General features: G+C 59.2%; 55 protein-coding genes (1 of these 55 only partly in view). 30 read left to right on the top strand and 25 right to left on the bottom strand.

Features of this window, described 5'->3' with window-relative positions:
- The 4 genes in view from paaC to LDN85_RS16705 are tightly spaced (at most 9 nt apart) and all read left to right on the top strand, a layout consistent with a single transcriptional unit that may run on beyond the window.
- Positions 1-456: the 3' end of a 1,2-phenylacetyl-CoA epoxidase subunit PaaC gene (gene paaC, locus LDN85_RS16720; protein ID WP_223943588.1), read on the top strand. 474 nt of this gene lie to the left of the window's left edge; 456 of the gene's 930 nt are visible here — the last part of the coding sequence; its start codon lies off the left edge, out of view; the stop codon is at positions 454-456.
- A gap of 5 nt (positions 457-461) precedes the next feature.
- Entirely contained in the window at positions 462-1043 is a 582-nt protein-coding gene (paaD, locus tag LDN85_RS16715) for a 1,2-phenylacetyl-CoA epoxidase subunit PaaD (RefSeq protein WP_223943587.1), read from the top strand.
- An 8-nt stretch (positions 1044-1051) separates the two neighbouring features.
- Positions 1052-2257: a 1,2-phenylacetyl-CoA epoxidase subunit PaaE gene (gene paaE / locus LDN85_RS16710; RefSeq protein ID WP_026541244.1), complete on the top strand. Its 1206-nt coding sequence runs from the start codon at positions 1052-1054 to the stop codon at positions 2255-2257.
- Positions 2258-2266: 9 nt separating this feature from the next.
- Positions 2267-3046, top strand: a complete 780-nt coding sequence (locus LDN85_RS16705; protein ID WP_223943586.1) for an enoyl-CoA hydratase-related protein — start codon at positions 2267-2269, stop codon at positions 3044-3046.
- A 100-nt stretch (positions 3047-3146) separates the two neighbouring features.
- Here the strand turns inward: LDN85_RS16705 and LDN85_RS16700 are convergent, their stop codons facing one another.
- Entirely contained in the window at positions 3147-4688 is a 1542-nt protein-coding gene (locus LDN85_RS16700) for a PQQ-binding-like beta-propeller repeat protein (protein WP_223943585.1), read from the bottom strand.
- Positions 4689-5034: 346 nt separating this feature from the next.
- On the opposite strand from LDN85_RS16700, the gene LDN85_RS16695 reads away from it, so the two are divergent.
- Both LDN85_RS16695 and LDN85_RS16690 read left to right on the top strand, forming a co-directional pair.
- A complete protein-coding gene (locus LDN85_RS16695) occupies positions 5035-5772 on the top strand; it encodes a GAF and ANTAR domain-containing protein (RefSeq protein ID WP_223943584.1) in 738 nt (245 codons plus the stop codon).
- Positions 5753-6082, top strand: coding sequence for a hypothetical protein (locus LDN85_RS16690; RefSeq protein WP_223943583.1), 330 nt, complete (start codon positions 5753-5755; stop codon positions 6080-6082). Before LDN85_RS16695 ends, LDN85_RS16690 begins: the two co-directional genes overlap by 20 nt.
- A 29-nt stretch (positions 6083-6111) precedes the next feature.
- Here LDN85_RS16690 and nhaA read toward each other — a convergent pair whose 3' ends face one another.
- Positions 6112-7455: a Na+/H+ antiporter NhaA gene (gene nhaA / locus LDN85_RS16685; protein WP_026546455.1), complete on the bottom strand. Its 1344-nt coding sequence runs from the start codon at positions 7453-7455 to the stop codon at positions 6112-6114.
- A gap of 181 nt (positions 7456-7636) precedes the next feature.
- Between nhaA and LDN85_RS16680 the strand changes: the two genes are divergently transcribed.
- Positions 7637-9100, top strand: a complete 1464-nt coding sequence (locus LDN85_RS16680) for a protein adenylyltransferase SelO (protein WP_223943582.1) — start codon at positions 7637-7639, stop codon at positions 9098-9100.
- A gap of 77 nt (positions 9101-9177) precedes the next feature.
- On the opposite strand, the gene LDN85_RS16675 is transcribed toward LDN85_RS16680, so the two are convergent.
- From LDN85_RS16675 to LDN85_RS16650, 6 genes are all read right to left on the bottom strand, one after another.
- Positions 9178-9357 (bottom strand): hypothetical protein, encoded by a 180-nt coding sequence (locus tag LDN85_RS16675; protein ID WP_026546453.1) that lies wholly within the window; start codon positions 9355-9357, stop codon positions 9178-9180.
- A 154-nt stretch (positions 9358-9511) separates the two neighbouring features.
- Positions 9512-9919 (bottom strand): MarR family transcriptional regulator, encoded by a 408-nt coding sequence (locus tag LDN85_RS16670; RefSeq protein WP_223943581.1) that lies wholly within the window; start codon positions 9917-9919, stop codon positions 9512-9514.
- 180 nt (positions 9920-10099) lie between these two features.
- Positions 10100-10612, bottom strand: a complete 513-nt coding sequence (locus LDN85_RS16665) for a hypothetical protein (protein ID WP_223943580.1) — start codon at positions 10610-10612, stop codon at positions 10100-10102.
- Between the two features lie 127 nt (positions 10613-10739).
- On the bottom strand, positions 10740-11321 hold the full coding sequence (locus tag LDN85_RS16660) for a DUF1349 domain-containing protein (protein WP_026541235.1): 582 nt from the start codon (positions 11319-11321) through the stop codon (positions 10740-10742).
- A 99-nt stretch (positions 11322-11420) separates the two neighbouring features.
- A complete protein-coding gene (locus LDN85_RS16655; protein ID WP_223943579.1) occupies positions 11421-12791 on the bottom strand; it encodes an APC family permease in 1371 nt (456 codons plus the stop codon).
- A gap of 71 nt (positions 12792-12862) precedes the next feature.
- Positions 12863-13345 (bottom strand): TetR/AcrR family transcriptional regulator C-terminal domain-containing protein, encoded by a 483-nt coding sequence (locus tag LDN85_RS16650; protein WP_263422067.1) that lies wholly within the window; start codon positions 13343-13345, stop codon positions 12863-12865.
- Between the two features lie 201 nt (positions 13346-13546).
- On the opposite strand from LDN85_RS16650, the gene LDN85_RS16645 reads away from it, so the two are divergent.
- The 5 genes from LDN85_RS16645 (at position 13547) to LDN85_RS16625 (ending at position 16874) form a co-directional block, all read left to right on the top strand.
- Positions 13547-14782 (top strand): beta-ketoacyl-[acyl-carrier-protein] synthase family protein, encoded by a 1236-nt coding sequence (locus tag LDN85_RS16645; RefSeq protein WP_223943577.1) that lies wholly within the window; start codon positions 13547-13549, stop codon positions 14780-14782.
- 280 nt (positions 14783-15062) lie between these two features.
- Positions 15063-15494, top strand: coding sequence for a hypothetical protein (locus LDN85_RS16640; protein WP_223943576.1), 432 nt, complete (start codon positions 15063-15065; stop codon positions 15492-15494).
- A gap of 45 nt (positions 15495-15539) precedes the next feature.
- Complete coding sequence (locus LDN85_RS16635) at positions 15540-15965, top strand: hypothetical protein (protein ID WP_026541231.1); 426 nt, start codon at positions 15540-15542, stop codon at positions 15963-15965.
- A gap of 35 nt (positions 15966-16000) precedes the next feature.
- Positions 16001-16411 carry a hypothetical protein gene (locus LDN85_RS16630; RefSeq protein ID WP_223943575.1) on the top strand — a complete coding sequence of 137 codons (411 nt, stop codon included), beginning with the start codon at positions 16001-16003 and terminating at the stop codon, positions 16409-16411.
- Positions 16412-16445: 34 nt separating this feature from the next.
- A complete protein-coding gene (locus LDN85_RS16625; protein ID WP_223943574.1) occupies positions 16446-16874 on the top strand; it encodes a hypothetical protein in 429 nt (142 codons plus the stop codon).
- A gap of 349 nt (positions 16875-17223) precedes the next feature.
- Here the strand turns inward: LDN85_RS16625 and LDN85_RS16620 are convergent, their stop codons facing one another.
- Entirely contained in the window at positions 17224-18486 is a 1263-nt protein-coding gene (locus LDN85_RS16620; RefSeq protein ID WP_223943573.1) for a choice-of-anchor P family protein, read from the bottom strand.
- Between the two features lie 523 nt (positions 18487-19009).
- Here LDN85_RS16620 and LDN85_RS16615 point away from each other — a divergent pair.
- Positions 19010-19819 carry an alpha/beta hydrolase gene (locus tag LDN85_RS16615; protein ID WP_223943572.1) on the top strand — a complete coding sequence of 270 codons (810 nt, stop codon included), beginning with the start codon at positions 19010-19012 and terminating at the stop codon, positions 19817-19819.
- A 97-nt stretch (positions 19820-19916) separates the two neighbouring features.
- Here LDN85_RS16615 and LDN85_RS16610 read toward each other — a convergent pair whose 3' ends face one another.
- Positions 19917-20993: an LCP family protein gene (locus LDN85_RS16610; RefSeq protein WP_223943571.1), complete on the bottom strand. Its 1077-nt coding sequence runs from the start codon at positions 20991-20993 to the stop codon at positions 19917-19919.
- 87 nt (positions 20994-21080) lie between these two features.
- Positions 21081-22736, bottom strand: a complete 1656-nt coding sequence (locus tag LDN85_RS16605) for a hypothetical protein (RefSeq protein WP_223943570.1) — start codon at positions 22734-22736, stop codon at positions 21081-21083.
- Positions 22737-23071: 335 nt separating this feature from the next.
- Between LDN85_RS16605 and LDN85_RS16600 the strand changes: the two genes are divergently transcribed.
- The 7 genes from LDN85_RS16600 (at position 23072) to wecC (ending at position 31721) form a co-directional block, all read left to right on the top strand.
- Entirely contained in the window at positions 23072-23728 is a 657-nt protein-coding gene (locus tag LDN85_RS16600; RefSeq protein WP_223943569.1) for a hypothetical protein, read from the top strand.
- A 127-nt stretch (positions 23729-23855) separates the two neighbouring features.
- The gene (locus tag LDN85_RS16595) at positions 23856-25010 is read left to right on the top strand and encodes a glycosyltransferase family 4 protein (protein WP_263422066.1); all 1155 of its coding nucleotides are present in this window, start codon (positions 23856-23858) and stop codon (positions 25008-25010) included.
- On the top strand, positions 25007-26767 hold the full coding sequence (locus LDN85_RS16590; protein WP_223943567.1) for a glycosyltransferase family 4 protein: 1761 nt from the start codon (positions 25007-25009) through the stop codon (positions 26765-26767). The genes LDN85_RS16595 and LDN85_RS16590 overlap by 4 nt, the downstream gene beginning before the upstream one ends.
- Positions 26768-26777: 10 nt before the next feature.
- Positions 26778-27644 (top strand): ABC transporter permease, encoded by an 867-nt coding sequence (locus LDN85_RS16585; protein WP_223943566.1) that lies wholly within the window; start codon positions 26778-26780, stop codon positions 27642-27644.
- Positions 27637-28521, top strand: coding sequence for an ABC transporter ATP-binding protein (locus LDN85_RS16580; RefSeq protein WP_223943565.1), 885 nt, complete (start codon positions 27637-27639; stop codon positions 28519-28521). The genes LDN85_RS16585 and LDN85_RS16580 overlap by 8 nt, the downstream gene beginning before the upstream one ends.
- Positions 28518-30431 carry a glycosyltransferase gene (locus tag LDN85_RS16575; protein ID WP_223943564.1) on the top strand — a complete coding sequence of 638 codons (1914 nt, stop codon included), beginning with the start codon at positions 28518-28520 and terminating at the stop codon, positions 30429-30431. The genes LDN85_RS16580 and LDN85_RS16575 overlap by 4 nt, the downstream gene beginning before the upstream one ends.
- Before the next feature lie 27 nt (positions 30432-30458).
- Positions 30459-31721 carry a UDP-N-acetyl-D-mannosamine dehydrogenase gene (gene wecC, locus LDN85_RS16570; protein WP_223943563.1) on the top strand — a complete coding sequence of 421 codons (1263 nt, stop codon included), beginning with the start codon at positions 30459-30461 and terminating at the stop codon, positions 31719-31721.
- 859 nt (positions 31722-32580) lie between these two features.
- On the opposite strand, the gene LDN85_RS16565 is transcribed toward wecC, so the two are convergent.
- The 3 genes from LDN85_RS16565 to LDN85_RS16555 all read right to left on the bottom strand — a co-directional run bounded on the left by LDN85_RS16565 (position 32581) and on the right by LDN85_RS16555 (position 37134).
- Complete coding sequence (locus LDN85_RS16565; protein ID WP_223943562.1) at positions 32581-33366, bottom strand: acyltransferase; 786 nt, start codon at positions 33364-33366, stop codon at positions 32581-32583.
- A 64-nt stretch (positions 33367-33430) separates the two neighbouring features.
- Positions 33431-35359 (bottom strand): hypothetical protein, encoded by a 1929-nt coding sequence (locus LDN85_RS16560; protein WP_223943561.1) that lies wholly within the window; start codon positions 35357-35359, stop codon positions 33431-33433.
- Entirely contained in the window at positions 35359-37134 is a 1776-nt protein-coding gene (locus LDN85_RS16555; RefSeq protein ID WP_223943560.1) for a CDP-glycerol glycerophosphotransferase family protein, read from the bottom strand. The genes LDN85_RS16560 and LDN85_RS16555 overlap by 1 nt, the downstream gene beginning before the upstream one ends.
- Before the next feature lie 1285 nt (positions 37135-38419).
- Between LDN85_RS16555 and LDN85_RS16550 the strand changes: the two genes are divergently transcribed.
- A complete protein-coding gene (locus tag LDN85_RS16550; protein ID WP_223943559.1) occupies positions 38420-40297 on the top strand; it encodes a glycosyltransferase in 1878 nt (625 codons plus the stop codon).
- Positions 40298-40726: 429 nt separating this feature from the next.
- Here the strand turns inward: LDN85_RS16550 and LDN85_RS16545 are convergent, their stop codons facing one another.
- The 5 genes from LDN85_RS16545 to LDN85_RS16525 form a co-directional block, all read right to left on the bottom strand.
- Positions 40727-41461 (bottom strand): acyltransferase, encoded by a 735-nt coding sequence (locus tag LDN85_RS16545; protein ID WP_223943558.1) that lies wholly within the window; start codon positions 41459-41461, stop codon positions 40727-40729.
- Positions 41462-41568: 107 nt separating this feature from the next.
- Positions 41569-42708 (bottom strand): UDP-N-acetylglucosamine 2-epimerase (non-hydrolyzing), encoded by a 1140-nt coding sequence (wecB, locus tag LDN85_RS16540; protein WP_223943557.1) that lies wholly within the window; start codon positions 42706-42708, stop codon positions 41569-41571.
- Positions 42709-43264: 556 nt separating this feature from the next.
- Entirely contained in the window at positions 43265-44824 is a 1560-nt protein-coding gene (locus LDN85_RS16535) for a hypothetical protein (protein WP_223943556.1), read from the bottom strand.
- A 312-nt stretch (positions 44825-45136) separates the two neighbouring features.
- On the bottom strand, positions 45137-45709 hold the full coding sequence (locus LDN85_RS16530; RefSeq protein WP_223943555.1) for a YdcF family protein: 573 nt from the start codon (positions 45707-45709) through the stop codon (positions 45137-45139).
- A 60-nt stretch (positions 45710-45769) separates the two neighbouring features.
- Positions 45770-46234: an Lrp/AsnC family transcriptional regulator gene (locus LDN85_RS16525; protein ID WP_026541212.1), complete on the bottom strand. Its 465-nt coding sequence runs from the start codon at positions 46232-46234 to the stop codon at positions 45770-45772.
- Between the two features lie 171 nt (positions 46235-46405).
- Between LDN85_RS16525 and pdhA the strand changes: the two genes are divergently transcribed.
- The 6 genes from pdhA (at position 46406) to LDN85_RS16495 (ending at position 51853) form a co-directional block, all read left to right on the top strand.
- Positions 46406-47599 carry a pyruvate dehydrogenase (acetyl-transferring) E1 component subunit alpha gene (gene pdhA, locus LDN85_RS16520; RefSeq protein ID WP_026541211.1) on the top strand — a complete coding sequence of 398 codons (1194 nt, stop codon included), beginning with the start codon at positions 46406-46408 and terminating at the stop codon, positions 47597-47599.
- Positions 47596-48684 (top strand): alpha-ketoacid dehydrogenase subunit beta, encoded by a 1089-nt coding sequence (locus LDN85_RS16515; RefSeq protein WP_091549774.1) that lies wholly within the window; start codon positions 47596-47598, stop codon positions 48682-48684. The genes pdhA and LDN85_RS16515 overlap by 4 nt, the downstream gene beginning before the upstream one ends.
- Before the next feature lie 2 nt (positions 48685-48686).
- Entirely contained in the window at positions 48687-50195 is a 1509-nt protein-coding gene (locus LDN85_RS16510) for a dihydrolipoamide acetyltransferase family protein (RefSeq protein WP_223943554.1), read from the top strand.
- Between the two features lie 458 nt (positions 50196-50653).
- Positions 50654-51037 carry a DUF4259 domain-containing protein gene (locus LDN85_RS16505; protein WP_026541206.1) on the top strand — a complete coding sequence of 128 codons (384 nt, stop codon included), beginning with the start codon at positions 50654-50656 and terminating at the stop codon, positions 51035-51037.
- 112 nt (positions 51038-51149) lie between these two features.
- A complete protein-coding gene (locus tag LDN85_RS16500) occupies positions 51150-51554 on the top strand; it encodes a VOC family protein (RefSeq protein WP_223943553.1) in 405 nt (134 codons plus the stop codon).
- Positions 51551-51853, top strand: coding sequence for a helix-turn-helix domain-containing protein (locus LDN85_RS16495; RefSeq protein WP_223945478.1), 303 nt, complete (start codon positions 51551-51553; stop codon positions 51851-51853). The genes LDN85_RS16500 and LDN85_RS16495 overlap by 4 nt, the downstream gene beginning before the upstream one ends.
- Before the next feature lie 41 nt (positions 51854-51894).
- Here the strand turns inward: LDN85_RS16495 and LDN85_RS16490 are convergent, their stop codons facing one another.
- The 5 genes from LDN85_RS16490 to LDN85_RS16470 form a co-directional block, all read right to left on the bottom strand.
- Positions 51895-52698 carry a MerR family transcriptional regulator gene (locus LDN85_RS16490; RefSeq protein ID WP_026546424.1) on the bottom strand — a complete coding sequence of 268 codons (804 nt, stop codon included), beginning with the start codon at positions 52696-52698 and terminating at the stop codon, positions 51895-51897.
- 105 nt (positions 52699-52803) lie between these two features.
- Positions 52804-53304: a hypothetical protein gene (locus tag LDN85_RS16485; protein WP_223943552.1), complete on the bottom strand. Its 501-nt coding sequence runs from the start codon at positions 53302-53304 to the stop codon at positions 52804-52806.
- 17 nt (positions 53305-53321) lie between these two features.
- Positions 53322-54005, bottom strand: a complete 684-nt coding sequence (locus LDN85_RS16480; protein ID WP_223943551.1) for a hypothetical protein — start codon at positions 54003-54005, stop codon at positions 53322-53324.
- 97 nt (positions 54006-54102) lie between these two features.
- The gene (locus LDN85_RS16475; protein ID WP_223943550.1) at positions 54103-54636 is read right to left on the bottom strand and encodes a hypothetical protein; all 534 of its coding nucleotides are present in this window, start codon (positions 54634-54636) and stop codon (positions 54103-54105) included.
- Positions 54623-55090 (bottom strand): MarR family transcriptional regulator, encoded by a 468-nt coding sequence (locus tag LDN85_RS16470; RefSeq protein WP_223943549.1) that lies wholly within the window; start codon positions 55088-55090, stop codon positions 54623-54625. The genes LDN85_RS16475 and LDN85_RS16470 overlap by 14 nt, the downstream gene beginning before the upstream one ends.
- 63 nt (positions 55091-55153) lie before the next feature.
- Here LDN85_RS16470 and LDN85_RS16465 point away from each other — a divergent pair, with 63 nt between their 5' ends.
- Positions 55154-55522 (top strand): VOC family protein, encoded by a 369-nt coding sequence (locus tag LDN85_RS16465; protein WP_223943548.1) that lies wholly within the window; start codon positions 55154-55156, stop codon positions 55520-55522.
- 50 nt (positions 55523-55572) lie between these two features.
- Here LDN85_RS16465 and LDN85_RS16460 read toward each other — a convergent pair whose 3' ends face one another.
- Entirely contained in the window at positions 55573-56349 is a 777-nt protein-coding gene (locus tag LDN85_RS16460; protein ID WP_223943547.1) for an AraC family transcriptional regulator, read from the bottom strand.
- Positions 56350-56398: 49 nt separating this feature from the next.
- On the opposite strand from LDN85_RS16460, the gene LDN85_RS16455 reads away from it, so the two are divergent.
- Positions 56399-56857, top strand: coding sequence for a DUF2000 family protein (locus LDN85_RS16455; protein WP_223943546.1), 459 nt, complete (start codon positions 56399-56401; stop codon positions 56855-56857).
- Positions 56858-56904: 47 nt separating this feature from the next.
- Positions 56905-57270, top strand: a complete 366-nt coding sequence (locus tag LDN85_RS16450; RefSeq protein ID WP_223943545.1) for a cupin domain-containing protein — start codon at positions 56905-56907, stop codon at positions 57268-57270.
- The last annotated feature ends 57 nt before the right edge of the window (positions 57271-57327 follow it).

Below are 57327 nucleotides of genomic sequence, written 5' to 3'. Positions count from 1 at the left end.
TTCATCGTGAGCTACTACCAGTACCAGCTCTACACCGCACTGACCGGGTCCTCGGACGCCACCCTGGCAGCCATCTCCGCGAAGGCCGTCAAGGAAGTGGATTACCACCGCGATCACAGTGCTCAGTGGGTGCTTCGACTTGCCGGCGGCACCGACGAGTCCCGGGAACGCATCATCCAGGGCTTCAAGCTCGTATGGCCGTATGTGGACGAACTTTTCGAGGACGACGAGCTCACCACCCGCCTTGCCGAGGCCGGCGTTGCGGTTCAGCCCTCCAGCCTCCGTGCTGATTTTGATCGCCTTACAGGTGAGGTCATGGCCGAGGCAGAGCTGGAGATTCCGGGCGTCCCGCAGTCCCTCGGCGGCGGACGCCGCGGCAAGCACTCCGAGTTCCTGGGCTACATCCTCGCCGAAATGCAGGTCTTGGCCCGCGAGCACCCCGGCGCGAGCTGGTGAGCAGCATGGCTACGCAGTCGCACACGCAGTCACGAATGCAGCTGAACACCGCAGAGCAGCGGGCCTGGGACATCGCGTCCACGGTCTGCGACCCGGAAATCCCGGTCCTCACCATCGAGGACCTGGGGATCCTGCGCGGCGTGCGCGTTGTTGACTCGCCTGAGGCGGCCGCCGAGCATGGCCGGCACGACGGCGGCACGTCACGTTCCGCCGTCGAGGTCACCATCACGCCCACCTACTCGGGCTGCCCGGCGATGGACGCCATCGGGGACGACCTGCGGACGGCCTTCGAAAAGGAGGGCTACGCGAGCGTGCACATCAACCTGGTGCTCTCCCCGGCGTGGACCACTGACTGGATGACCGATTCAGGCAAGGCCAAGCTGGAAGAGTACGGCATTGCCCCGCCCAGTGGCATGGCTGCCGCGGGTGGCCATTCAGGTCCTGTCCGTTTGAGCTTGGCCGTGAAATGCCCGCAGTGTTCGTCGTTGAACACCAAGGAACTCACCCGCTTTGGTTCCACGTCCTGCAAGGCGTTGTTCGTCTGCCAGGACTGCAAGGAACCGTTCGACTACTTCAAAGTCCTCTAAGGAATTCCATGACCACCGAAACCCAGACGGCCAGCCGCCGTCGTGCGTCTTTCCACAACCTGACCGTCTCGGAAGTCCGGCGCCTGACGGACGATGCCATTGAGGTCACCTTTGGTGTTCCCGCCGAGCTGGCAGGTCAGTACGACTACCTTCCCGGTCAGTACGTGGCACTGCGCACCACACTGCCGGATGAGCAGGGCGAGCCGCACGAAGTCCGCCGCAGCTACTCGATTTGCGCAGAGCCGCGCAGCTTCGAGGACGGCAGCAGCGAGATCCGCGTGGCCATCAAAAAGGACCTCGGCGGCCTTTTCTCCACCTGGGCCAACGCCGAACTCAAAGCCGGCGATGTCCTGGACGTCATGAGTCCACAGGGTGCGTTCATCTCCCGGCATGGCAAGGACGGCGCCTCGGTCCAGCACAACGTCATGAACTCCATGAACCACCCGGAGGAATTGGCAGGGGAGCCTGGCAACTTCGTGGCGATCGCTGCTGGCTCGGGCATCACGCCGGTCATCGCCATTGCACGCACGTTGCTGGCAGCCAACCCGGAGACCACGTTTGACCTGGTGTACGCCAACAAAGCGGCCATGGACGTCATGTTCCTTGAAGAGCTGGCGGACTTGAAGGACAAGTATCCCTCACGCCTGGCGCTGCACCACGTACTGTCCCGTGAGCAGCGCATCGCTCCGCTGATGACCGGGCGCATTGACTCGGAGAAGCTGCAGGCCCTGCTCAGCAGTGCCATCCGTTCCGAGGATGTGGACGAATGGTTCCTGTGCGGGCCGTTCGAGCTGGTCCAGCTGTGCCGCGACACGCTCGCTGCCCGCGGCGTCGAGCCCGAGCACGTGCGTTTTGAGTTGTTCACTACCGGCCGTCCGGACCGTCCCGAAGGCAACTCCGGACGCCCGGTTGTGGAGGACGAGTCACAGGACACGTACAAGATCACCTTTACCTTGGACGGACTGACCGGCGACGTCGCCAGTCCCACCCACGCCCGCGAATCCATCCTCAACGCGGCCTTGCGCGTACGGCCCGACGTTCCCTTCGCGTGTGCCGGTGGCGTCTGCGGCACCTGCCGCGCCAAGTTGATCACCGGTACGGTGACCATGGATGAGAACTACGCCCTTGAGCAGGACGAGCTGGACAAGGGCTACGTCCTGACCTGCCAGTCCCACCCCACCAGCGAAGAAGTTACCGTCGACTTCGACGTCTAAGGAGTCCCCATGATCGAGCTCTCCATTGCCAACGGCATTGCCGAAATTGTCCTGAACTACCCGGACAAGCTGAACTCCCTCAACGAGGACGCGCTTGCCGAACTGGATAAAGCGTACGACGACGCCGCTGCCGCCGCCTCACGCGGCGAGGTGCGGGCGTTGCTTCTTCGCGGTGAAGGCCGCGCCTTCTGCGCCGGCCGCGACATTGCTGCCGTTACTCCCGAAACCGACGACGCCCAGGCCTACCTCGGCGGACTCGTCGAGCCGCTGCTGAAGAAGATGGCTGCCTTCCCCACGCCCACGTTCGCTGCCGCGCACGGTGCTTGCCTGGGGGTGGGGCTGGGGTTATTGCTGGCCACGGACGTTGTGTATGTGGCGGACAACGCCAAGTTCGGTTCACCCTTTGCCAAGCTGGGGGCCACCTTGGATTCCGGCGGGCACTGGTACTTCACCGAACGCCTTGGGATGCACCGTACGCTGGACCTCATCTATACAGCCGACCTCATTTCAGGGGCGGAAGCTGTGGAGCAGGGGATGTTCAGCCGGGCGATGCCGGCGGATTCCCTGCTGCCGGTAACGCGGGAGATCGTTTCCCGTGTGGCCCTCGGAGCGACCGAGGCGTTCAACGCCTCCAAGGAACTCGTAGCGCACATCCGCGACCAGCGCCTGGGCCTGTGGGCTTCCATGACCGAGGAAAACGCTGAACAGGCCCGGCTGTGCAAGACCGACGATTACGCCGAGGGTTTCCGGGCTTTCCAGGAGAAGCGGGCGCCCGTTTTCAAGGGGTAGCTCCCGCTTCCGCTTCCGCGCCGGATCCCGCCCTTGTTCGTCCCCCTCGCAGTAGTGCGCTGAGTGGGACGGACAAGGGCATGTTTCGTGGGGCCAGGGCCTAGACGAAGTCCTTGAGGAGCTTGTACCCGGCCACTTTTCCTTCCAAGGAGATGACGGCAGTGTCCTGCTCCGGGGTGCTGACGTCAGTGAGTGCGCCGTACGTCAGTGCCGGCACCGCCGTCCCGCCCTTAGTGCAGGGAAATGCCGTGTACGAGCCGGAGCCCGGGCTATCCGTGTAGGGGCCGTCAGGAGGCATGACGTATGTTGCCGCCTTCAAGCAAACAAAAACGTCTTCGAACGTGGTGCCCCGATATTTACCTGTACGGGTATCCAAGAGGTTTGCGCTCCAAAACGTGCCGGCGATGACCTGATCTCCGCGGCCCGCCGAGGGCAGGAGCCCGTACGAGTCCCAGGTCCGCGACTCCACGGGTTTGATTTCCCAGGCGACTTCGCCCGTAAGGGGGTGGTAGCCCACCAGTTTCGTTTGAGCGCTCCGGTACTTTCCTGCGGGAAATTCAATGAAGCCCTCTGTGTATTCGCAGCGGACGGGAAATGCATCGCCGTCCTCCAACTTGGTGCCCACGGTTCCGATCGTCTCGGCGCACTGCACCTGCGTGCCGTCTGCCGTCCATAGAACCCGTCCGCTGGAAGCCCGGAAGCCCACCGTTTTGGTGGTGTCGCGAAGGTTCATTGAAAAGGTTTGTTCAGCGAACTTATCCGGAGAGAAATCGGTGGGATTGATGCCGACCGATCCTATGTAAAGGTCCAGCTTTTCGGAGTAGATGAAGTGCCTGCCAAAATCGGTGGAGGCACCCTTGCCAAAGACCTTCTCTATCTCCACTTCCCACAGGACCTCGCCGTATGCCACGTGGGCCAGCTTTTCAACTCCGTCCGTCACCACCGAGTACAACTCTTTGCCCACAGGCTGGAAAACCCCGGTGAGCGGGTTGATGTCAGCACCCCCGGACTCCTCACCGGTTTCAATGTCCACCCAGTGCTCAACTGACTGGGTGTTCTCATCAAAGGCTATAAAGCACAGGTCGAGGAGTCCGTCGCAGGCAAAAGGACGGGTGCTGACCAGCTCCGGCCGTCCGCGGTACAGCTCCTTGCCGGTGCTGAGGTCAAAGGCAACAGGCGCAGTCCACCAGGCCACGTCACTGTCGAGCCCGGCTGGAACAGAAGCCGCCTGCAGGAAGATCGCGGCGCTCCGGCCCGAGGCTGTCTTGCTGACAACAGGCTCCAAAGGTACTGAAGGAGCTTCGTATCCCGGATGAACGGGCTGCGTCCACAGTTGTTTGCCGTCAGCAATTGAGAAAGCATGGGCATTTACACCAGTGGGCGTCGACGCGTAAACCAAGGCAACGCCGTCGGCAACCACAGGCTGGCCGATCGGAGTCAGCGCAACTTCCCACGCCGCCGTCGCGGTTTCTGTATTTCTCGCCGCCGGAGCCGCGCTGGCTGGAGGCGTGGTTGCTGTGGGTTCTACCGGTAGGGGAATCATGGTGCATGCCGACAGCATCATCGCGGCGCTCACGGCGGCTATCCGGAATCCAATTGACGTGATGCCGGCAAGGGCCCGCGAGGATCGGGACTGAATCATGGTTCCCCCAGGAACGTCAATGGTTCAGCACCTTTAGGGCGTGGTTCCAAACCAAAAAAGGCCATCAAGATGTGGCTCAAGTAGAGAATACAGCTCGTCCCATCCGATGCGCTTTTGCTTGCCTTCCGGCCACGCTAAATGCGGGGGAGCGTGCAGTACGGGTGGTTCTGAAAATTGCCTGCACCCAAGGCCGGACGGATGGGTCCGGCGGTCTGCCAGCGGCAGGGCCGTTGAGAAGGGAATGCTGCTGTGACTATTCTGAGAATGGATCGTTGAAACGATCAGGTCCAGCAAGCGGCCTAAGCCATTGGGCGGGAACGTTGATCCCGCGAAAGGTCTTTGTCTTATGTCCCAGCAACTTCCCCTCGACGAACTCACCCTGACTCTGGCCCGCATCAAGGGATTGCTCCTGACGGAGGAAAAGGTGGACCGGGCTGTTCAATTATTGGCCGAGGGAATCCGTGATGCCTTTCCCGGCAGCGCAGGCGCAGGAGTGTCCCTGATCGATGGGCAGGGCAACAGAACCAGCGCCGGGGCCACCGATCCCTTGGTGATCGAGGGCGACCAATCCCAGTACCGGTTGGGGCAGGGCCCTTGCCTGAGCGCGTGGGCAACCGAGCGGACAGTGATCGTTGATGATGCCGGCACGGATCAGCGGTGGCCGCAGTGGGCTGAAGCCGCGGTGAAACTTTCGATCTCCTCCGTGATCAGCGTCCCGTTGGTGAGGGGAGCCCGGTGTCTGGGGGCCATGAAGCTCTATTCCGCTGCCCCTGGCGCCTATGGCCAAGCGACGGCCCGATCCTTGGAAAAGCTTGCCGGCAGTGCCGCGATTCTCCTGGACAACATACAAACCTCGGAGACACCCAAACGGTTCAGCGATGGCCTCGTCCACGCCTTGAACAGCCGTGACGCGATCAGCCGCGCCCAGGGTTATCTCATGGGCCAGCGTGGCCTGACCGAGGAGGAGGCGATCAGGGAACTTCTTCTGCTGTCCCAGGAATCCATGCAGTCACTGGCATCCGTCAGCACCGGGATCCTCACGGGTGGGAGCAAGGAAGGAACATATGACGGAAGCCGGGAGTAACGATTGCCAGGGACTGTCCCTTCAAGAACAACTCCAGCTCAAGGGTCTCCGCAAAGCCTTGGCAAGCGCTGGTATCCCCGGTGAGGATTTATGGCTGCGCTACTTTTCCATCGGCGGCATGGTGGGCGAATACGAAGTGGATGCCTACCTCCAATCACTGCACTCGCTGCCACCGTTGCAGAGGGACCTGCTGGCACATGCTGCAAATGAGCTCATCGATGAGCTGCCCGCCCGGCCCCGCGCGCCCTATACCGAACAAGTGCCGATGAGCAGGCCGTTGCTGCCGGGCGACGGCCGGCAACGGAAGTAGCTGTGGCGGCTGGCCGCCCGGACTGCTTCTCAGGGACGGGAGTCCTGCTGGTAAACGTCCGGTATGCCGTCGTCGTCGGAATCGATGGCTTCCTGTGCCTCGGCAATGCGGTACTGGCGGTTGCGGGTGCTCAGCACAACGGAGGCCAGCAGTGCCGCCAACAATGAGGCGGCAAGGATCCCCACCTTGGCGTGATCATCGTGAATGCTGCCTTGGCCGAAGCTGAGCTCTGCCACCAGCAAGGAAACAGTGAAGCCGATTCCTGCCAGCACTGAAACACCCAGGACATCGATCCATTTGAAGGAGCTGTCCAGGGAAGCCTTGGTGATTTTCGTGAGGACCCAGGTTGTCCCGAGAATGCCGATTGGCTTGCCCAGGACCAGCGCCACGATGATGCCGATGGCGACGGGGTCCGTCAGCGCCGAACCAAGTCCTTCCCAGCCACCCACTGCGACGCCGGCGGAGAAGAAGGCGAAGACCGGGACTGCGATTCCGGCCGAGATGGGCCGGAAGCGGTGCTCGAAGATTTCGGAAAGCCCTGGACCCGCCTCAGGTCCCCCGCTTGCCTGTGAACGGATCACGGGGATGGCGAAGCCCAGGAGCACACCTGCAACCGTTGCGTGGATACCGGAGGCATGGATGAGCGCCCAGACGGCCAAACCGAGGGGGAGCAGGATAAGCCAGGCCGCCATGGGCTTGGTGCCGAAGAAGCGTCGGTACTTTTGGGCCAGGAACGTGTAGGCCGCCAAGGGGATCAAGGCAAAGAGCAGCGGCGTGACCTGGATGTCGGAAGAGTAGAAGATGGCGATGATGCTGATGGCGATCAAGTCATCCACCACCGCAAGCGTCAGAAGGAAAATGCGCAAGGCGCTGGGCAGATGTGACCCGATGATGGCCAACACTGCAACCGCGAAAGCAATGTCTGTGGCGGTCGGGATGGCCCAACCGCGCAGGGTTTCCGGACTGCTTGCATTGATGATTGCGTAAATGACGGCCGGGACCACCACTCCGCCGGCCGCCGCCGCGATGGGGACGATTGACTTGCTGAACTGACGAAGGTCTCCGGCCACGAACTCACGTTTGAGTTCCAGCCCTACGAGGAAGAAGAAGATGGCCAGCAGGCCGTCGGCTGCCCAGGCACCCAGGCTGAGTTCCAAATGCCACGGCTCATAGCCGATCTTGAAGTCCCGCAAGGCGAAGTAGCTGTCCGCGGCGGGGGAGTTGGCCCAGATGAGGGCAAGCACGGCACCGGCGACCAGCAGGGCGCCACCTACCGTTTCCTTACGGAGGATTGCCCCAATGCGCAGCGATTCGGCGTAGCTTCCACGTCCAAGGATGGAGGAGCGCGGTGGGTCGGTCCGGTTGTTGTTCATACAAGTGTCCTTTGCAAGGGGTCGACGAAACTATGCCGACCAGACTTCCCGGCGCACCTCTACCAGCCTATCGCGAGTGCGGGGAGATCCCTGCCTGCCCTCCATGGATGGGTAGTAAGTTCACATGCTATCCGGGCTGCTTGTCCTTTCGAGCGGGGAACTGCGTCTATATCCTTAAGAAATGAGTGACGTAGCACGTTCCACCATCACCTTCCAAGGGCAGTTCGCCGGAGCGTTGCCGGAGCTGGCTGTGCCGTGGCGGGCGGAGGAAGCTCCGGATCCGCAGCTTCTGATGCTCAACCAGCCACTCGCCGTCGAGCTTGGTTTTGATCCCGATTTCCTCCGGACCCCGGAGGGCGTGCGGTTGCTGATCGGCAATGCCCTGCCGGAGGAAGCTACGCCGGTGGCCCAAGGGTATGCCGGGCACCAGTTCGGCTTCTATTCGCCTCGCCTGGGGGACGGCCGCGCCCTCTTGCTGGGTGAGGTTGAAGATGCTGACGGAAAACTCCGCGATATACACCTCAAGGGTTCGGGGCGCACGCCCTTTGCCCGGAACGGTGATGGCCTGGCCGCGATCGGACCCATGGTGCGGGAGTACATCGTGAGTGAGTCGATGCATGCGCTGAACATTCCCACCACGAGGTCGCTCGCGGTGGTTGCCACAGGGCGGCAGGTTCAGAGGGAGGCACTCCTTCCGGGGGCCGTCCTGACCAGGGTGGCGGCAAGCCACTTGCGGGTTGGCAGTTTCCAGTACGCCAGGGCCTCCAATGACCTGGACCTGCTTCGCCGCCTTGCCGACCATGCAATCGAACGCCACCACCCGTCGTCGGCCGCTGAAAGCAACCGCTACCTCGCGCTGCTCAAGGCCGTCATTTCGGTACAGGCGAAACTTGTGGCGCAGTGGATGCTGGTGGGATTCGTGCACGGCGTCATGAACACAGACAACATGACGGTGTCCGGTGAAACCATCGATTATGGCCCGTGTGCTTTCATGGAAGGCTTCGATCCGGGGGCGGTCTACAGCTCCATTGATGAGATGGGACGCTACGCCTACAGGAACCAGCCGGTGGTTGCTGAGTGGAACCTTGCCCGCTTTGCTGAGTCAATCGCCGTCCTGATCCATGAGGATGAGGAGCAGGCTGTTGCCCTCGCCGTTGAAGCGCTCAAAGGTTTCCGGGAGGAGTACAGCGCAACATGGTTCAACGGCATGAAGGCCAAACTTGGGCTGCCGGAGGCAATTGACGACGACGTTGCCTCACCTGTGGTGGATGAGCTCCTGCAGTTGGTTCAAGAGGCGCGCGCGGACTACACCTCGTTCTTCCGGAGCCTCGGCAAGGCAGCCCGTGGGGAAACCGAACCCTCGCGCAGGCAAATCCTGGATCTGGCTGCGTTCGATGCTTGGTTGGATCGATGGCGGGCGTTGTCTCCGGATGCCGATGCCATGGACAGGGTGAACCCGGTCTACATCCCTCGGAACCATCTGGTGGAAGAAGCCCTTGCTGCGGCCACGGAAGGGGACACCGGCCCTGCAGAGCGTTTGGTGGCGGCCTTGTCCGAGCCGTACAGCGAACGCCCTGGACTGGAAAAGTATGCCGAGCCTGCACCGGAAAGCTTCGGCCCGTACCGGACTTTCTGCGGCACCTAGGAACGCTGAGGGCAAGCGAGCCGTACGGCGTCGCTTGCCCTCAACTTATTGTTCTTTTGGTCCAGGCTTCCCGCGGTCTAGGCCCAGACGGCCCGAACCACCATGTCTGCCCCTGCGGCCAAATGGTTTCCTGTGTGGCCTGCGTCCAGGACGCACACGTCCTCGGATTCAGGTGCTCCCGTTGAAACAAGGCACTCAGCTGCCCTGAAGCTCAGGAGGTCCACCGGCAAATTGTCACCTATTTGAAGTTCACTCATGATGCCCTTTTTTACTCGTCCGGGCATCACTGTCAGTGTCATTAGCCCGGTGTTGTGGTTGGAGAGGTTTTCTCCTTGGGACGCCGGACTTCATCAGCGGATAACTCCATACTGCTTGATAGAAGAACTTTCGTCTACGCGGGATGACCTGCGCTCAGTGGAAATTCGTGTGGCGCACGATTGCGAGGAGCTCTTCGCGGAGGCCCTCGGAGTCCAGATCAACCGCTGAGAGGACCGTGCTCTCCTGGTCATGGGATTGCTCCAGCAGGCTCAGGCCCAGGTCGGTGATCAATACCAATTGGCTGCGGCGGTCGAAGCGGTTGGGCTCACGGCGGATATAGCCACGCGATTCAAGCCTGGTCAGCAGCGGCCCCATGGTTTGCGCTTGAACCCGGACGCTGCGGGCAAGATCCCCGGGCGTGATGGGTCCCCCTGTTGCGACCGCGTCGAGCGTAAGGACCGCCGGATAGGTCAACCCCAGCGGACGTAGTTTGTCGTTCCATGCCAGTTCCACGAGCCGGGCCGCAGTAGACAGCAGCCGGCTGGTTGGCCATCGTTCCATATCAGGCATTCAGGCACCCCCAGGCTTTCACAATTAGTCAGCTTACTTACTAGGCTACATCAGGCGGGTGCCAAAGCCGGTTGTGGGTGGGAAGGCCCGTTGCGGAAGTTGCTTGAGCGGCAGGTCCCAGGCAGGGGATACCCACTGTCTGGAGTGCTGATTCTGTTGGGGCCTTGGGTCTTAGGAGAGGTCGAACGCTGAACGTTCCATGCCGCGCTCGGCGCTGTGTACCTGGAGGGCATGGCGCATGGCTTGGCGGTTGTCCTCGGCAAGGTCGGGATGCCCGGCCACTCGGTACAAATCCGCTGCCCATTGAAATTCATCGGCAGCAGAACGGAAGCGGGCTTCATCGAAGAGTCGCCGGCCGATGTGGTGACGAACGTAGGCCTCATCTCCGGGAGACCGCACTGTTCGCAGTGCCCTTTCGTGGAGGACTGCTGCATCGTGCCAGCGGTACTGCCGCTGATGGACCTGGGCAAGTATCAGCAATAACTCACGGCGGTCATCGGTATGGGGCAGCAGTTTGAAGCCTTCGTCGAGGGCCTCGGCGTCCCGGCCGAGGAGAGCCAGGTACCTGACGCGCTCCACCGGAGGGCACTCGCCCGCCAAAGCAGCTTCAATGGCTCGGCGGTTGACCACGACGTCGCGAAACGTCGTGGGGTCAGTACGCCAAAGACTTGCAGTATCTTCCACCGTGATGTGCCCCCCATAGGCTTGTTACGGAGCCAACTGAGTGGCGGCACTGATCAGTTGCAGGCCGCAGTAATCTCCATAATCTCATGAACGATTGGACCCGCAAGCCCGTTCCGCACCTGCCGCGTCAGTGGAGGTTGCTGTCCGCTGGGGTGGCCCGCCAGGAGTGAAAAGGAATGGTCAAGCCTGCGCGTGTTGGTGCGCATGTGAAAGGCCCGGCGGTTGCGACCAGATCGGGGGCAAATGGCACCACCCGCACCAGCTGGAGCTCGTTCCCGCCTGAAGCGGCCCGGATGGTGAGTGCGTCGCCCGAGCGGCTGACCCTCATGCGAACCCGCCCGCCGTTCCATTCCGGCACAGGCGCCAAGGACCAGTCCGAGAAGCCGTCCGTCACCACCGCGCCCACTTGAGCGGCGCCGTCGGCGAATTCGACTCCTGCTTTGATCCAGCGTTCGGCGCTGACGCGGACGAAGATGCCCGCTTGGTCGAACTGTTCGGAGAACCCGGCCGTAAACTCAACCTCCATGGCGCTGTCCTGCGGAAAAGGGGCAAGGAGTGCGTGCTCTGTGTCGTGGATGAAACCGTAGGACGTGACGCGCCAAGCGTCGCTGCTTTCGACGGCGGTCACCAGCAGGTCACCTGCCTGCTCGACGACGGCGGCCGGCTGGTTGGTCCACTCGCCACGGTTCCAGGGGATGTCGGTTGGCACGGAGCTCCTCGATGTTTATGTTTCGCTGGTTTCCGCCTCTTCAGGTTCGGCTTCTGGATCAGGGTAGTCGATGGACCCTCGAGGGTTCACCGGAGGCTTCTAGGACTCCAGGGATTCCTTCGCTGCCTCGGGGTGCCGGTTCGCCGCAAGCTTCCCGGTCCGCTTGCGCGCCTGGGTCCAGCGCGTCACGAAAAAGAGGACGAGCCCGATCGCCAGGAGGATGGCTGCACGCAACCAGATTTCCGGGCCTTGCTGGAACAGCAGGAGGACACACGAAGCCAAAGCCAGCCAAGGAATGACCACCGGCACGCGGAAATGCTTGTGTTCGACCCTGTCTTTGCGCAGGACCAGGACGGCGACGTTGGTGCTGATGAACACGAACAAGAGCAGCAGGACCACGGTTTCGGCGAGTGAGCCGAGGTCTCCGGTGGCGGTCAAAGCCATTGCTGCCAGTGTGGTGACAGCGATGGCAACCCAGGGCGTGCGCCGCTGGGGGAGGACCCGCCCCAATCCTGCCGGCAGCAGTGATTGTTCCGCCATGCCAAAAGCCAGACGACTGGCCATGATCATGGTCAGGAGCGCACCGTTGGCGACGGCGATGAGTGCAACCAGGCCGAAGAGCCAGTCGGGCACCCCAAAGCCTGTGGCTTGGACAACCTGCAGCAAGGGGCCCGAGGAACTGTTCAAGTCACTGGCAGGCAGGGCTATGGAGGAAGCCAGGCCAATCAGGATGTAGATGGCCCCGGCGGTCAGCAATGCCCCGAACAGTGCTTTGGGGTAGACGCGGTGGACGTCGCGGACCTCTTCGGCAACGTTGGCAGAGGTCTCAAAACCCACGAACGAGTAGTACGCCAGCAGTGATGCGGCGAGGATTCCTGCCCCGGGGGTCACCGCAGGGTTGAACTCGACAACGCGGGAAACATCACCGTCTCCCCGGCCGAACATCAGGCCCACCAGGACTATGACCAGAACCAGTCCCGATACTTCAATGACGGTCATGACCACGTTCGCCCTGACGGATTCTTTGACGCCGCGGGCATTCAGGAGTGCGATCAACAACAGAAACACCAGGGCCGTGGGCGTGGCGGGTATGTCCAGGAAGGGCTTCAGGTAGTCCCCGGCGAACGCGAGGCTCAGCCCTGCTGCACTGGTCACCCCGGCTGCCAGCATTGAAAAGCCCACCAGGAATGAAACCAGGGGCACTTTGAAAGCCCGTTCAGCAAAGACGGCAGCGCCGCCGGCCTTCGGGTACTTGGTCACGAGCTCCGCGTAGGAGGCGGCGGTCAGCATGGCCAGGAACAGCGCCAGCGCCAAGGGAATCCACACGGCACCTCCTACCTCGCCCGCGACTTTCCCCACCAGGGCGTAAATGCCCGCGCCCAAGACATCGCCGAGGATAAAGAGGAAGAGAAGCGGGCCAGTGATCGACTGCTTGAGTTTTGAGGTTTGGGACTGCGCCGGGCTGTTCATGGGAACAGATGGTACAGGACGCTAAGTAACCTTACTAAATCGGGAATATGCCGTGCCGGGTCCGCTCGGGCTCAGTCCCCAATGGTTCGTACCGTCAGCGTTCCTGCCAGGTCCAAATCATTGCCGCTTCCTGCGACGCCTGCTTGCGAAAGGAGCGTCGCACCAAATGCTGTACTCCAGAACGTCCTCGTCTCAACGGGCAGGGGGCGCTCGAGCTCCCAGTTCCGTTGCTTCAGCAGGCGGGTCAGGTACCGCTCTGACTGTCGAAAGAGCAGGTTCAAATGCTGATCGACGACGGCGGAAAGGTCCGGACGCGATGTTCCCACCGCAAGCGCACGCACAACGAGGGGCATGGAGGGCAGTATCAGTACGGTCCTGGCCATGGCGCTGCGGAACGAGGCCGGGCTTTCTACTGACAGACCCACCGCCTCAACGCGTTCGGCGTCGTGCAGTAGGGCCAGGAAGGCGGCGTGGATAAACAGCGAGTCCTTCGAGCCGAAGTAGTAGGTCACTTGGTTGGGGAAAGCGCCGGCGTCGGCTGCGATGGCAGCCACACTGACTTCCCTGTCGGCTCTGGAGAGGTACAGCTTCACGGCGCTGTCCAAAATGTGCTGCCGGGTTGAATGGCCCCGGGCCTGCGATGGCCCTTGCGGGCGGCGTCTTCTCTTGCCTGCGTCTTCCACTCAAAAATTGTACTTCATACAACTAAGTGCTTATCTTGTATGACATACAAGATAACGAGTGGAAGGTTTGTCATGCGTGCAACCGATATTGCAGTCACGGGCTTGGGGGCTTCTACCCCCTTGGGCGGGAACGTCAGGACAACGTGGGAGTCGCTTCTCGCGGGAAGCTCCGGTATCCGCGATGTGAGCCTGGACTTCCTGCAAGATTCCGGCCTCTCGGTTTCGATCGCGGCGCCCATGGCGGAAGATCCGGCCAATTCATTGATGCCCGTGGCGGCGAAGCGGCTGGATCGGGTTCAGCAGGCCGCCATGGTTGCAGCCGCCGAAGCTTGGGCGGACGCCGGCAGTCCCACGGTTGATGGCACCAAGCTCGCGGTGGTTGTGGGGACCGGGGTTGGAGGCATAGGCACCTTGCTCCAGCAGGACGACATTCTTGAAAGCCGTGGCCAGCGTCGCGTCTCACCACGGACGGTGCCAATGCTGATGCCCAATGGACCGGCTGCGGCGTTGAGTATTCACTATGGGGCCAGGGCGGGTTCCTACACTCCCGTCTCCGCATGTTCCTCCGGCGCCGAAGCGTTGGTCCAGGCCGCCCGGCTGATCCGCTCGGGTGAAGCCGACGTGGTCATAGCGGGCGGAACCGAGGCTGCCATCACGCCAATAACGGTCGCGGCCTTTCTTCAGACGCAGGCGATGTCAACGCGTACCGCGGACACGGGCTCCGCCTCGCGTCCGTTCGCAGCCGACCGCGACGGTTTCGTCCTCGGCGAAGGGGCCGGCATTCTCGTTCTTGAAAGCGCTGAACATGCCTGGGCCCGGGGCGCCAAAGTCCACGCTGTCCTCCGCGGAGTCGGCATTGCCTCCGACGCCTTCCATATGACTTCGCCTGCGGAAGATGGAGCGGGCCAAGTCACGGCCATCCGCAAGGCCCTGGACAATGCAGGCTTGGATGCAGCAGACATTGGGCACATCAACGCACATGCAACGGGAACACCTGTGGGTGATCTCGCAGAAGCAAAAGCCATCAAGACAGTCTTCGGTGATGCGGCCTGTGTGACGGCGCCAAAAGCGTCTTTGGGTCACCTCTTTGGCGCCGCAGGAGCAGTTGAAGCCATCCTGACCATCAAAAGCATTGCGGAAGATGTTATCCCGCCCACCCGTAACCTCCACCAAGGCAACGTTGACCCGCAGATCGGCCTGGATATTGCCGTTTCACCGCGATACGGCACACAAAGCGCGGCTCTCTCCAATTCCTTTGGCTTTGGCGGCCAAAACGTGTCCTTGGTATTCAGTAAGAGCCACGTTTAGTCATTCCCGGTGATGCTGTTGGGAGCTGCCGCCTTCGAGCGGAGTTCACTGTCCACCCCGACGGGTGATTTACTAAAGTGACCGCACAAACTCTTGGGGGACCTGCATGAAGGCCTTGACAGGCTTTTTCCTGCTCATGCTGCTTGTGTTGACTGGCTGCAGGGTAACTGTGCCAGGCCCTGCCTCAACAGGGTCACCGACACACTCAGCCACGGCGTTTTCGCATCTTGATCCGGCGGGAATTGACGACATCAAAATATCGAAGTCGGCACGCTTGGACATGTCCTCCGGGAAGCTGACCAAAGAGAGTGTCGGGCTCGAGGACGGAAGCAGCCAGGCTCCGGATGTCCTCATTAAAGAGGGCGCCATGGAGCTGACGATCCAAGCACCCTCAGGTCTGATCAGCGCTAAAACTGATCGTCTCCGGCTCAACGGGATGAATAACGGACCGGACTTCCGGGAGGTCACGTTCTTCCTCACCGCAAAATCATTCGAGGACTTCACAACCCTGATTCGTGACGGGGTGGCCCGCTACGGGATTCCCGGCGAGTCAGCAGAAGGCTGGATCGAATCAATGTCCCAGCGGACGGATGAAGAAGGCGACTTTTCATTGTCGGCGGGCACTGCAACCGGCCTCCGTGTCCAGTACGACCTCCGGTACGACGGCGCGAAGGGCCTGCAAGTGATCATTGTGCACGTTCACCCCGTCTAGCCCCTCACCGTCCCGCCGCCAGAAGCTCATCAGGAAGAGAGCCCCATGGAGCCTCAGAATCCTTACCCTCCAAACTATTTCCCGTTTCAGCCGGGGCAGGTCCAGGTTGCGCCGCTGCCGGCATGGGCCACGACGTTCCGCAAAGTCCTGCTGTTCTGCGCCGGGCTTCTGCTGTTGATGACTATGCTTCTCGTAACTACGGCGACCTCCGGATCTTTCGACATGTACAGCGAAGGCGGGCGAAGCGCCCTTCAGGCAATTGTTTGGCTGGGCCTGGGAACGCTCCTGCTGACGATCCCTTACGTGATCGCCAGTGCCATCTACGCTGCTCTCTGGGTTACCAAGCTGCGCGGGAGACAATATCGTCGGTATCCGGGGACGACGTGGATACTGGTTGCCGGCCCCATTGTTGCTGCAGTTCCTCTGTTGGCGCTGATCGGGCTCATCACGGCCAACACCAGCATGTGGTGAAGACAGGACAACTGACATTGAAGGACAGACGGATCATGACTTCGGACCGGGATCATCGCGATGCTGTGTATGCCGAGCACCAGGCGGCGGTGGCAGCAGGGGAGAAGCGGGTCCTCCGCAACACCCGCACGGGCGGGCTGCACAGCTATCCGGCCGACGAGATCGGCTTCACGCCCGGCAGCGGCCAAGCCCAGGTGGGCACGTGGTGGGGTATGGCCGTTCTCGCGGTGTTTGCCGGCATACTCACCGTCTTCTCAGTAGTGCTGTTGCTGGCTCCGCTGGGACAAGGGCTGGGCCCCATGTGGGGTGCGCTGTTCCTGACCGCTCTGGGCGGTGGACTTTCCATTTATGCGGTCAGGTTGTCCATCGCCGAATATCGGGCCAAGCAACTCCGTAAGCTGCGCGGTTCTCCCGAACCAACTCCATCGGGCCGGGCAGACATTTAGTTCGCGCACAGTGACTAGGGGGAGGGCCTTAAGAATGCGTAGGGGATTTAAAGCAGGGTTTGCGCTGCTTGCGTTGCTGACACTAACAGCAGCGGGTTGCGATGAGCGGCCTTTTACGCGGGACTACGCACGGTCCGTTCCGAACTCTGTCATTCAGGTCGGTGAGAAGTCGGACAAGACCTGGGAGTACGTGGACCGGGACGGCGTATCGCGGGAACTCTATGCCTGCGAAGATCTGAGCCCGTGGAACGCGGCCTACAGCTGCGCCTCACCCGACGGTGCAGTCGAACTGACTTTTAGCTCCTCAAAACGCTTGCGCAATCCGACGCTTCGTATCGGCGACAAACACGTGCCCCTGCACTGCATTAACGACGGATTTTGGGGCGACGGGCTGAGGTTCTGCATACCGACGTCGGACCCTGCCGTCCCGCCGCAGCCGGTTCCCCGCCGCGACAAGTCATGACGGCCGCCCGGCTCAGCAGCAAATTTCGACGGCGGCCTGGCTGGCATCAGCAGCCAAGCCTCTAGAGGAAGTGTTCGGCCGCTGCATAAGGGCAGCAGTGGCCCCAAGCTTGGCGTCTGAGGACGGCGCGATGGGCCAATTTGGGCTTTGGCGATGAAGCAACTGCGTATTGGTGCCATTTAGTAGCGTGGGCCGCCGCATTGCTTCCGCCTGGTTACCGGGAACGGTCTTCCCTAATGCCTCGTTGGATATCCGGCGGATTTAACCAAGTGGACGGTCCAGCACCCACGGGGTACCGGACCGTCCTCGGTTGTTAGTAAGCCTTAAACTGCAGGATATTTGTCTGTCCTTATTGCACGATTGCGGTGTAGGAATATCCGATTTGGATTTTGGATCCGGTAGGCAGTGCACCTATGGGTTGGCTTAGTACCACATCAATCATCGTCACGACGATGCCGGTGGACGATTTACTCACCTTGTGCAGAGTCACCTGACCGAGACCTGCCACCTGCACCACGGTGTTTGGAGGAACCGAGGCATTTATAGCCGGAAGCCCCACTATCCTGAGGTTGGTGAATGTGGATGTGTCGGTCAGAGTGGCCGTGGACGCGCCTGCAGCCCGAGTCGCCGACGTTTCCGCCTTAATGGCGTCGGCCTGGATTAGTCCATTGAGCACGTTCAGGCCTGCAAGGGAGTTGGTAACGGTAACTTTAGGCTGTGGTGTCAGGACGCCGATTGTCTTGGTTGACGCGGCTCCAGTGGTGACAAGACCCGGAATGTTCACACCAGCCACGTTTGCGGATGTGGACCCGCCACCGCACCTGACGTAGGCCACCGCTGTTGGTCCGGAATTTAGCAAGCCACTGGCCAGATTGGCTCTGGTGCTAAACCCCGAACCCGCCAGATAGCCAATCTGAGAGGGGGTGAGGTCGGCGATGCTAACTCCAAGGCGGATGTCTGTTCCGACCTTGAGTCCAGGCAAGCCGGCTTTCAGTACTTCGACGCGGAGAGCAGTGGTCGCAACCCGGTAAACCCCGTTGACGAGACGCTTCTCCTGCCCGTTCAAGGTAACCTTGCCAACTGAACCGACTAGAGGCACTGAGAGGTCTAGTACTGTGTTGGCGCCGGGGTTGGCTCCCACTGCGACACCTAGAATCTTCAAATCAGCAATCGTCGTCTTATTGGCACCGGAGAACACTCCGGCAGTGTTTTTATCGGCGGAGCTTTCGGATACTATGGCGCCCGCTGTAACGAGGCCACCGAGCAGGTTAGTGCCGTTTATCGTTGATTTGCTTTCGATCCGTTTACCCGTGGTCGTGAGTAGGGTTTTGACACTAGTTGTTGCCGCTCCAACGTTGCCGACGGCTGCCACCGTCAACGCTGCAGCCGTGTTCGATGAGGTTTTCCCTGTGGCGCCGGTGCAACTAAGGCTTGAGCTGGCTGTGGGACCAGAGGTTAAGGTCTTATCGGTGTTGAAAATGTAAGAACCGTACGCAGAACCGGAGAAACCGGTAGTAACCTGCGCGGGTGTGGTGGCCGCAAAAGCCGGTGTAACCGACCCGGCCAGGGCAACCGCTAGTGCGCCGATCAGTGGAACCCGCCAATGTTTCATGCATTACTCCCCAGAATGTCGTACACGATCTCGTAAGGGTGCCTACGATTGTGCTCACCGTACAGCGCAGAAACAGTCCCAAACAATAAGATCGACCAATTCGAGTAGAGATTTGTCTGATTCTCTCACTGGTCCCACTTCCGGCGTGCCCGTTGCAACATCCGGTCCGAGAATCTACATCGCTGGGAGTAGCTTCGGTTCGATACTAAAAAGAGGCAATCAGTTGAGTTGACTTTATTCGTACCGGCATGCGAAGAACCAACGAATTTGAGGGCTATGTCTGCGCTGCTCTGTGCCCGCAGCTTCCAGGAACTACGCTTTCGCGCAGGGTCTCACATGATACGAACCCCGACGATGGGCACACGGCGGGGCCTTACCTATGACGGGCCAGTTGGCTGGAACGCAAGTGTCCCGCCTGATGGGGGACCAGGCGGGACATTCCAACCATAGCTTCAGAAGCTGGTGATTTCCCGAGTGCTCTCCTGCCTTCGTCCAAGAGGAACGTTGAGCGTACGCTGGCCCCATGGAGTCTGAAGTCAGGACTGTCAAACTCAGCACGGGTATCAGCGTCCCCTGTTTCGTGCGAGGCCGCCTTGAACAAACAGTCGACGACGGCGGCATACCTTTGCTGCTGTTGCACGCGTGGGGTGAGTCCTGGCGGAGTTTTGAGCGGCTGATTGCCGCGCTTCCGGATGTGGTCGTTGTTGTGGCCCCGGATCTTCGTGGGCACGGTCTTGCCGAGAAGCCTCCGGGCGGATACTCGCTGATTGAAGTGTCCAAAGACATTCTGGCTCTGTCCGATGCCTTGGGTCTTATCCGTGCCCACGTGCTGGGTTCTTCCAGCGGGGGATATGTTGCCCAACAACTAGCGGTGATGCACCCGGCGTTGGTGGCTTCGCTGACTCTGGTGGGGTCACCGTTGAGCCTGCAAGGGAAGCCGCCGTTCGCCGCAGAAGTGGAATCCTTGGCTGATCCGATTTCAGAGGAATGGGTCCGGGAATCGTTGTCCTGGTATCGGCTCCTGCACACGGTTCCTGCGACCTATATTGAAGACCGGGTGCAGGACGGCCTCGCGATGCCGGCATCGGTGTGGAAACAGTCGCTGCGCGGTTACTACCAGGCCGTTCCGCCAACAGAAACGGGGACCATTTCAGCCCCCACTCTGATTCTGTGGGGTGCTCACGACCACCTGGTTCCGCGACACCATCAGGAGACCTTGGCTCGGCGCATACCGGGATCGAGCTTGAAAGTTTACGAGGAGACCGGGCATTTGGTGCTGTGGGAATGCCCGGAACGCGTGGCTGCGGATGTGGTGGGGTTTCTGAACGACTGAGTGTTGGGACACCGCGAGCCCTCGAAATAGAGACCCTACACGCGGTGGGCCGCATGCAGGGTCTCCGTCTAGGTACTGGGCGTCGGCGTTTCTGCCGTTAGTTGCCCTTCTCGAGTGCGTGGGCGGTGACGTAGGAACCTAGCTGGTCTTTTGAAAGAGCTGCCGCAATTTCCGAAATAGCGCTGGTATCAGGCACAACGATCGACTGCCCGTCTGCGGATGATCCTGTACCGAGCGTGGGCAGCGTGAACATCACCGTATCGTTGGCTCGAAGGTCTCTCATTCCCACTGCGAGGCTACCGATGGCTGCGGCATCAAAACTCTTGTCCACGCTAATGAAGGGTGACACCGCGCTAACCATGCTGTTGACCGTTACCGGGTTGGTCAGCGTTTCACGGGCGATCGTCTTGCTGATAATTGCTTTCATATAGGCCTGTTGGTTTCGCACGCGCTGGTAGTCGCCGTCGCTGAAGGAATAGCGTTCACGAACAAAGGCAAGTGCTTCGTCGCCGTTGAGGGTCTGCTTGCCAGCTTCGTAATAGTGGCCCTTCATAGGACCTTTTGCCGGTGCAAACGGTATCTTCACGTCGACTTCCACCCCGCCCAGGGCATCAGTGAGGCCCTTGAAGCCTTCGAAATCCACCATGGCTACATGGTCGATCCGCTGCTGGAAAAGTGACTCCACCGTCTGAACCATGAGCGGCACACCACCCTGGGCCAGGGCTGAGTTGATTTTCGATTGTCCTTTTCCGGGAATGTCCACCCAGAGATCCCGCATAAGGGAAACAGCATAGACATTCTTACGGTCAGCCGGGATATGGACGAGCATCAGGGTGTCAGCACGCTGATCAGTTGATGTCTGCGTATCGACATCAAGTTCGGCAGAGCCGCGGGTATCGCTGCCCATCACGAGGATGTTCATTGCAGCGGTGCCGTTGATGGGCTCGGTCTTCTGCGGCCTCGTCGACTCTTCCGGGAAAGCGCTCTCGATCTTGGTGGTACCCGAATTGAATGTCTGGGCAAGATTGAAGATGTAGGCACCGCCGATGAGACCCGCTACGAGCACCGCGGCAGTGAAGCCCAGGAGCACGTTTCGCGCTGTCTTCTTTCCACTCTTTTGACGTCGGGGACGGGAGTCCGTAGGAGGAGTTTCGGTGTCGATCGGCAGCGTCATGTGTTCCTTGGTGTTGGCGGCAGCAGAGACGATTCTACCAAGCAGCGCGGGCAGCGTGACTGAGCAGGCCATGCAGGGGAGATGGATCTAAGGGAGCCGGGTATAAAATTCCGCTGCTGTCCTACCCCACCTATTGACCAGTTTTATTTTGTAGTCCTTTAAAGTCTTGGCTGTGGGGATGCCAGCCTCGAAAGTTGCTTTTTCAAGGTTAGGATTCATACCTTTCCGTATCCCGTAGCTCGCGTCCAGGGCACTGCTATTCATTGATTTCTCAACCGCTTGTCCCTTTTGGTTTGTCCACATCAGAGTGATCTTGCTTCCCTCCAAGTTGAAGCCGAGCACCTCTATATGACCAGTTGAAGGTTGGACAGCCGCGTCAGTGACGATGGGCGTGGTGAGTCCCGATTCCACTTGTTCCTGCAAGGCAGTGCCGGTTCCCTTACACGTGAAGTATGGGTCCCACATGAAGGATACGGTCTTCCTTGCTAGAGACACCTGTTGGAGTTGTCGGTCCAGACGGGCCTTTGTCGTCTGTCCGCGGCGACTGTCACCGCAGGTATTCTTATCCGTTGCGGGGGCCATTCCTTCAACATTGGCCCAAAGCACTGCCCCGGTGCCGGCGATGCCCGCGGCAGCGGCGGAGAAGTAGTCTTTGTTTGGGGCAATGTATTTAGCTCCCCATGCCCCTTGCCCAACGATGGTTGCCGCGAAAGGGTCTACTGCCAAGTTGGCCTCGTTGTCGCTAAACGCCCCGCCTTTACCTGTGCCCATGCCGTCCTGGACGGCGATGTTCAACTCAAGGCCCGCCGAAGTCGCGGCTATTCTGCGAATCCCGGCTTTGGCCTTTTCGAGGCTGATTCCAGCGTTGGCGGTCCGCGCGTCGATATAGGGGCTGACAATCGCTTGGCGATTGGGAAGAACGCGGCGAATGGCACGGTTTTGGCTGGCATAAAGATCGAGGATTGGATCGAACACCGAACTATCCGTTAGGGGCATCTCCGTGTGGTGGTAGAAGCCGCCTAGACCAGGTACGTCGTTGACTTCGGCCTGATACGAGAGGAACCGGGACGTGAAAGTTGCGAGTGTTGTTTGGTACGAAAGATCCGGAAGATATGCTGGCTCATCTCCCTGCACTGGCGCTGGCAAGCCGGCGTAGAATTTCATGCCCAAATTGGTGGCCGCGGTCGCCACTGAATGGGAAGGGTCGACTGCAGATGAACTGCTGCCGCCAGCCACCACGACGTCGTATCGGCCATCGGAAGACGTGCAGCCTTGCCCGGACTTAGGCAGAACCAACACAGAGTATGACTGACCGTTGTAGTTCACGTTGCGGTCATTGGGGCACTTGAGAGCTGAACTACCCCAATTGCTTCCGTCCAAGAATGTAAAATAGCGGTCAACATTGAGAGAACCCGCTGCGACTCTTGCGCAGGGCTTCCCACCAATGATGCAGTCATCCGGCAGTGTCTCCAGCGTCGCTGGCCGTAATGACGTTCCGAAGGTGATGACTGTGTCGCCACCTAGTGCCTTGATATCTGCAAGCTTCTTCTGGTTAGCAGCGTCACGGGAGCTGGCCATTATGAAGTACCCGCTGATGGGGTACCCGTGTTCCGGCTTGCTTTCGTCAGGGACGGAATCTGCTGCGCGGCCAACTGATTCGGACTCTTGTACTTCTTTTGCAGTGCTGGAGAGGAAGTTGAGTCCACCCATCATCAGAATCGCTGCTGACAGTGCGGCGAGCATTATCATCCAGTTGCGGCGACCCCCAAGGAAGCGATGAAGCAGAGATGGCTTAGGAGGCGCTTCACTTGCGGGCAACTTCCGGAATGGCATGACTTCCTAGGGATCGGCGCGGGCAGCTACGACTCTAGCAAGGGCCTATAGGACACCCACCGAGCTGTGACGAAACTTACGAAGAGCGCAGCCAGTATCGCCGGCCGAACACCCGCTTCTAATCCATACGGTAAACTAATCCGGGTCGCCCTCTGATGGTGGACGTCCGTGCGCCGCCGAGCCTCAGGCGGCGCCTTCGATAGGACTCTGAGAGCGTTCTGAAATCTCATTCAACGGGGGGGAAGTTGGGCACCGGAATCAATCGTGGCCAAGCCGCACTTGTGGTCTTGATGCTGGCCATTCTTGGGTTCTTTGGAACCCAGCCAGCCTTCGCCACCGAAACAGAGCCCGGACCTGGTACAGGAACCGAGCAGCCTGTCGACCCGGAGACGCCCACAGCGCCCGTCACGCCTCCTGTGGTTATTCCTCCGACTCTTGAACCTGTCCCGACGCTGAAGCCGTTGGACCCGGAGACTCCTGCGCCGGTTCCGTCGCCGACCCAGCCGGCACCCGTAGTTCCACCTGCCTCGGAACCTGCCGCCCCGCCGATCGTTACGCCAGTTACTCCAGTCGTTCCTTCTCAGGAAGTCCCTGCATCTGTTCTGCCGACAGATGCAGGCACCCAAGGTTACGTCGTGGAACCCGGAATGCCGGCGGACCCGACTACGTCTGCTCCCGCGGCCCCCACGCCTACGCCGATACCTTCCGCTACCAAGACCGCTGCCCCGCCGGCGGTCAGTGCAGACATCGCAGGTCCTTTGAAAGCGGCCTTGGCGCCCGTCGCCGAAAACAATCCCACCGTGCAAGGCCTTACAGTTCTGGTGCTGATTCTTCTAGGCGTCGCGTATTTCAGGGCTCTACGTTCCAAGGGCGTCCCCGGATCCCGCGTCAACGGCAAGTAGGCTAATGCGTAACTCCCTACCCGGGGATAGGGCTGCTACAAAACCTGCATCACGACCGCTGCGCCTTATGCTCCTCACACATTCTTACTGGCCTGAGCACAGTCCTCCTCAGCGTCGATGGTTGTCCTTGACCCGTGAATTTCGTCAGGCGGGTTGGGAAGTGGAAGTTGTCGCTCCCGTGGCTCATTATCCCAACGGTCGCCGCAATTTACCTCGCAGGGAAGCTGGGCTGGCTTTCTCGCAGCAAACCGGACCAAACGGGGAAATTATTCGACGAGTCCCTTACCTGAGGCACTTGGGGACGTCGTCGCTTGCGCGCTTTGTTGATCAGCTGTTCTCGGCAGTCATGTCCGTTCCCATCGGCTTGCGGAGCAAGAAGCCCGATGCAATTCTTGCGACTGCGCCCAGCCTCCCTACCCTCGCCACTGGTTACGTTCTCTCCAAGCTTCGTAGAGTCCCGTTCATTGTCGAAATGCGGGACGCGTGGCCTGACCTTGCCCGCGATGCCCGAATGGTGCAAGGCAGCGTCAAAAGCCTCATAGAGCGAGCTGTGGAGTTCGTGCAACAGCGGGCCGACCTTGTCGTGACAGTCACGGAAGGCTTTGCAGATACGTTGCGGGAACGCGGGCTGCAGAACGTTATAACAGTAAGCAACGGGCTCGATCTACACTTAGTCCCATTTTTGGACCCACCACCGACGGAGCGCGACGTCTTCCGAGCTCTGTACCTGGGAAATCACGGAAAGAGCCAACGCCTGGACGTGCTGATTCGCGCCAGTGCCCTGCTCGGTGACGCCTTCCACTTGACGCTCGTTGGGCACGGCACGACCCGCCCACAATTAGTGAAGTTGGCCCGGGAACTGGGCGCTCCCGTAACTTTTTTCCCATCGCTTCAAGGACGGGAAGTGCTGGAAAAATATCGGGAAGCAGACACGTGTGTGGTTTCTCTTCGCGATGACTGGAAGTCTTTTGAGACTACGGTGCCCTCAAAGACCTACGAGGTCCTGGCCATTGGGAGACACGTTACCGCTATCGTGCGGGGTGAAGCTGAACGTATCATTCTGGAGGCCAGGGGGGGAGACGTCGTGCCTGCCAGCCCGGAAGCGGTGGCACAGTTATGGCGGGATCTGGCTGCGGATCGGCGACGCTTGGCTTCTGGCGCAAGTGGGCGTGAGTGGGTGCGTGATAACGCTGATTACGCTCAACTGGCGGTCAAATACATGGACAGCATATCTTCGCTTGTGCACCCGAAACTTTCCTCCGAGCGGGAGCACACCACATGATCCAATTTCTCCGCAACATCAGGCTGGCGGCAGGAACAGTGACGGAGCACCTAACCGAGGCACCATTTGTCTTGGTGCTCCAGATTCTGAGGAAACTGCCGGCGAAGTTCGTTAGGCCGCTTGCGCGTCTCGTTGCGTCACTGGCACCTTCATCGGGGCGTCCGCTGTTTTTGCTAGCCAGCCATGCAGCGGGTCAAGAGGCTCAACTTGCCCGGCGCTTTGAGGGCGTACTGGCTGCCAACGTCGAAGGTGTGCCAGCCCTGAAAGCTGCTGATGTTGCCATTGCCGCGGGTCAGCCTCAGTGGGCAGACGTCCTCTTGCAGCGTGCTGGGAACTCAAGGTTCGTGGCAGCCACCGTGGCCAGGCGCAGGTGGTACGGAGGCGATATGAGCGGTGCTCTTGACGTTCTTCAGGGCAAACCAGGCAGCATGGCCAAGCAACGGCTTCGTCTCCAATCGGAACTTAAGGTGTTCGAAGGTTGGGAGCCAGCCCTCAAACCTGTGACTGTAGTACCTCAACCCCGACGAGTACTTCACCTCTTGACCAACTCAGTGCCGCATACGGGTAGCGGATACGCGCGCCGTTCGCACTCCATCCTGACCGCGCAGCAGGAAGCCGGATGGGAAACGTTTGCCGTTACTCGCTTGGGCTATCCCGTCCAGATTGGTGAGCTCACTGCTCGGAGGCAGGACATAGTCGACGGCGTTCGATACGAGCGGATCTTGCCGGGCAGCATGGCGACGACAATGGATGGACGCCTGGCGCAACAGGCATCGGAGTTGCTGACCTTGGCTCGGAATTTCCGACCTTCGGTTCTGCACACCACCACTCACTTTGTAAACGGCCTCGTCGCGCGGGAGGTTGCCCATGCACTCGATATTCCATGGGTTTACGAGGTTCGCGGACAGTTGGCCGACACATGGGCGTCAAGCAGAGGACCGGAGGCGCGCAGCAGCGAACGTTATCGCTTGTTCACTGAGCGTGAGGCCGAGATCATGCGAAGTGCTGACTTGGTGGTAACCCTGGGCGAGTCGATGAAGCGCAACATACTGGCGGCTGGTGTTCCTGATGAGCGGATCATGATCTCCCCAAACGCCGTGGGCGGGGAGTATCTGAACGAACCGGTATCTCATGGGGAGGCGCGTGCGGCCTTAGGGCTTGCCCCTGATGCTCTGTACATCGGTACAGTCAGCAGCCTCGTGGATTACGAGGGCCTTGAGGATCTGGTCACATCATTTGCTTTGCTGGTGCCGAGGCTGCCAAAGTTGAAGCTGGTTCTAGTGGGTGATGGGACGGCTGCGCCAGCCCTCCGCGATCAGGTAAAACGGTTGGGCCTTGAAGACATCGTTCTCTTTACGGGTCGAGTCCCCCCAGAACGGGCGCGACTCTTCCATCAGGCACTGGATGTTTTTGTAGTTCCCCGGAAAGACCTTTCAGTTACACGTTCCGTCACGCCATTAAAGCCTGTTGAAGCTCTCGCATCGGCGCGGCCCGTGGTAGCCAGCAGGCTGGAGGCCTTGCAGGAGATAGTGCACGACGGCGTCAACGGCCGGCTTGCCGAGCCATCAGATCCGGAAGGGCTGGCGGAGGTATTGTTCGAACTGCTTGAGGACGAGGGGCTGCGCTGGCGTCTCGGTGCTGCAGGCAGGCAGCATGTTTTGGCTACGCGAACCTGGGAAGCGAACGCTGAAGCCTACCTACAGGCTTATGAGACTTTGGCTTCAAAATACACGAGGAGGCAAGCTGATGTCGGCTAAGAAGGCACTCATGCCAGAGCCAGCAATGGTGCAGCCGTTGGCTGTCGACATGCGGCGACTAACGCGCGTGGGAGCGCGCCCGAAGTTTCTGGACTACTTGGTCCAGCTTTGGGATTTCCGCGAGTTTATTTTCTATGACGCCAGGGCCAGGGTCCAAAGCGGTACCCGTCGCGACCGGTTGGGCAGTGCATGGCTGCTGCTTAACCCGATTTTCAGTGGGCTCACTTACTACGTGATGTTTGGCTTGCTCCTGCAAACAGGCAAAGGCATCGAGAACTACATTGGATACCTGGTCATCGGCGTCTTCATCTTCCAGGCCTCCTCTGGGGCTATAACCAGCGGTGCGAGGTCGATCCATAGCAACAAGTCGGTTGTGCAGGCATTCAACTTCCCGAGGGCTACTTTGCCCATCGGAGTAAACATCCGCGAAATGATGGCCAACGTCCCTCTGATCCTCGCAATGCTCTTGATCATTACGTTGGTGCCGCCGGTCGAGAACATCACCTGGCTCTGGCTAATGATCCTGCCGGCGCTGGCGCTCCAGTCTGTTTTCAACCTGGGTGTTGGCTTAATCCTGGCTCGGATCATCTCCCGGGTTCACGATGCAACCCATCTTCTGCCCTTTTTCATGAGGGCTTGGATGTATGGATCCGCCATCTTCTACTCTTATGAGCGCTTTGTCACCCATCCGGAGATTCTGGCGGTGATGAAGATCAATCCACTCTTCAACGTCATTGACATTATTCGAAATTGCGTCCTTTACGCGCAGCCACCATCGTGGCAATCCTGGGCCATCCTCGCTATTTGGGCCCTTGCTGCGCTCATGATTGGCATGGTCTTCTTCTGGCAGGGGGAGGAATCCTATGGTCGTGGCTGAGCAGGTTTTGGACGTTGAGGGTCATCCCTGTGTCGTGGTGGACCGCGCAACCATGGAGTACCGGGTAGTCACCACAGATGCTGACGCTGTGGCACAAGAGCGCCGTGAAACCAATTTCCTTCGACGACTGACTCGTCGGCCCAATACAGTAACCGTTAGTGCTCTTCACGAACTCTCGCTCGTTGTGGAGCGTGGAGAGTCTGTCGGGATCATCGGCCGAAACGGATCCGGCAAGAGTACGCTCATGAAGCTGATCTGTGGACAGGTGCGGCCCTCGTCAGGGGCCGTTTTCGCTTCGAGCACCCCAATTATGTTGGGCGTCAACGCCGCGCTTGTCGGCGACCTTTCGGGACATCAAAACGTAATCTTGGGATGCCTTGCCATGGGAATGAGTCGTCGTGAGGTGAAAGAAAAGTTCACTAGTATCGTTGAGCTTTCCGGCCTGAGAGACTCCATCTATCTGCCCATGAAGTCCTACTCCTCCGGTATGGCATCTAGACTCCGTTTCGCGATCGCTGCAAGTATTGATCCGGAGATTCTGCTTGTTGATGAGGCACTGAATACCGGTGATGCTCAGTTCGGAGACAGAAGTAAGCGTCGGATGGACCAGTTGCGGGAACAGGCCGGCTGTGTCTTCATAGTCAGCCATTCCCTGGACACCATCACCAGCATGTGCAGCCGCGTGGTGTGGTTGGACATGGGGCATATGATCATGGACGGTGGTCCTGCCGAAACTGTCAAGGCCTACCAGGATTTCACGGGCAACTTGGCCAGGGGTAACGGCATAACGGCCGCAAGAATCCGCGACGAAGCGCGAGCCGCCTTACAAATGACAGAAGTACTGGCTAGAAGCAAGATGCGTAGGAGTCGAGCATGATCTATACGATGGAGAACTTGCGGAAGGCGGCCTGGCATCTGCGCACCGGCGGAATGCGTCAGTTCTGGACGTGGTTTGGACGTCAACGTGCCTTGTCCGCGAACAAAACATCTCGAAGGAACGTCGGTGCCCGTACTGCGAGGCCGAAGGCCGGGGCACAAAAAAGTCAACTAACCTTCCCCGCCTTCGACTATCCCAGCGTTGCTGCTCGTAGAAGTGATTTAACGGTTGCTGTCATTTTAGATAACTTTTCTGCCAAAGCTTTTGCCTATGAGTGGAATCTTGTGTTCTTGGACAAGCACCGCTGGCGTGAGCAATTGGAGGAGATCCCGGCGGACTTCTTGTTCGTCGAGTCTGCTTGGGAAGGCAACGATGGTTCCTGGCGTTATCAGCTGACCGGTACCAGCGGTCCGAAACTCGAATTTCTGAGTCTCATGCAGTGGTGCCGGGACAACGATCTGCCTACAGTCTTTTGGAATAAAGAAGATCCTCCTCACTTCGATGACTTCCTACCGGCAGCACGTCAGTTTGACATAGTTCTTACTTCGGACGAGAACAAGCTTCCGGCCTACAGGGAGGCACTGGGGCATAATCGCGTCGACGTGCTGCCATTCGCCGCTCAGCCGGCCATCCACAACCCTGTTCGCCCCAAGAGCGGTCGCCACTCCCGGGATGTAGCGTTCGCTGGCATGTACTTTGCCCATAAGTACCCGGAGCGACGCGAGCAGATGCAGGTTCTCCTGGATGGTGCAATGGAGGGGTCGGACCGGGTCAAGCATGGGCTGGAGATCTTTTCCAGGCAGCTTGGCGGCAATCCGGACTACCAATTTCCGGCGCCATACGATTCACGGGTGGTAGGTTCGCTGAGCTACGACCAAATGTTGTCGGCTTATAAGGCATACAAGGTCTTTCTGAACGTCAACTCTGTGATCGATTCGCCCAGCATGTGCGCGCGTCGAATCTTCGAGATCACAGCGTCAGGTACTCCGGTTGTCACGATGCCGAGTCCCGCACTGCCCAGGTTCTTCCCCGAAGGGGAAATTCACAACGTTGGGACCAAAGAAGAGGCGGCCAACATCATCAGGGCGCTAATGAGGAGCCCTGAACTGAATGACCGCTCTGTACACAGGGCCCAACGTCGTATCTGGGCCGAGCATACCTACGCTCACAGGGCAGAGAAGGTAGTTGGGCTGGCACTGCCACTCCGGGTTCGTCCCGTCCAGCCGGATCTTGTCAGCGCTTTGGTGTCCACTATTCGACCCCATCAGTTGGAACATATCTTCCGCACGGTGGGTTCACAGCAAGGCGTCAACGTCGAGTTGGTTCTCCTAACACACGGGTTCAAACCCAGTGGCTGGAAAATCTGGAGTCTCCGCCAGAAGTACGGCGTCGGCCAAGTGAAGCTCCTTCATGCCCCTCGGGCTCTTAGTCTTGGTGCTTGCCTCAACCTTTGTGTCGCAGAGTCGAGCGGCTCCATTCTCACAAAAATGGATGACGACGATTATTACGGTCCGCACTATCTGCGGGATCAGGTCAACGCGTTGATGTACTCCGGGGCGGACGTGGTTGGCAAACTGGCCCACTACATGTACATCCAAAGCCGGAATGCGTCATTGCTAAGGTTCAAAGGCTTGGAGCACCGCTTTCACCACATGGTGATCGGAGCAACCATCATGGCAAAAAGATCGGTCTTCGAACGGCATCAATTCGAAGAGATAGGCCGAGGCGAAGATACGGCGTTTTTGCGTTCCGTCAGCGATGGGGGCGGGAGTATTTACGCATCCGATCGGTACAACTATTACGTACAAAGATCCGGATCCGGCCATACGTGGACTGCTTCGGACGATCACCTCCTTTCAATTGGAGACGTGGAGTTTTGGGGCAATCCAGCGGAACACGTGACTGTCTAATTCGTACAACCCAATGTGGGGAGCATTTTGAACACCATCAATCGTGTGGCTGTTATCGGACTTGGTTACATCGGCCTTCCTACGGCCGCTATCTTGGCAACGAATGGCATTGAAGTCATAGGCGTTGATGTCAGCGAACGCACCGTTGAGGCTGTCAACGCCGGCGAAGTGCCTTTCGTCGAGCCGGACCTTGGCATCCACGTGTCCGGCGCGGTTAGCCAAGGACGACTTAAGGCTACAACTTCGACTCCGCAGGCCGAGGCCTACATTGTGGCCGTGCCTACGCCTTTTAGGGACGACCGTTCGGCCGACCTAACCTACATTGAGGCAGCGGCCCGCGGTATTGCACCACAGCTGCAAGGTGGCGAGCTCCTGATCCTTGAGTCAACCTCCCCTCCGGGCGCTACCGAGCACATGGCGAACTACATCCTGAACCTTCGCCCGGATCTGAGCATCGACGGTGAAGATGGGCGCCCGGCAATCCTTGTCGCACATTGCCCCGAGCGGGTACTGCCGGGCAGGGTGATGATCGAGCTGGTAACGAATGATCGGATCGTGGGAGGAATGTCTCCCGAAGCCGCTGAGGCCGCCAAGGCCCTTTATGCTGTTTTCTGTCAAGGTGAAATACTTACGACAGATGCTGTTACTGCCGAAATGGCAAAGTTGGTCGAGAACTCCTATCGTGACGTCAATATCGCGTTCGCAAATGAGTTGTCTGTCATCAGCCACAAGCTGGGCATTGACGTCTGGGAACTTATTCGCCTGGCGAACCATCACCCGAGGGTTAATATCCTCCAGCCAGGACCGGGCGTCGGCGGACATTGTATTGCGGTTGATCCTTGGTTTATAGTCGCTGCGTCACCCGACGAGGCTACACTCATCCGGACGGCTCGCGAGGTCAACGATGCGAAACCGGAATGGGTCGTTCAGCAAACTATTTCAGCACTTGCTGGGCTGGACAGCACAGCGGAGGTGGCGGTTCTGGGACTAGCGTTCAAAGCCAACATCGATGACCTTCGAGAGTCTCCTGCCGTTCAAATTACAGGCATTCTTTCCGGTCGACTGAAGGACCGGCGCATCAACGTGGCCGAACCACACATAGAAGCCCTTCCCCGAACTTTGGCCCAGAAGGACAATGTGGAACTTACTTCGGTGGAGGATGCCATTAAGCGTTCGGAGGTAGTTCTGCTCCTCGTAGACCATGATCAGTTCCGCGGATTGAATACGAGCATGTTCGCAAGTAAAAAAGTGGTGGACACCCGTGGAGTTTGGCAAGACACTCTGAGCTGACCGTGAAGTTGGCCAGGTTTGGTCATGTTTTCGGCAAGTTGACCCCGCTGCGGGCTTCTAACGCGGCTGCCACATTTCGACTCTTCGTGGTTCGAGGTGAAATATCTTTCGCCTCTGGGATCCGTACTATCGGCGCAATGAGTCAGTTTCAGTCTTATGCCACGTCCGTCCGTGCCATCACGCAGGCCTAAGCGGGACGGTAGAGCTAGCGGTGTCTTCAACGATTCCCCGGAGGGTATGACTCCAGCGTGGCGCCGCGTTAAAGGCAAGACCTGTTGCCGCCCCGTTGTTGTCAAGAGCTCAGTGGAGACTGCTTCACCGGCGTATCCGGATGTCGTTTAGCTAGAGGCCATGGCGACAGCGCTCGGCATGAGGGAACCCACTACCCATCCGTGCTGCACATAAACGATCGGCGCCGCTGTTCGAACACTTCAGGCCTGAATTTGCAGACTGTGGAGAGGTCCATGGGGCGGAGCTCAGCGGCTAACACGCGGGGTGGCGCTGGCGAAGATGAGCCTCAGAAGTCCACCCACGTCCATCAAGCGTCCAGATTGCGGACGCCCGCGTTGGTAGCCCAAGGTCGTGCTTGGCAGGTTCACGGACGTTGATTCAGGCAGTTTCGGACGGTCCGACGGCTCGAGCTCAACGGAGCCGGGGCCTCAGCAAGAGAGCAAATCCGCCCTACTCGACCCGTTCCGTGGTTATGCGAACGCGATTCCGCACGGGCCTTTGCCTGGTCGCCCTACCCCTGCAGAAGCTGAGGAGGGCGACCGGCCCATTAGGGCCACAAGGGTCTGCCGGGTTGAAGGTGGCATGTATCAGCGAACGATCGCTTGCCTGAGCGATAAGCCGTTGTCATTCACGCAACAAAGAATCGGTTCTTCGCTTCGATGTTGTCGAGACGCTTACACCATGCGGCTCGGGCCAGGCCATCTTCGGCGAGATCGAGTTCGGCCTCAAGTTTGCCAACGTCAATAACGAACTCGTCCCGTGCATAGATGAAGTCATCCTTGGGTTCATACGAACTGCGATCAGTCTGCGCCTGGGTGTAGGCGTGAACGGAAGGGCGTGTCCAGAATATTCCCGTACCGGCGATACGGCCCGGGGCACCAACGGCTGTTGAATTCGAGGGGACGGTCTTTGTGATCAGCGCTCTGGCGGCCAGGATACTGCCAGAACCGACGCGGGCACCCTTCAATAACAAAGTGTCCTCGCCGAGCCAAACATGGTCACCCACCCAAATTGATGCACTTGGGTTAATTCGACGATGACTCCCGACTGCATAAACAAGATGGGGATCGGCGGTTCTAAACGTTACCCTTGACGAAAACATTGCATCGCTGCCAATAATCACATGCTTGCGTTCAGTGGGAAGAAACCGCGCTTCAGCGGTGAATGAAGCGCCAGGACCTATGTATAAAACTGAGTCTTCGAAAACCGATGCGACGACGCGGGCAAATCGAGGTGACTTGCGTATATGAATGACCGCGTTGCTTCCCATGAAACGAAGTCTTGAGTTTCTAAGCTTCGCACCATCCTCGATGAAAAGGACGTTGCCGGTGCCAACGAACTCAACAGTTGAGTTGATGAATTCAGACTCAGCAGTTTGGTTCAGGTGTACGTGATTGTTGCTGATGCTGGACACGTCAGCATACGAGCCAATGATCTGTATCGTCTTCGGTGTTTCGGCCAAGATCGCGGAACTCGGATTATCTAGCATCAGACAGGAGCGCTTCCTTCTCGAGAAGCGCAGCACTAATCTTAGCGCTGGCCTCAGGTGGTGTTGGCGACGCAACCACTACGTGGGAATCCTTCCAGTCGATGCCCGACAGCAACGCCATGGCCATTTTGCGCGTTGAGTCGTCGTGCAGGACAATCCTTAGGCGTTGTGCGCCTGCCGTTATAACAAAGCGTAGTGCAACAAGATCAGCGAGGTTCCAATTAGTCATGGGCTCTACAACGGCAACATGCGACGTACGATTCGTGCCGTTGGCTTCCAGCATGTTGTCCACGGGCTGTGTCGCATCCTTAACGAAGTGCACCTCCATCGTGTCGCCGGCCGGATCAACCATGTAGCTGCGATAGCGGTATCTACCGTGAACGTCGCCATCGAGGACAACGTATTCCCTCGGGTCCACACTGGTGAGCATCAGCTCGTCGAAAGAAAAGACGCCAACGGGGCTCTGCTTGCGACCCCTGGTCAAAGGAGTAGGCAGGTTGCTGGCCCAGCGGCTCCCGTTTGCTTCGAGTGCCGTAAGCCCCGTGATCGTTTCGATCGGATCATAGGCGGCTGCAAGAATCTGGGTGTCGGAGGTGAACTTAATGAATTGATACGAATGTTCGGTCAAGAGCTGCATAAACTTGGTACGACCAAGATTACCCTCCAAGTACCAATTCGCACCCTTGATTTTGGAAGCTTGGTTGTCAACACGCGCTTGGGCGAGGACGCCATCTCCGCGAACATAGGAACGCAGGTTTTCGCATCGAAACTGCTTGTTCCTTTCGCCGTGCAGGAAGTTCCGCATGAGACCGAGCATTGACGGTAGAGCAGCCCTTGCAACGGCTGAATGCCCGCCGTCAACCCTATATTTGGTCAACCCTGGAACGTCATTGGCAAGTTCTATTAGCGAATGATTGCTGAGTTCGTCGCTATTAGTATAGAAATAGTCTATCTTCCGACCCTCAGAAAAGTACTGCCGCAACAATTGCTCCGGTTGCTCGGCATGTCGTATCGAGCTATTCCTGAAAAGATTGTCGCGGAAGAATGGCTTGTTGAAATAATACGGCAAGTTCATTTGGGGTACAGCGAGAAGAAGGTGGGCCTGCGGAAAATCCTTGGCATAATTAATGGCTATGCTGCCGCCCTTTGACGCACCGAAAAACAACATCTGCGATTCATCGATGTTGTGTTCGCTGCGGAGGCCCTCCAGAACGCTCCAAACACGCTCATAGAGTGACCTGCCGGCACTGTCAACCATCATGTAGGAGCCAGCTGCCAAGTAGCGATCTTGGAAACACACCATCAGTGTGTCCCTCAAGTCTGCTTCCTTAATGTCCTTGAGATAGCTGACGGCGTAAGAGATGCGTGAAGTCGAAGGTCCGAACCCAGGAAAAGTTATTAGCAACTTCTTGGGGTTGACAGTGTTCCCCCGCAGTGAATAGAAGACGTCACCGTATTGCTTTACGCCGTACTGCGCATCATATTTGACTTGTTGGGGAGTAGTAAAGACACCTCGTCCGATCTTGAGCTCATAAGCGGCACTGATATCCAGTTTGAATCGGGAGGCCTCGTTCGAGGTGACAACGATGTTCCTGTACTCCAGAGGGAACCCACGAGCCGGTGGCTCGATTTCGTTGCCGTAAACAACTTCTGAGTCTTGAAGCAAACGGAACGGCTTTCCGCGATACTTTTCCCAGTCATGAATGGTGAGTTTCGCAAAGTACATGCCTGGCGGAAGACTTTCGGAAGCTAGTCGTCGTACACTTCCTTCTAATCCTTTGCTCTTTACGTACTTTTGTATCGCGCTGTCTGCGGGCGAAGACAAGATTCTTCGTGCGACATCCGTGCCCAGCTTTGAGTATGCTGCAGATTTCCCCAGCTCGGATATGCGGCGCCTTGCTCCGTTGACCATCTTCATCAGAGACTCAACATCCTCTCAATGATTGTCGAATTAATCCGCGCGGGGTCTACTCCCTTGAAGAAACGGGCGCGGCGATGGGCATACTGGTCATCCAGCTGAGTGTAATGTTCGTTAACTATGTGGTTGACCATTTCCGAATGTTCTTGGAAGACCGGCCCCAATCCATCTTTCCGGAAATCCAGCCGCCCTTCATACGGTTGATCATTGAAAAAATCAACCGAATCCCACTGATAATAGGCGATAGGTGTCCCGATGAATGCTGCGTCAATCACGGCTGAACTGTAATCAGTAAAGACCATTTCAGCCGAAGAGATCGCCTCGCGGTAGCTAAGTTCAGACTTGACTACACGGTCCGAGAATCGGAAATGGCTGGCACGCTTCTCAACGTTTGGATGTAGTTTGACGTGCAAAGTTCGTCCGGTGCGTTCCAAGAAATTGAGCAGCGAAGCATCTGACAAGATGGCATCGATCGAACGGAAATAGCTCGATTGCGTAAAGTGCTCCGTGGAGGACTGGTGCAAATTGAACCGCCATGTGGGCAGGAAGAGCAAATGCTGATCTGTGTGATCGGCTCGAGCCAGGGATTCCATGCGAGGCAACCCCGAGTTGAGCGTTTCCACGGGCGCAAACTTACTCAAATAGTCGGCTTCGATCTGGCCGGTCGCGACGAAAATATCAAAATACTTTGATAGGACCCAATCGGTCATATCATTTAGTTGGACCCCATGTTGGAGATAAACAAACCTCGAGTTTGCGAACGATTTTCCCTTGTACCGAATATTGTAGATTTGCGAAGAGACTACAAGGTCTGAAATGAGAAATTTCTCATAGAATTCAGGGGTGAAGATCGGGACAAGCTTGAAATTCTTGGCTAGGAGTCTATCCCAGTCTTCCGACTTTGGATTTAGGGCAAAGTAGACTTTCTTGTACTCCGGGTGATTATTGATGAAGTACTCGTACAAGTGTTCGGCATTGTCATCGGCTTGGAGAGGCCGATCAAAGAAGAGAATCGTCGAGTAGGTATCTATGGGCCGGCTATAAAAGTCATAACTTGCCGGACGGAAGTAGCCCGGTCTACGGACGCGAGGTACGTAGGCCTTTTCGATGGTCAGAACGTCGTCTCCTAAGCGAAGACGATAGAGCTGAAGTGCCGATTCTTGAGCTTCGCCCTCGTGGAAAACGAGATATGAATCCCCGTCGCTTAGTTGCTTATAGAGGTACCTATCTTCTGGTTCGTTTAGCCAGCGGAGCCATGATCCCTCGAAGGGTTGGAGGGGATCAAGCAACGAAGCGAATTCGGCCAAGTCGAATGCGTGAATGACATCCCGAAGATGGGCCAAACTAACACCGGATACTTTTTGAGCCCGGAGTCCTCGAAGGAAGGCAGCCAGGAAGCGAACCAGGTGAAGCCGCACCTCTGTCGATGATGTCGCGATGAGCGGCACCAGCCTCGTAACGTCATCGCCGAGTTGAAGGCCGATTGCCGCCTTCGTCTCCGATGCAACTGAGAAGCCGGTGGGTAACGGCTTGAGGGATCCCAGCGACCAATACAGGCGGTAGCTGATGTAAAGTCCGGCGCGGTCTATGTCCCCGATTGCTTCCAAAGCGTCTGCAAGTCTTCGCGTGTTGAACGCTGTGCCGAACACGTCGGTGTCGCGGCCGTAGTGGTAGTTCTGGTCAATCTTGGTGGAAGCGACGTTGTTGGGGATTGGACCCGTATAGATGACCGGTTCAGCAAGGTAGACCGTGCGTGTCCGCAGGTAATCAAGCATTGTGGTCACATAGTTCGTTGACAACTGGTGGGAGGTCCTCATGAAGACCACGTACTTACTGTCAATCTCGTTGCAAAGCCGCGCTATGCTCGCCGTCGTCAGGGGCTCAGCGATGTGAAGAATAGTAAATTCAGATTCCAAACGCAGTCGTGCAGACACAAGTCGTCGATACATGACAGATTCTCTGTCAAGAGTGCCCGACTCTTCGAGGACGATCGTAAGCAAGGGGGATGAGTCGGCCATCTGTGTCCTAGGTGAATCGTGGGTGCGGGACGGACGCCGAAGTGCCTCTGCATCTGTGGCGCCGTGACTGAAAGCACGAAGGAAGTCGCCAGTCCCCCAAATTTGCGCAGTCTGCCTTCAGTATACGTTATGTTCATCTTCGACCCCGAAGTTACGGGTTCTTTGGCGGAGAATGTGACTTGGAAGGCCCTGTGTTTCACCGCGTGTTCCGGCGACCGGAAGCCCAGAGTGCTGGCATGTTCACCGTACCTTCATCCCCCGTTACCCCCTGCAACAGAATGCTCTGGGACGCTTCAATCAACACTGAGATGTAGGAGGGCAAGAAGATGCGAATTTTCCAGATAGGCGACCCTTTCCCGTCGGAAATGTTGAGTGTCAGGGATGACTGCTCTGACTCATCATTTGGCAGGGGAGCGAGAATCTTGTGTTCCCTGGGGAGAGAACACGATGGGCAGCATGTTGCAGCTGACGCATTAGCGCGCCCAGAGCTGTCGGCCACGGGAGCGGTGGGAGAACTCGTTGATTTTGGCGAGGAAGCCACCCCGATGACTTTGACTGTCGTAGGAACCTGGCCCGCCGTATGATTCCCCAACCCACGGGACGGGAATTTAGATCACACCTTCCAATTGCCGCATGGGCGAGCCTGAATCACGGGGCTCCTGAGACCTGGCTGAACCAGGAGTGAGCACGTGGGCTGTCCTGCGTTTGACCCGTCATACGCATCCATCCCGATGCCGTCGTCCAACTGGATCGCGAACATGACGCCCTGGAGGGGCATGTTCGGGAACCAGCCAGTGAAACCTGGGTTTGGGTGACGCCCTCTTTGACCTCGATCTTCGGTTGGCGTGAATAGCAGAGGCGACATAGGCATGGTTTGTCGTTGGTAGTCTATGGGGTGGTGATCGGCCACAATTCACATGGGGCGCACCGGCAATATTCGGGAGCCAAGGCTCTGGAAACAGCGCATGTCACGAACGCGGAGAGGGAGACCTTAGCTGTCTACCACTTGCAGGGTGACTCCGTTGGTTCAGGGAGTTCAGGTATGTGGAAGGAACAGGTCATCAATACATTGCTGAAGAGGATTCGTAGCCTCGGGGCCCATCCGTCGAAAGAAGGTTCAGGCTCTGAACCGGCAAACGGTTCGTTGGCACTTGCCTCTCCCGATCCCGAAGGGGAGTTCAGCAACGGCAAAATAGTTGCGACCATTGACTTCCCCGAGGCGGTGGCCTTGCCCGCCCCAATCAACACTCAGAAGCTGCGTGTGGCCACCATTCTCAGCCCTTTGTCGGAACAACTGTGGACCTATGAGTGGGATTGCATTGCAATTCAACCGCAGACATGGCGAAAGACCTTGGATAGTTCCACGGTTTCGCTATTTTTTGTCGAGTCGTCATGGCTACAGAGCAATGAAGCCTGGGCCAACTTTCCTGGGAGCCCAACAGCACGCCGCCAGCTTCTCAGCGACATTGTTGAGTGGTGCAAGGCTCGTAACATCGAAACGGTGTACTGGTCTCGGGACAGCCTACCGAACCGCGTCGAGCTGTCCCACGCTGTGGATACCTTCGATAAGATTCTTATGACCGACGGGGCGCTGCTCGAGGAGTATCGGGCTCGCTTCGGCCAAGAGCGCTTCCAGGCCATGGGATACGCAGCCCAGCCAAAACTTCACAACCCAGTGCGGCGACGGAACGAACACCAGAATCGCGGTATTGGAGTCGTTGAGCGAACCGTGTCCTTGGCCCCGGGCGGACAACATGGTTACATCGTCGCCGGCGCCAGCGATGCTGCCGCAAGGGAAGCGACCGGTCTTGAAACACTTTCTGAGCTAGATCCTCTGAGCAGGCCACAGGGTGGGGAAGCAACGCAGGCGCAGGCACGTCTGCCCTACGAAAAGTTGCTTACCGCGTATAAGGCGTACAAATGCTTGCTTTCGTCCGATCCTCGCGAGATCGTCGAAGCCACCGCATCCGGAGCCCCCGTGGTTACGCCAGCGGGTTCCGCTCATCTAGTCGCTGTCGAGGAATTGCAGATCACAGAAGCGCATGATCGGTCCGACGCGGCCAACGTAACGCGTGCTCTTATACGCAGCCAAGAGCTGCGCGATCGAACGGTTCATTTGAGCCAGAGGAAGATCTGGCAGCACCACACGTATGCTCATCGAGCAGCCCAGATCCTTGAATACGCAGGCATCCATTCCCAACCGATTGACGTCAGGAGCATGTCTGATGTTCCTAAGATTTCTGCCGTTGTCTCCACCATAAGGCCGGAGCGTATTAGCGATATTTTGAAGACGATAGGCCGCCAGACAAGAGTTGAAGTTGAGCTTATTGTGCTGGCCCACGGGTTCGAACCAGACGAGCGTCGACTTCGAAGCGAGGCGGCTGACTTTGGCTTGGACAACTTGGTTGTCCTTCAGCAATCCCGGTCGACCCCGCTGGGAGCTTGCCTCAATCTGGCGGTGTCAGCATCGTCTGGAACTTACATTGCGAAAATCGACGATGATGACCTTTACGGACTCAACTATCTGCAGGACCAAGCGGCCGCTCACCGCTACTCCGGAGCCGCCGTTACGGGCAAGCGAGCCCATTACATGCACTTAGAGGAAAGCAACGCTACCCTTTTACGTTTCGCTGAATTTGAACACCGATTCACGGATTTCATCATGGGGCCAACGATTTTTACCACACGTGAGACCCTCACTGAAATCCCATTCAAGGAACTGAACCGGGGGGAAGATTCCGAGTTCCTGAAGACGGTTGTCAGTTCGGGCGGAAGCATCTACTCCTCTGACCGGTTCAATTTTGTACAAATGAGGTCCGGCGCCGGCGCCAACCACACGTGGTCTGCCAGTGAAAGGGATCTGATGGCGACCGGCCTTGTCACGGCGTTCGGCCTCAACGAGCAGCACGTCATGTTTTAGGGGTGAAGTCGGCAACCCTGAGGTCGGTATCTCCGGGCTTTCGTGATTCTCTGAGGTCTCGCTCGTTGGGCCTGGCCTGGCGTTCTCAAGCCCTCCACGTTTCGGCTACTCGCTCGTGGGTATGTTGGTGATATGGAGAACCGAAATGAGGGCGATGTCGTCTCCCCGGATCTGTTGAGTGTCACCACTATTTGCCGGTCGAAATTTGAGAACGGTAGTCAGAGTTACACCTGCTCCTTGCAGGACAGGCATGACGGGGATCACCTGGCAATTGACACTCGCCCGCTGCCCGCGGTGTCTGGAGTTGACCCGAGCTTGCCCCTGGAAGATCCGATAGAACCTGCGAGCGACCCTGATGAGCTTGTCGTCGTGAAGCGGTGGGCCTAAAGGAGCCACCGCTAGCTTCTCCGATCAGGGGGATGTGGTCGCCTAATGCTGGTCGTGCCAGCCCGTGAGTTGTTCGAAAATCGGGACGTCTTCTACGGTGAGGTTCCAGAAGTTATCGGTGGTTTCTATGCTGCTTGAGTCTGGTTTGTAGGACGGTTTTGTCAGTGAGAGGTGGGGGCGTTCCCACGCGATGTCCCGACGGACGACCTGGGCAGGTGCACCCACTGCGATTACGTTGTTGGGTATACGTCCCGTCACGACGCTCCTAAAACCGATAACGGAGCCGTCGCCTACCTCTGCACCAGCTAAGGCGACCGATTGGGCGCCAAACCAAACATGGTCGCCGATGATGATGTCCTTGGCAGGGTTGATACGTCTGCCGGTCTTCACATCAAAGATGGGGTGGCCATCGTCCGCGCGAAATTGGTTACTGCTGGCGATCATGACATCGTCGCCGAAACTAACAGTCGCTCCTTCGACGGCGCTAACCACAGGCATGCTGGTGGTAGTGAAATCGCGGCCTATTCTCACAGTGGAATCTTCACCCAAGCGGGCGTTCAAGCTGAATGGACTCCGGCTACTAGGACCAATAATCAGGGTCGCGTTGTCGCAGTCGAATGCAACGCGGAGCGCTGCAATACGGGCACCTTTGGCCACCACGATACGGTTGTTGCGCCCCCGGAACGTGACCTGGATATCGGTCTCTATCTTGTCGGGGCACTGGACGTTGTTTCCCGACTCATCCGTGTAGTCAGCCAGCGAGGTAATTTTCTTCACAGAATGAAAGCGTACCGGGCATCATCGTCGAGTCATTAATCCGGATGAAGAAGCCGCCCCTTGAAGCCTCCCGGCGCTACGGCCGGGCAGCTCCTAATTTTGCGACCTCAAGCGAAACTTGTGATTCTCTTGCCCACGCCCATCAGCTCAGCCACGGCGGCCACTGTCCGTTCGGCCGCCTTGCCGTCTCCGTACGGGTTGACGGCATTGGCCATAGCATCGAACGCGTCCCGCTGGTTCAGGAGACGATCTACCTCTTTGACGATGGTTTCTTCATCAGTTCCGATGAGGGCAACGGTGCCTGCGTCGACAGCTTCGGGCCGTTCGGTGTTATCGCGCATCACCAGCACGGGTTTGCCCAGGCTCGGGGCCTCTTCCTGCACTCCACCGGAGTCAGTGAGGACGAGATGCGCCATGGAGAGCATGCGTGTGAACTCACCATAGGCAAGGGGCTCTGTCACAATGACGTTTTCCTTGCCTTCAAGGGCAGGAAGAACAGCTTCGCGGACAACCGGGTTCTTGTGTACTGGCAGAACTACTACAAGATCCGGTTCGGCCTCGGCGATACGTGCCAACGCCCGACCTACGCCACGCATCGCGTCGCCTTGGTTTTCGCGACGGTGAGTTGTCACAAGGAGGATCCGTTTGCCGCTTGCAGCGAGTTCTTCAAGTTGCGGGTCAGTGAATGGAATCTGCTTACCCACGGTAGTAAGCAGTGCGTCAATCACAGAGTTACCAGTGACCACAATGTCTTTCTCGGCAATACCTTCAGCTAAAAGGTTCGCCCTACTGGTGCTGGTGGGAGCCAAGTGAAGGCTGGCGATTTGACTGGTGATCTTTCGGTTCGCCTCTTCGGGAAACGGCGAATAAAGGTCCCCACTGCGGAGGCCAGCCTCGACGTGGACCACTGGGATGCCGTGATAGAACGCTGCTATCGCCCCCGCCGTGGATGTAGTTGTGTCACCCTGGACGATGACGGCGTCCGGTTTCTTTTCGGCAAAGAGTTTGTCCAAACCGTCTATAGTGCGAGTCAGGATGGCTGACAGTGACTGCCCCTGCTGGAGGATGTTCAGGTCATGGTCCGGTTCTATCCCAAAGAGCTCGTTGACTTGATCCAGCATTTCGCGGTGCTGGCCGGTCACTGTCACGATGCAATCGAACTCAGCGGACGCTTGGAATGCGCCGACTATCGGAGCCATCTTGATAGCTTCTGGGCGGGTGCCGAAGATCGGCATGACGACAGGCATGGATTTCCCCCGGGAGTTACGTTGAGTGACTCTTGATGCTACCTTGCCGCCAGTGGACGCCCGAATGATGTACGTCGATGGGGGTCGTTTACTGAGCGAACACCAAGGTCAGTGCCAGAAGAGGAATTGCGACTGAGACGAGGATCACAACTATAAGAGCTATTCGGCGCTTTCGTTGCAGCAAAGCCTCTTCGGATTGCCTTCTTGGGTCATGGTGCTGGGCAGAGGTCGTGAAATCTACTCGTGGTTGCGCCGCGCTGGAACTCGGTTGGCCTCCCGCTGGAGTCTTAGGCCGGGCTGCGGGAGGGACGCGCCTCTGAGCAGCCGATCCAATCATCTTCGATGCTGAAATTTCAGGCCGGAGACGACGCCTGCGGAGGTGTCGCGGGGCTGGCAGCACTGCCGCCGTTTGGCGGATTTCGTCCGTCACGTCGCACTCCTCAGCTTTGGCGAAATCAATCGGTGTCAGCATCAATTCTTGCATCTGAGGAAGCGGTCCGGGGAATTCAGTGCGCTGCTGGCGGCTCCGGAAGCGGTGCCACCAGCAGCAAAATCGCTATCCTCGATCAGAGTACAAGGCGTCGTTCTTGACGCCTGATCCATTGACTACGTCGATGAAGTAGTGCTTTCCTGCAGCCAAGGATGTTGATCCGAGCTTTGCCGTAACGGACTCCAGGAGCGGGTTGATGCCTAGCTGTTTTCCGTACGAAGCGTTGTAATTGGACGCTGCCACAGTCTTATCAAGAACCCGACCGTTGGCGTCCGACCATTGCACTCGAATAGTGCCCCCGCTCAGGTTATGTCCTGTGACCAGGACATCGCCGTTCCCGTAGAAGATGGAGTCGGTGATGATCGGGGTTGTGCTGCCGGCCTTGAGGCGCTCAAGCATCGGCGCCCATGTTCCGGTGCAGGTGAAGTAGGGATCCCACATGAACGAGATCACCTTCACTGGCGTGTTGCCCAGTTGCTGCAGTTGCTTGTCGATTCTGGTTTTTGTGCTTTGCCCCCGCAGGCTGTTGTCGCATGGGTTTTGCGAGGTCGCCGGAGCCATGCCTTCGAGGTTGGCCCACAACTCGGCGCCTGTACCCTCTACGCCTTCAGACAGGGCCCAAAAGTAATCTCTGGTTGGGGCGAGATACTTGCTTCCCCACGTCCCGCTTCCCACGATGGATGCAGCAAACTGGTCAACGTTGTTGTTACTTTCGCTTGAAAAGAAGGACGCGCCCTTACCAGTGCCCATACCGTCTTGAACCGCGATTGCAAGTTTCACACCGTTGGCGGTCTTTGCAATTTTATTGGCCGCATTCCGTGCTTGGTCTGTCGTGACTCGTCCACCGAACGCTGTACGGGAGTCGATGTAAGGGCTGACGACAGCTGAACGGGTTGGCTGGTACTGGGCGATTCTCGCATTTTGGATTCGGTACAAGGTGAGGACGGAATCCCATACGGCACCGTCGCTGAGCGGCATCTCGGTGTGGTGGTAGAAGCCTGCCAAACCTGGAACGTTGTTCACATTCGCTTGGTAGATGAGAAAACGGGCGGTAAAGAGTGAATATGTGGCCTGATATGAGAGATCCGGGAGATATGTGACGTCAGTACGCATTACCGGGGCTGGCATACCTGCGTAGTACTTCATTCCCAAGTTCGTGGCCGCCTTTCCCAAGGACACGGACATGGAGCTTGGTCCACCGTTGATCACCACAACGTCATATGTTCCGCTGGGTGAATTGCAACCACTTCCCTCAATTGGCAAGACCATAATTGTGTAAACAGTAGTTCCGCTGGTGACCGTCTTGTCGCGGGCACAGAGAATGGCCGGCGATCCCCAGGAGCTGCCGTCTGAGTAGGTGAAGTAGCGTTTTACCCTGACTCCCGAGGCGGCGGCACTTGCACAATTGACTCCGGAAATGGTGCAACTGGCAGGGATAGTGGAAAGGCTGGCTGGTTTGAGGCGGGAACCGAAGGTGATAACTGTGTCACCCCCCACCGATTTTATGTCTGTGAGCTTCTTGAGGTTATTTGCGTCGCTCGTACTGCCGTAGATGAAGTAACCGCTGATGGGATAAACGGGAGTTGGTGCAGCTTGGGCCGGGGACGCGTGAAGGACGCCGAACACCAGAATTACGGCTGCCATAAGGCTCGCCATAAGGTGACGGGACCTGCGTGGAGGAAAGGTTGTCGTCGGCTCTGCTCTAAAAGTGGCCACGGTGGATCCTTGGGCTCGTAGGGTGAGACCTTGGACCTATGGCAAAAGGATGTTTGTTGTATCCCGGAAACTCAATAGCTTGACCAAAACCTTCAAGCCCTCAAAAACTTTGCAAGACACTTGATGCCGTTTGACAAACAAAACGGCCGCTTTGCATGCGGTCTTACGACCCTTGTCATATCTGCCCGGCGGGTAGTCCACGGCCAGTAGGCGGACCAGGAATTACGCTTGAGAGCACTCCGGTCGCACCCACGTGTCGACCAGCCCGCCCGATTCAACCACAAAACGGTCCAGCCAGGCGCCCGCCGATAGCTCGGGCTGGGACCCAACCATCTGCACCTCGGCGGACGTGCATTGTTCAATCAGTGTGCCGGCGCGCATCACGTGGTACTCAGACGTCACCACGGTCACGGACTTCCATCCGTGGTCTGCAATCAATGTCCGCAGCGCTTCAGCCTCACCCCTGGTGTTGAGCGGCGAAGGACGGAAGCACACCAGGTCGGAATCGCCCGACTCCTCATCGCACAGCGCGTCGCCCTCAGCATTGCCTGCCAGACCCGTCGTCGAGATGACCAGAACAGGAATATCCAGTTTCTGCTGCAGCTTCTGGGCCACGGGCAGCCGTTCCTTGCTCATGCCGCCCAGCACAACGATCGCGTCCGTTCGGTGAGGCGTTGCCTGCGGTGGGTTGTAGAAGAACTGGAAGGCAGCGATCAGCCAGAGCAGCGCTGCCAGAAAGCACGCCCCCACAACAATGCCAATGACACGGGTGGCGGAGGCAGTTTTGAGGGGCACGGGGACAGTCTAAGGTTCGTAAATGGGTGCTCCCTCCCAGTCAGGAACGGCCAAGGGCGCCTAGCGGGTATCAACGTCCTCAAAGACAAGGAAAGTCTGGGTGTCCTGCACTCCGTCCATGGACTGTAATTGGTCGAAGATCACACGCCGGAGGTGGATGTTGTCAGTCGCCCGGACCAAAAGGATGACGTCGAAGTCTCCGCCTACCAGGGCGATGTGGTGGACCTCGGGTATGGCGCGCAGCTGTTCCTTCAGCTCGCGCCACGAGTGCTGCTGAACCTTCAACGTCACATACGCGGAGGACCGCAGACCGGCCTTGATGGGATCCACCAGAGCCGTGAACTTCGTGAGCACCCCTTCGCCAGTGAGCCGCGCAATCCTGGTGTAGGCGTGCGCGCGGCTGATGTGGACGTTTTCTGCAACCTGCGTGACGGACATGCGCCCATCGGTGGTCAGCTCGCGGATGATGTCCCGGTCCACGCTGTCCAGCGGTACGGCGGTCTGCTCCGCCTCGGCCTCGCTCACTGGCTCTCCAATTCGTCTACAGCACGGGCACGTTACCCAGCTCACACTTACAATTCGTCTTTCAGAATACCCACTTCAGGCAAGGGCTTCCATGATTCAGCGGAAAGCTGGATACGAAACATCGCCGGGGAACATACTGGAAGCACATAGTGGCTAGAGAAGGACGGACCAATGACGATCCACGCAGACCACTCTGCGCCGGAAACGGCTGTAGAGGACCAAGCTGCTGACGTTCGGACAAAATTCGGCATCAGCGTTGAGGATTACATGCTTCCCGCCCGGCACCAGATTCAGATGGTGAACCCGGACGGCACCCTCCGCTCCCATGACGAGCAAGGCACCGAACCCGGCCACGAATACCCCACGCCAAGCGACGCCGAATTGATGGCCGCCTACGAGCAGCTCGTCGTCGGACGCCGTGTCAACGACCAGAACTCTGCCCTGGTCCGGCAGGGCCGCATGGCCGTTTACCCTTCAAGCCACGGCCAGGAAGCCTGCCAGGTTGCAGCTGCCATGTGCCTTAGCGAAGGTGACTGGCTGTTCCCCACGTACCGGGACGCCGTCGCCGTCATGACCCGCGGGGTGGACCCCGTTGAGGTGATGACCATCTTCCGTGGCGACTGGCACGGTGGATACGACCCCAAAGAACACAACGTAGGAATCCAGTGCACCCCGCTGACCACCCAGTTGCTGCACGCCGTGGGGGTAGCCCACGCTGCCAAGCTGAGGGGTGAAAACACGGTGGTGATGGCCATGTGCGGCGACGGCGCCACCAGCGAAGGCGACTTCCACGAGGCATTGAACTTCGCCGCCGTTTTCCATTTACCCGTGATCTTCTTTGTGCAGAACAACAAGTACGCGATCTCCGTACCGCTCAGCCACCAGTCCGTGGCGCCGTCGCTGGCCCACAAGGCTGTTGGCTACGGCATGGCCGGTGAGCGCGTTGACGGCAACGACCTCGTCGCGCTGCTCGCCGTGATGGACCGCGCCGTGAAGCTGGCGCGCGACGGTTCCGGCCCGCTGCTGATCGAAGCCCACACCTACCGCATGCAGGCACACACCAACGCCGACGACGCCACCCGCTACCGCCCGGACAGCGAAGTTGCCGAATGGCAGGCCAAGGATCCGCTGACGCGCATGAAGTCGTACCTTACGGACAAGGGACTCCTCGACGACGAAGCCGGCAACCGGATCGCCGAGCATGCAGAAGCCGTAGCCACCCAGCTCCGCGAGGGCCTGGGCGAGGAAGTCCCGGTCCAGCCTCTGGACCTCTTCAAGTACGTCTTTGCCAAGCAAACCCCGCAGCTGAAAGAACAGTCCGAGCTGCTCGCCAGCGAACTCGCACGAGAGGAGAGCGCAAAATGACCGTCACCACCACCGCCACCGCCAACGTCAGCGCAGCTACAGCCAGCGCCGCCGCTTCCGCTGCCGCCACTGCCGAGGCCACCGGCCCGCAGAGCCTCACCATGGCCAAAGCACTGAACACCGCCATGGCCGATGCCATGCGCGCCGACCCCTCGGTTCTGGTCTTCGGCGAGGACGTCGGCATGCTGGGAGGCGTCTTCCGCATTACCGACGGCCTCATGGCCGAATTCGGCGAGCAGCGTTGCTTCGACACCCCGCTGGCCGAGTCCGGCATCGTTGGCATGGCCGTGGGCATGGCCATCAACGGCATGCGCCCCGTGATCGAAATGCAGTTCGACGCCTTCGCCTACCCGGCCTTCGAACAGATCGTCAGCCACGTAGCCAAAATGCACAACCGCACCAAGGGCAAGCTCAAAATGCCCATGGTCATCCGAGTCCCCTACGCCGGCGGCATCGGGGGAGTGGAGCACCACTGTGACTCCTCCGAGTCCTACTACGCCCACACCGCCGGCCTGAAGGTATACACCCCGGCCACCGTGGCCGACGGCTACCGCATGCTCCGCGAAGCCATCGACTCCGATGACCCCGTCATGTTCATGGAACCCAAAAAGCTTTACTGGTCCAAGGATCAGGTGGACCTGGGTGCACTAAGGGCAGAGCACGACGCCGGTACCTCCACCGAGGGCCGCGCGGCTGTTGCCCGTCCCGGCACGGATGCAACCCTAATCGCCTACGGTCCGTCTGTCCCCACCGCGATGGCTGCTGCGGCTGCCGCCGCCGAGGAGGGCCGATCCCTGGAAGTCATCGACGTCCGCACCCTCGTCCCCTTCGACGACGAAACAGTCTGTGCGTCCGTTCGCAAGACCGGACGCGCCGTCGTGATCGCCGAAGCCCACGGTTTCGCCTCCGTGTCCTCCGAGATCGTGGCCCGCGTCCAAGAACGCGCGTTCCACTACCTTGCGGCGCCCATCCTTCGCGTCACGGGCTTCGATGTCCCGTTCCCGTCTCCCAAGCTGGAGCACTACTACTTGCCAAGCGTCGACCGCATCCTCGACGCCGTTGACGATCTTCAATGGGAGGACTGACCATGAGCTCAGATATGCAGGTCTTCAAACTGCCCGACCTCGGGGAGGGCCTCACCGAGGCCGAACTGGTGAACTGGCTCGTTGCCGTGGGTGACGAGATTGTGGTTGACCAGCCAATTGCCGAGGTTGAGACCGCCAAGTCCATGGTTGAGGTGCCCTCGCCTTACGCCGGCACCGTTGCCGAGCTGCACGGTGAAGCCGGTCAAACGCTCGACGTCGGCAAGCCGCTGATCTCGATCGCTCGCGTGGGTTCTTCTGCTGGTTCGCCCGCTGCCGCTCCGGTTGCTGCTCCGGCTGGGTCTGTGGATCCTTCGCCGGTGTCGTCGGGTCTTGACGTTTCGTCTGCGGTGGAAGCCGCTGCGGAGACGTACCGGACCGAGGAGAAGGCCGGCTCGGGCAACGTGCTCATTGGGTACGGGACGCCCGGGGGAGTGACCGGTGGACGGACCCGACCGCGGAAGGCGAGTGTTTCTGTCGTTGATTCTTCGGTTTCTGCTCCTGCTGCTCCTGCCACTATTACTTCTGTTGCTGAGCCGGTGATGGAGCCGGCTGTGGCGGGGACGCGTATCCCTGGCAAGCTCAGTGCTGTCATCTCACCGCTGGTGCGGAAGATGGCACGTGACCACGGGGTTTCCCTCGAAGCGATTGAGGGTTCGGGCTCCAGCGGGCTGATCATGCGGCGCGATGTGGAGGCTGCGATTACTGCCCCTGTTGCTGCTCCTGACTCGGCTCCGGCTGCTCCTCGTGTGCCTGCTGCCGCTCCCGTTGCTGCTGATGCGGGTGCCGTTGATAGCCGGACTGGTTTGGCTGTCTCGGCGCGGACGCCTGTTCGTGGGGTCCGGAAGGCTGTTGCCGCGAACATGACCCGCAGTCGCTCAGAGATCCCCGAAGCCACCGTATGGGTGGATGTGGACGCGACCGCGCTGCTGGAGATGCGGGCCGAGCTCAAGAAGCGCGCACCGCACGACACCCCCGGTCTGCTGGCCTTTATCGCTCGTTTTGTCACGGCTGGGTTAAAAAAGTACCCGGCCTTGAACACGCGCTTTGAGACCGCTTCGGACGGCTCGCAGGAGATCGTCGGTTTCGACGGTATCAACCTCGGCTTCGCAGCCCAGACCGACCGCGGACTCGTGGTCCCGTCCGTTCGGAACGCCCATGGCTTGAGCGCCCGCGAACTGGACGCAGAGATCCGCCGGCTCACCGCCGTCGCCCGTGAAGGAAAGGCGACCCCTACTGAACTGGGCTCAGGCACCTTCACGCTGAACAACTATGGCGTGTTCGGTGTGGACGGCTCGGCCGCGATCATCAACTACCCCGAGGTTGCGATGCTGGGCGTAGGTCGCATCATTGACAAGCCTTGGGTGGTCAACGGCGAACTGGCCGTCCGCAAGGTCACCGAACTGACTCTCGCCTTCGACCACCGCGTATGCGACGGCGAAACCGCGGCCGGCTTCCTCCGGTACGTGGCTGACGCAATCGAGAACCCCGGTGGGGCACTCGCGGACATGTAACCCAGGCGCCCTCTCTCACATCCCCCGGGTTTAGGCGTGACGCTCTATCACCTCCCCGGGGTTCGGGTGTGATGCTATTTCAGATCCCCCGGGTCCGGGTGTGACGGTCTCTCACATCCCCCGGGTCCGGGTGTGACGGTCTCTCACATCCCCCGGGTCCGGGTGTGACGGTCTCTCACATCCCCCGGGTCCGGGTGTGACGGTCTCTCACATCCCCCGGGTCCGGGTGTGACGGTCTCTCACATCCCCCGGGTCCGGGCGAAACGCTCTTTCACATCCCCCGAGCATTTTCCCCTCTCTGCCAACGGCGGGCACCCCATTCCGGGTTGCCCGCTGGGGCGGGTGGGCCTGAGGCGTTCAAACGTCCGGCGGTGAGGTAACTCCCGGTGAGACATCGACGGGGATCCGATCGGAGGGCATTTTCAGCCATGATGGACTCACGACGAGAGGAGTTTGGAATGGGTGCTTGGTCCACGGGAAGTTTCGGCAATGACGATGCCCTCGATTGGTTTGGTGATCTCACGGAAGCGCCGGACGTATTTCCCTTCATTCAGGAAACACTTGAGGGTGGTACCACGGAGAGCATCATTGCCGCCGGCGCCGTCTTGGCCCTCCTGAGCGGCAATGACGACATAGAGGTCCATCCTGACGTGGCCGAGTGGGCTGCCGGCAGGCCGACTCCGCCCTCGGCGCTGAATGTGCGCGCTGCGAATGCCATTCAGGACATCATCGAGGACCCCGAGGCTGATGGGCACGACGTGTGGGCGGAACTCGGTGAGGACGACGAAGACTATGTGGCATGGCTTGCAAACCTGAAAAGGATCCAAACCGTGCTGCAGTGATGGTTGTCCGGTTCACGGCCCGGCAACGGTCTCCGCAGAGAGTTCATTTGCCGCGCCGGGTTCGCTTTCCCAGGGTCTTGACGGGGCACTTGCATTTTGCAAGTATGACCGCATGAGCCTCTTTATAACTTGCCCCGTTGACAGCGTCGACCGCGCAACCGCCTTTTACACAGCCCTTGGCTGGACCCTGAACACCAAGATGTCCGATCACAACGTGTCATGCTTTGAGATCGCGTCCGAGCAGTACCTCATGCTCGGCAGCCGGGAGATGTACGCAAGCGTCGGCGGCGCCGAGGAACTGGTCGGCGGACCCGACACCCCCTCCAAGGTCACTATCTCCTTCGACCTCGACAGCCGGGAAGCGGTGGACGAACTCATCGAACGCGCCAGCGCAGCCGGCGGCCGGATCGGTGACACCGACGACTATCCCTTCATGTACCAACGCCAGTTCGATGACCCCGACGGCTACCACTACTCGCCGTTTTGGATGAAGCCGGACTCCGATCAGACCGCGTGAGCAAACTCGCCGCCGCCCTCGACATTGTCGGTGCGCGGTGGGCTCTGCTCATCGTTGAGCGGCTGCTTGACGGACCACAGCGTTACGGCGATCTGCAGCGCGACCTCGGAGTGCCTACCAACATGCTCGCGACCCGACTCCGCGAGCTAGAGGCCGCCGGAGTGCTGTCCCGACTGCCCCTCCGGCACAACACCCGGGCGTACGCGCTGACCGATAGGGGTTACGCCCTGCGCGAGGCGATCATCGCGCTGGAACGCTGGGTTGGCGAGGAAACGCCCGGAAGCGCACCGGAAACCTAGGAGTGCACCGGAATCCTAAGAGACCTTAACAGGAAGGATGCTTAGTCCCTCCGAACAGGCTGCTGCAACTCGGTCACCCAGTCGGACTGATCCTCTGAAATCGCTCGAACGTATACTTCGCGGCAGGGACCTGAGTGGACAAGACCTCGAGCGAAGACCTCAGCGTGGAGCGCCTGCCAGCTTTCTGCAATGTGCTCCATGGAGCCAAGGTGGACGCCACAGACGGCGTTTTCAACAGCAGGCAGGTCGATAATTTCGATGCCGTCGCGCGAGGGTCCCTTGTAGGCGTAGCCGGCGATGATTTGCAGGCCCTCCTCGACCGTCTCATACGACGCCACTGGCGTCTCCAGGGTTCCACGCTCATCGCCGATGATCCGGGAAACGGCGTCAAAGGCCGGACCCACTACATTTGCCACCTCTGGTTGGTCCGCCACGACAGCGCGGCGGGCCGCGAGGCGGACAGCGGGCAAGGGCTTTTCAATGATTTCGATCTGGGACATGTGATTCTCTTTCTCGATGAAATGGAGCCGCCTTTGCACGTCCACGAGTCGGCCGGCAGCGATCCTGTACTCCTGCTCAACCTCTGCGCGGCGAATCCGCAACAACGCTGCGATGCGATCGGCCTCGACGCCCTGGTCAAGAATCGACGAGATGTCGTTGAGGCCGAAGCCAAGCTGGCGCAGGGCAACAATTCGATGCAGACGCTCAAGTTGAGAGGGATCATATGATCGGTAGCCGCTGAACTCGTCAACGTGGGCTGGGACCAGCAGACCGGCGGTGTCCCAGTGCCGCAGCATCCTATGGGTCACCTGCCCGATCTGCGCGAAAGCTCCGATGGATAACATGTTCCCAGTTCTCCCGCCTTCCACAGTGTCAGAGTCAAGTGTCACCCGAATCGCAAAGGTCTTGCGGGTTCGCATCCCCAGGAATTACGGGATCCTGCAACTGCCCTACCCCGCCCGCGGAGTCCCCTGAACCAGCTCCTGGCCCACCCTCGGCACAGCCGAAGGGCTCGGTACGGAACCCGGCCACTCGCCGTATCGGGCCTCCAGGTCCGCACCCATCAAGCTGACGGCTGAGCCGGCGTACTCGATGGAGCCGACCCCAAGGCGTTCAAGGGCGGCCGAAGTTGTTGCGGCCGTGTGGCCGGCCCCGTGCACGCCCAACGTGACGTATTTCTCCGGGGCATCCTCGTCCTGGGACCACACTTGGGCCAAGACCTGGTCCAGGAGGGCTGCCTCATCACCGGTGAAAGCCTCGGAGAGCTCCACATTCACCGAAAGGTACGGGGTAAATCCGTCGTAGGCCCTGCCGATACGCGCCGTCACGCCAGGTGTTTTGGCGATGGCAGCTTCGGCCTCTGCGGTGCTGCGACGAGGCTTGGAATTGTCACCGGGAACTGTGCAGCCGGCCAACAGTGCAGAGAACAGCAACAGGACGACGATGCCCATGCGTGGGCGTCCTACCCTCACTTGCCTGCAGGATCGAGGTCGGTGCGTTCAGCAATAACAATGTCCTTCGCGTCAGTGACGTCAGAGGGCTCCGGCGCCGGTACAAACAAGGCCATGGGAAGGCTGACCTCCGAGCATTCCGAGCCGGAGATCCCCGCAATGGACTCAACGCGCAGGGTGCCATCGGTCAGGCGCTCCATACGGTACTCCACGCCGTAGCCTTTCAACTCGGCGGGCACGTCGCCCTTCTCCGATGACCATTCAGCTGCCCGGCAACCCCTTACCGCCGCCCGGTCACGATTGCCCCTGAAGTCCTGTGTCACCGATAGGGGCAAGAACGGTGTTGGTCCGGGAAGAATGTCCGGGCGTCGTCTTTGCTTGACGTCCTCGAATGCCGGCCGGGCGGCGCGGCTTCGTACATCCTTACTGGCCGTCTTGACCAGTTCGGGGATTGAGAAATCGTTGATGTTTCGGGCCACGGCCTCAGCCTCGAGAAACTTCCTCGTGGCCTGTACCCAAGGGTCGGCTTCAAGGGGTCCGCTGGGCGCAGCGCCCTGCCACTGGACTTCGGGGTAGGGCGGCGCCGGCCGCTTCACAACCCTGCACCCGGCAAGCCCGCCGGCCGTAACTGCGGCGAGCACCACCACAGCGGTGCCTGAAAGCAACCGGTGGTGCCGACGTCGTGAATCTGTACTGCGCATTAAATCCCCCAATATGTCCCGGGTTTTTCCCCGGGCATATCCACCCTAGACGTGAGGAGGGGAGGCTGCGATGGGCACAGCAATCCATGCGTCGGATTCAGCGATGTGAAATGAGCGACGCCGGGAGGCTGGGAACCGTTGCGGGCCAGGTGCCGTACCGGTCATCCAAGTCCTGGTTGGCAAGCTCCAAGGAGGACCCGCCGCCGTACTCTGCCGAGCCGATGTTCAGCGTCGCCAACAACGCCTTGGTTGTCCCGGTGTCCTGCCCGGGTCCTTCGAAGGTGAAGCGCACCAAGCGTCCGCGGTCCAGCTCGTCCTGGGAAGCAAGCTGCGCCAGCGAGTAGTCAATAAGAGCCGCGGGGTCTCCCGTGAAGGCGGGTGTCACGGAGAGCGTTGCAATGACATAGGCGGTGGTGCCGTCCCAAGCGCGGGCAGCATCAAATTGGGCGCCCGGGATCTGGGCTACTGCTGCCTCCGCGCTGGACATTGAGCGCGGAGCGACCGTGCCCGCGGAGGTCGGTGCGGCGGTGGGTTGGGTGTCTGTGGCTTGGTTCCCGGTGGTGCAGCCACTGAGCAGCGCCACGATTGCCATGGCAGCGACGCCGAGCCGGATGGTTCTACTGACGCTCATGTTTTTCATCCTGGGTCTCGTCACGCAGGGACTGGATCATGCTTTGCAGTGCCTGGAAAGCGGTGGCTTGTTCGTCGTGGGTCATACCACCGAGCATCCTGTTCTCGACGGCCCGGACCGCGGCGCTCGCTTTTTCCAGTTTCCGACGGCCCAGCGGTGTCAGTTGCGTGGGAAGCACTTTGCCTACGCGTGCCTCTTCAGGGCGGGTTACGTCGCCGTCGCGTTCCAACGCCTGTAGCAGCACGTTCATGGACTGGCGGGTGACGAACGCGCCCCTGGCCAGCTCAGAGTTCGACAGGCCCGGGCGTTGTGCAAGAAGTTCCAGGCAGGAGTAGTGGGTGATCGTCATCCCGAGTGGCCTCAGGGCCGCTTCCATGGAGGCACGCAAGGCACTCGATGCTTCTTTCAGCAGATACCCCAGCGAAGTGGTGAGGTCGATCCCGCGTTGACTCATGTCAGTATTCTGACATAGCTTTGGTGTGTCAGATAACTGACACGGAAACCATAGGAGCATCACATGCCCGTTACAGGCCCCGACTTCATCTCCCTCCAGACGCGCGACCTCGACGCGTCCCAAGCGTTTTACGAGCAGTACCTCGGCCTTGTCCGCTCGCAGGCAGGCCCGCCCCACGCCGTCGTGTTTGACACAAAGCCCATCGCTTTCGCCCTCCGCACCATCGCCCCCGGGACGGACCTGACGTCGGTTGACCAGCCGGGTGTTGGTGCCTCAATCTGGCTGCACGCCACTGATGTCCAAGCCATCCATGATGCTTTGCGCGTCGATGGGCACACCATAGTCACGGCGCCAATCGATGGCCCTTTTGGCCGCACCTTCACCTTCGCCGATCCTGACGGCTACCACGTGACGCTTCACGACCGGTCCTAGCGTCTCTCGTGGGGCCGGCGGACCTTGGGTCGGCGGAACAGGGCCGGCGATCAGGCGGTGAATGCTCCCGGAGTCGTCCCGAGAACACGCCGGAAGTGCCTGGTGAGGTGGGATTGATCGTGGAAGCCCGCCTCAACCGCTGCTTCTGCTGCCGGGCGGCCATCCAGCAGCAGGCGTCTGGCCCGGTCCACGCGGCGACCCGTGACGTAGCGGTAGGGGGCGATGCCGTACGCCTTGGAGAACGCGCGCACCAGGTGGCTGGGATGGGCGCCCAGTAATTGAGCGGCCTCTGCAATGGTGAATGAGTCGAGCAGCCGGTCATCCAGCATCTCCCGCAACTTGCGGGCCAGGGGAGCGTCGCGCGCGGGCGACGACGGCGTTCCCAAGTGCGAACGCACGGTGTCCCGAAGGGCGAGGACGCCGCATTCGGCTTCCATTGCATCTGTCGGCAAGGACAGTGCGGCGTGGATGCCGGTCACGGCTGCCACTGTCTGCGGGTCAACCATCAGCGGTTGTGCCACCGCGGCCTCTGCTGCTTTGGCGGGGAGCCAGTCCTCACTCATGTACAGTACCCGCTTGCGGAATGATTCACCCCCGACGGCGGAGCGTCCGTCGTGTGGGACATGCGGCGGCAGCAGGGTAATTGAGGCGGGAACTGCGTGATGCTCGGTGCGGCCAAGATCGTAAGCCACCGCGCCTTTATCGATCAGGAGCACCGTCCAGTCCTCATGGGTATGCGACGGGTAGCTGTGGTCCTCGAACGTGGCATGCAGCACCTCACGCACGTACGGCACTGCCGGATGCCATGCATGTACTGAGTTGCCCATGCAAGAAATGTACAAGACCACCCTTTCCGTCGGCCGCCATGCTGGGTTCATGCACGAAAACTCAACCGCAGTCATCGATTCGCCTTCTTCCGCGACCGTTCGTTTCGACACAAAGGTAGTGGTGGTCCTCAGCGAGGACCTTCTGCCATGGCAAGAGCTCAACGTGACGGCATTCCTTATGAGTGCCATTGCCACCAGTGCCCCTGGCCTGACAGGGGAGCCCTACCAGGACCGGGACGGCAACAGCTACCTACCCATGCTTCGTCAGCCGGTCCTGGTTCTCGCAGCTGGATCAGAACTTCTGGCCGCAGCCCGGGAGCGGGCGATTTCCCGTGAGATTCCTGTCGCCCTGTACACGCGTGACCTATTTTCCACGGGTCACGATGAGGCCAACCGCGCAGCCGTGGCTGCCGTCGCTGCCCGGGATCTGGATCTGGTGGGGATCGCCATTCGTGGGCCCAAGAATGTTGTTGACCGGATCGTTAAAGGTGCCCGAATGCATGCGTAAAAAACCCGGCGCCCGTAATGAGACCCCCCAAGAAAGAGCTGACTAACATGACCAATCTGGTTCGCAACATCAATACCGCCCTTGATTCGATCTCGGAGCACTGGCAGCCGCACAGGCTGACCAGCATCAACGACTACGACGTAAAAGTGGTGAAGATCCAGGGAGAATTTGTCTGGCACACCCATCCGGATACAGATGAACTGTTCATGGTCATCAGCGGCAATCTCACCATTCAGCTCCGTGACGGCGACGTGGAGCTCGGGCCGAATGATGTCTATGTGGTTCCCAAAGGAATTGAGCACTGCCCCAAGGCTGAAAACGAAGTCCAGGCATTGCTGTTCGAGCCCAAGGGCACTGTCAACACCGGTGATGTTGGTGGTGAAATGACGGCAAAGCTGCGCGAACTGGGGTGAAAGCCCAAGGTTCCCCACCGGCGTCGAGTAGCCTTGCACGCAACCATCCAGCAACAC

It is taken from the genome of Arthrobacter sp. StoSoilB20 (assembly GCF_019977295.1).
GTDB classification, from domain to species: Bacteria; Actinomycetota; Actinomycetes; order Actinomycetales; family Micrococcaceae; genus Arthrobacter; species Arthrobacter nicotinovorans_A.
The sequence above is the reverse complement of the archived record's forward strand: the minus strand, read 5'-3'. Positions and strand labels throughout refer to the sequence as shown.

Coding starts and splice junctions, on each gene's coding strand:
- paaD (WP_223943587.1), top strand. CDS start 462: ATGGCTACGCAGTCGCACACGCAGTCACGAATGCAGCTGAACACCGCA.
- paaE (WP_026541244.1), top strand. CDS start 1,052: ATGACCACCGAAACCCAGACGGCCAGCCGCCGTCGTGCGTCTTTCCAC.
- LDN85_RS16705 (WP_223943586.1), top strand. CDS start 2,267: ATGATCGAGCTCTCCATTGCCAACGGCATTGCCGAAATTGTCCTGAAC.
- LDN85_RS16700 (WP_223943585.1), bottom strand. CDS start 4,688: ATGATTCAGTCCCGATCCTCGCGGGCCCTTGCCGGCATCACGTCAATT.
- LDN85_RS16695 (WP_223943584.1), top strand. CDS start 5,035: ATGTCCCAGCAACTTCCCCTCGACGAACTCACCCTGACTCTGGCCCGC.
- LDN85_RS16690 (WP_223943583.1), top strand. CDS start 5,753: ATGACGGAAGCCGGGAGTAACGATTGCCAGGGACTGTCCCTTCAAGAA.
- nhaA (WP_026546455.1), bottom strand. CDS start 7,455: ATGAACAACAACCGGACCGACCCACCGCGCTCCTCCATCCTTGGACGT.
- LDN85_RS16680 (WP_223943582.1), top strand. CDS start 7,637: ATGAGTGACGTAGCACGTTCCACCATCACCTTCCAAGGGCAGTTCGCC.
- LDN85_RS16675 (WP_026546453.1), bottom strand. CDS start 9,357: ATGAGTGAACTTCAAATAGGTGACAATTTGCCGGTGGACCTCCTGAGC.
- LDN85_RS16670 (WP_223943581.1), bottom strand. CDS start 9,919: ATGGAACGATGGCCAACCAGCCGGCTGCTGTCTACTGCGGCCCGGCTC.
- LDN85_RS16655 (WP_223943579.1), bottom strand. CDS start 12,791: ATGAACAGCCCGGCGCAGTCCCAAACCTCAAAACTCAAGCAGTCGATC.
- LDN85_RS16645 (WP_223943577.1), top strand. CDS start 13,547: ATGCGTGCAACCGATATTGCAGTCACGGGCTTGGGGGCTTCTACCCCC.
- LDN85_RS16640 (WP_223943576.1), top strand. CDS start 15,063: ATGTCCTCCGGGAAGCTGACCAAAGAGAGTGTCGGGCTCGAGGACGGA.
- LDN85_RS16635 (WP_026541231.1), top strand. CDS start 15,540: ATGGAGCCTCAGAATCCTTACCCTCCAAACTATTTCCCGTTTCAGCCG.
- LDN85_RS16630 (WP_223943575.1), top strand. CDS start 16,001: ATGACTTCGGACCGGGATCATCGCGATGCTGTGTATGCCGAGCACCAG.
- LDN85_RS16625 (WP_223943574.1), top strand. CDS start 16,446: ATGCGTAGGGGATTTAAAGCAGGGTTTGCGCTGCTTGCGTTGCTGACA.
- LDN85_RS16620 (WP_223943573.1), bottom strand. CDS start 18,486: ATGAAACATTGGCGGGTTCCACTGATCGGCGCACTAGCGGTTGCCCTG.
- LDN85_RS16615 (WP_223943572.1), top strand. CDS start 19,010: ATGGAGTCTGAAGTCAGGACTGTCAAACTCAGCACGGGTATCAGCGTC.
- LDN85_RS16610 (WP_223943571.1), bottom strand. CDS start 20,993: ATGACGCTGCCGATCGACACCGAAACTCCTCCTACGGACTCCCGTCCC.
- LDN85_RS16605 (WP_223943570.1), bottom strand. CDS start 22,736: ATGCTCGCCGCACTGTCAGCAGCGATTCTGATGATGGGTGGACTCAAC.
- LDN85_RS16590 (WP_223943567.1), top strand. CDS start 25,007: ATGATCCAATTTCTCCGCAACATCAGGCTGGCGGCAGGAACAGTGACG.
- LDN85_RS16585 (WP_223943566.1), top strand. CDS start 26,778: ATGCCAGAGCCAGCAATGGTGCAGCCGTTGGCTGTCGACATGCGGCGA.
- LDN85_RS16575 (WP_223943564.1), top strand. CDS start 28,518: ATGATCTATACGATGGAGAACTTGCGGAAGGCGGCCTGGCATCTGCGC.
- LDN85_RS16560 (WP_223943561.1), bottom strand. CDS start 35,359: ATGAAGATGGTCAACGGAGCAAGGCGCCGCATATCCGAGCTGGGGAAA.
- LDN85_RS16555 (WP_223943560.1), bottom strand. CDS start 37,134: ATGCTTGATTACCTGCGGACACGCACGGTCTACCTTGCTGAACCGGTC.
- LDN85_RS16550 (WP_223943559.1), top strand. CDS start 38,420: ATGTGGAAGGAACAGGTCATCAATACATTGCTGAAGAGGATTCGTAGC.
- wecB (WP_223943557.1), bottom strand. CDS start 42,708: ATGCCTGTCGTCATGCCGATCTTCGGCACCCGCCCAGAAGCTATCAAG.
- pdhA (WP_026541211.1), top strand. CDS start 46,406: ATGACGATCCACGCAGACCACTCTGCGCCGGAAACGGCTGTAGAGGAC.
- LDN85_RS16515 (WP_091549774.1), top strand. CDS start 47,596: ATGACCGTCACCACCACCGCCACCGCCAACGTCAGCGCAGCTACAGCC.
- LDN85_RS16510 (WP_223943554.1), top strand. CDS start 48,687: ATGAGCTCAGATATGCAGGTCTTCAAACTGCCCGACCTCGGGGAGGGC.
- LDN85_RS16505 (WP_026541206.1), top strand. CDS start 50,654: ATGGGTGCTTGGTCCACGGGAAGTTTCGGCAATGACGATGCCCTCGAT.
- LDN85_RS16500 (WP_223943553.1), top strand. CDS start 51,150: ATGAGCCTCTTTATAACTTGCCCCGTTGACAGCGTCGACCGCGCAACC.
- LDN85_RS16490 (WP_026546424.1), bottom strand. CDS start 52,698: ATGTTATCCATCGGAGCTTTCGCGCAGATCGGGCAGGTGACCCATAGG.
- LDN85_RS16485 (WP_223943552.1), bottom strand. CDS start 53,304: ATGGGCATCGTCGTCCTGTTGCTGTTCTCTGCACTGTTGGCCGGCTGC.
- LDN85_RS16480 (WP_223943551.1), bottom strand. CDS start 54,005: ATGCGCAGTACAGATTCACGACGTCGGCACCACCGGTTGCTTTCAGGC.
- LDN85_RS16475 (WP_223943550.1), bottom strand. CDS start 54,636: ATGAGCGTCAGTAGAACCATCCGGCTCGGCGTCGCTGCCATGGCAATC.
- LDN85_RS16470 (WP_223943549.1), bottom strand. CDS start 55,090: ATGAGTCAACGCGGGATCGACCTCACCACTTCGCTGGGGTATCTGCTG.
- LDN85_RS16465 (WP_223943548.1), top strand. CDS start 55,154: ATGCCCGTTACAGGCCCCGACTTCATCTCCCTCCAGACGCGCGACCTC.
- LDN85_RS16460 (WP_223943547.1), bottom strand. CDS start 56,349: ATGGGCAACTCAGTACATGCATGGCATCCGGCAGTGCCGTACGTGCGT.
- LDN85_RS16455 (WP_223943546.1), top strand. CDS start 56,399: ATGCACGAAAACTCAACCGCAGTCATCGATTCGCCTTCTTCCGCGACC.
- LDN85_RS16450 (WP_223943545.1), top strand. CDS start 56,905: ATGACCAATCTGGTTCGCAACATCAATACCGCCCTTGATTCGATCTCG.